The sequence below is a fragment of the Sphingomonas sp. P4_G3 genome (assembly GCF_056401105.1).
Genome location: NZ_JBFUJZ010000001.1, coordinates 786,604 through 844,274, shown reverse-complemented (window position 1 = coordinate 844,274; position 57,671 = coordinate 786,604). Strand labels below are relative to the sequence as shown.

Genomic DNA, 57,671 nt, shown 5'->3' with positions numbered 1-57,671 from the left:
AAGGAGCCGCGATGATCTTCCTTCCCCTGCTGCTCGCCGCCTCGGCGCCCGCCGCCGACAAGGCGCCCGCTCCCGTATCGGCGAGCGAGGCTGCCGCGGTGATGGCGCCGCTCAAGGCGTGGTTCGCGGGGATCGACGCGACCGATGCCAGCGCGATCCGCAACCAGATCCGGATCGATGGCGGCGGCGGCGCGACCATTGCTGTCAGCCGCCCTGACGGCACCAAATTGGTGCGCCACGTCACCTGGGAAGACTATCTGGCCAAGATCAAACCGGGCGAGCACCGCTATCACGAACAGTTCACCCCTAACCCGATGATCCAGATCGACGGCGATATCGCGATGGTGTGGGGCGACTTCACTTTGTCGGTCGACGGCAAGGTCGCGACCTGCGGCGTCGACCATTTCGACCTGGTGCGCGAGAATGGCGCGTGGAAGGTCCAGAACGTGACCTGGTCGCAGCGCACGACGGGGTGCCCGGCGACGTGATGATCGCGGCGTTTTTCCTCGGGCTTGCTCTGGCCATGCTCGATCCGGGACGAGCGGAGGTCCTCGCGGTCGTTGACGCTGCATTCGCGGGAATCGCTGCCAAAGACGAAGCGGCGATCCGCGCGCAACTGCGCCCTACTGGCACCGCGACGGTCATCATGGAAAAGGTCGATGGCAGCCGTACGGTGCGCAGCGTCGATCTCGCGGCCTGGGCCAGCGTTAATCCCGGTCCCGAGCGCTATAAAGAAGAGATGATCGCGCCGACCGTCGCGATTGACGGCGCGATAGCGACCGTGTCGGGGCGCTACATCTTCTCGACCGACGGCACCATACGCCATTGCGGCTACCAGCATTTCGACCTGGTACGTGACGCCGGCATATGGAAGATTCAGAACGTCACTTGGTCGGTCCGGACTTTTGGATGCGGCGCGACGCGCGCACGGAGAAAATGAGTTGCTGACCTCCCTCCTCATCGCCAATCGCGGCGAGATCGCCTGTCGCATCATCCGCACCGCGCGGGTGATGGGGATCCGCACGGTCGCGGTCTATTCGGACGCCGACGCCAGAGCGCTCCACGTCCGCCAAGCGGATGAGGCGGTGCATATCGGGCCCTCGCCCGCGCGCGAAAGCTATCTGGTCGGCGACAAGATTCTTGCCGCAGCGAAGGAGACGGGCGCCGAGGCGATCCACCCCGGCTACGGCTTCCTGTCGGAGAACGCCGATTTCGCGCAGGCGGTGAAGGATGCCGGGCTGATCTGGGTCGGACCCCATCCCGACAGCATCCGTGCCATGGGGCTGAAGGATGCCGCCAAGGAACGGATGATCGCCGCCGGCGTGCCGGTGACGCCGGGTTATCTCGGCGAGGATCAGCGCCCCGATCATCTCAAGGCCGAGGCCGACGCGATCGGCTATCCGGTGCTGATCAAGGCGGTTGCCGGTGGCGGCGGCAAGGGAATGCGGCGGGTCGAAGCGCCGGAGGAGTTCGCCGACGCCTTGCTTTCATGCCAGCGCGAAGCGGCCTCGTCGTTCGGCGACGATCGCGTGCTGATCGAGAAGTACATCCTCTCGCCCCGCCACATTGAAGTGCAGGTGTTCGGCGACAGCCATGGCAATGTCGTCCACCTGTTCGAGCGCGACTGCTCGCTCCAGCGCCGGCACCAGAAAGTGATCGAGGAAGCCCCCGCCCCCGGCATGGACGAAGACACGCGTGCTGCGATCTGTGCTGCAGCGGTCCGTGCAGCAAAAGCGGTCGATTATGTCGGCGCGGGCACGATCGAGTTCATCGCCGATGCCAGCGAAGGCCTGCGCGCCGACCGCATCTGGTTCATGGAAATGAACACCCGGCTCCAGGTCGAGCATCCGGTGACCGAGGAGATTACCGGCCAGGATCTGGTCGAATGGCAGTTGCGCGTCGCCTCGGGCGAAGAGCTGCCGCGAACGCAGGACGAACTCGAGATCAACGGCTGGGCAATGGAAGCACGGCTCTATGCCGAGGACCCGGCCAAAGGCTTCCTGCCGTCGATCGGCCGGCTCGAAGCGTTCGATCTGGGCGACGATGCTCGCGTCGATACCGGGGTCGAGCAAGGCGCCGACATCTCGCCTTTCTACGATCCGATGATCGCCAAGGTGATCGCCTGGGGTGAGGATCGCGAGGAAGCGCGAGAGCTGCTGGCCGACGCCTTGTCCGACGCGATCGTCTGGCCGGTGCGGTCGAATGCGGGCTTCCTGGTCGAAGCACTCGAGCATGAGGCTTTCGCCGAGGGGCATGTCGACACCGGCCTGATCGCGCGCGAGGGCGATGCGCTGATGCCGCCCGCTCGGCCGTCTGACGAAGCCTTGGCCGATGCCGCCGCCGCGCTGATCGGCGAGCTGCCGATGGCAGGGTTCCGCCTCAACGCTCAGGTGCGGCGTACCGACACCTTTCTGCTCGACGGCGCCACGATCGCGATCGAGCATGATGTGGCGGAGCCAGGATCCGAGGCAGTCGACAGTTTACTGATCGCCGAGGGCGGCCAGGTCTGGCAATTGACCATCTGGCGTGCGGCGGGCGGTACCGCGGGCGCCGCCGGCGACGGCGCGATCCTGGCGCCGATGCCGGGTCGGGTGATCGCGGTTGACGTCGCAGCCGGCGATACGGTGGCCAAGGGCCAGAAGCTGCTGACGCTCGAGGCGATGAAGATGGAGCACGGCCTGACCGCGCCATTCGATGGCCTAGTGGCGGAGTTGAACGCGGCGGTGGGATCGCAGGTGCAGGTCGATGCCTTGCTGGTCAGAATCGAGAAAACCTGATGAGCCCGCGCTGCGATGCCCCGGGCCGGACACGCACGATCGGCACCGCCGCGACCTTGCGATAGGTCGGTGTGAGGCCTAAGCGGCGGGCATGGCGAAGACCCATCGTTTCTTCTCGCACCACGCGCACGAATTTCTGCGCGTGGCCGCCTGCACCCCGGTGGCCAGTGTCGGCGACATCGCCGTCAACGTCCGCGAGACGATCGCGCTGGCGAAGCGCGGACACAAGGAAGCGTGCGATCTGCTCGTCTATCCCGAGCTCAATCTCACCTCCTACGCGATCGACGATCTGCATCTGCAGCAGACGATCCAGCGCGCGACCGAAGCGGCCTTAGCCGAAGTCGCGGCGGCGACCGCCAAGCTGCGGCCGGTGCTGCTGGTGGGCGCCGCAATCCCGCGCAATGGCCGACTCTATAATTGTGCGGTGGCGATCCATCGCGGCCGGATTCTGGGCATCGTGCCCAAGACCTTCCTGCCCAATTATCGCGAATATTATGAGAAACGCTGGTTCGCCAGCGGCGACGGCGTGGTGCGGACAGAGATCGACATTGCCGGGCAAGCCGGCGTGCCGTTCGGCACCGATCTGATCTTCGCCGCCAGCGACCTGCCGCATTTCATTTTCCATGCCGAGATCTGCGAGGATTATTGGGCGCCTGTCCCGCCTTCAACCTGGGCCGCGCTGGCCGGTGCGCTGGTCTGCTGCAACCTGTCGGCGTCGAACGTCCTGATCGGCAAAGAACGCCAGCGGATGCTTCTGTCGGGGTCGCAGTCCGACCGGGCAGTGTGCGCTTATGTCTTCTCCGCCGCGGGTCCAGGCGAAAGCACGACCGATCTCGCCTGGGACGGCCAGGGAATGGTGCACGAATTAGGCGAGTTGATCGCCGAGTCCGAGCGCTTTCCGGCTTCATCGGGACTGTTGGTCGCCGACGTCGATTGCGGACGGGTCCGGCACGAGCGAATGCGCAACAGCACGTTCGCCGACGCCGCGCGCTTCGCCGGTATCGACGACGCGGACTATCGCTTCATCGGCTTCGAGGCGAAACCCGATTTCGCCGATGTCGGTTTCAAGCGCGACGTGCGGCGCTTTCCGTTCGTTCCCAACGCGCCGGAGAAACTCGACGCCGATTGCTACGAGGCGTTCAATATCCAGGTCTCCGGGCTGATCCGCCGCGTCGAGGCGGCGCGCGCCAAGCGGCTGGTGATCGGCGTGTCGGGCGGGCTCGATTCGACCCATGCGCTGATCGTCGCGGCCAAGGCGATGGACCGGCTGGGCCGCTCGCGCGACCATATCCTGGGTTATACGATGCCCGGCTTCGCGACCAGCGAGGGGACCAAGTCAAACGCCTGGGCACTGATGCGCGCGCTGGGCGTGGCGGGCGACGAGATCGACATCCGACCCGCCGCGAAACAGATGCTCGAGGATATGCGCCACCCGTTCGCCAGTGGCGAACCGGTCTATGACGTGACCTTCGAGAACGTCCAAGCCGGCTTGCGAACCGATTATCTCTTCCGCCTGGCCAACCAGCATGACGGTCTGGTGGTCGGCACCGGCGACCTGTCCGAACTCGCGCTGGGTTGGTGCACCTATGGCGTCGGCGACCAGATGAGCCACTACGCGGTCAATGCCGGCGTGCCCAAGACGCTGATCCAGTTCCTGATCCGCTGGTGCATCCGCACCGACCAATATGATGCCGAGACCGACCGCGTGCTCGACGCGATCGTGGCGCAGGAAATCTCCCCCGAGCTGGTCCCCGCCGGCGCCGACGGCGCGATCCAGTCGACCGAGAGCAAGATCGGGCCGTACGAGCTCAACGACTTCTTCGTCCATTATATAGCGCGCCACGGCATGGCGCCGTCCAAGGTCGCGTTCCTGGCGCTGAAGGCGTGGGAAGATACGAGCGCGGGTCGCTGGCCACGCGATTTCCCGGCGGCCGCACGGAACGCTTACGACTTACCGACGATCCGCTTGTGGCTGGAGAAGTTTCTGTACCGCTTCTTCACGATCAGCCAGTTCAAGCGCTCGGCGATCCCGAACGGGCCGAAGGTTTCGGCGGGCGGAGCACTGTCCCCGCGCGGAGACTGGCGCGCGCCATCGGACGGCACCGCCCAGCCCTTCCTGGACGAATTGGCCGCGAACCTGCCCTGACGCGCATTTATGCCGTTTCAGCCGAGCTGAAACGGGAACGGTGCCGCCCTCCGCAGCCATTCCGACGATGCTGCGCATCGCCTGAACCTTGGGCTGCTCCGCCCGCTCCCCCACCCGGCCTCCCATAGAATATTCTGATTGGGAGGTCGGGTGGGGGAGCGGGCCGGCACCGCAACCGAAATTAGAGTCCGATCTGGAGCGTCGCGCGCAGCGAGATCGCGGCGCGGCTCTGTTGCTCCTCGGCACCCACTTCGCCGCCGATGCGGAAGCCGGGCGAACCGCCCGACGCGCGGAAGCGGCCGACCCAGCCATCGGTGCGCTTATCGGGGATCAAGGTGAAGGCCTGCCCGCCCGCGAAGTTCGCGGTGGTCGCGCCCAATTCGCCGCCGAGGATCTGGCGGCGGCCACCTTCGATCTCGGTGTGGAACCAGCCATCCTCGGTCGACCCGAAGGTGAGACCGACCGCCATCGTCGCGTTGGCGGCGAATTCGTCGCTGGTGCGCTTGGCGATCGACAAGTCGAATGCCTTGCCGCCGCCGGTCTCGGTATGGGCGTCTTCGTCCAGGCGGTAATAGTCGACCGACAGGATCGGACGGAAGGTCAAATGCCCGACCGCACCTTCATAGGATGCGCCGCCGGTGGCCGAGAGCATCTTGCCGTTCCACTTCGAACTGTTGCTCAGCGCAACCGCCGTGCTGGTGCCGTCATTGCCGCTGAAACTGCGCTCGCTGGCGAAATTGACGCGCGCCGCGGACACGCGAGCGAACGGACGCAGGCCGCTCCAGTCGCCGCGCCAATAAGCGGCGACTTCATACTGGTCCGACGACACCGTATTGTCGGTCCCGTTGTCGTTATCGTTACCGTGCAGATAGGCGAGCGACAGGCCGAAATTGCCGAGCTTGGTCTTGTATTCGGCGCCGCCGGACGTGCCCCAGCCGTTGATGTCGTAGGACGCGGTGTTGAGGAAGCTTTTCGATCCGCCATAGGCGACTTCCTCGAGCCAATACCCCCAATGCCCCTTGTCGACATAGGGCGCGCCGCCATCGGTCAGCATCCGACCGATCGCGCGCGATCCGGCGCTGACCGCCGCGAAGGTGCCGCCGGCATGGTCGGGCAGCATCTGGCGGATCGCGGTCTGGAACGCGGTGCCGTCGGTGATGTTGAGGAACGAATTCGCGACCTTGCTGTCCTGGCTCAGCGCGGCATAGATCGCGCCATAAGCAGCGGATCCCGAGCGGTTGAGGCCCAATTCGGTCGTCGTCTTGGCCGCGATGTCGATCGCGATCTGGTTGGCGGGACCGCCGGTCGCGATGCTGGTCTTGTACATATAAGGCAGCGAGACCGCCGAAGTCGTCAGGTTGCTCGCGCCGGTGACCGTGCCGGCGGTCAGGATGGTGTAATGCCCGGTCCCGGTGACGAGACCGGTCAGCTTGATCGCCAGCTTCGAATTGGCGTCGAAGCTTGCCGTCCCGGCGACGTTATACTGGGTAGCGGTGTTGGTCGTGGTGTTGACCGTGACGCCCAGCGTGCCCCCCCCGGTCACCGCCAGCGAGCCGATCGAGACCGGCGTGGTGCCCGTGTTGGTGAACTTGCCGCCATTGACCGTAACCGCGAGGCCCGAGGCATTGGCGAGCGTCCCCGCAAAGGTCGAGGTGCCGCCGATGGTCAGCGTGTCCGCGCCGCCGCCAAAGTCGACCGCGCCGGTATAGGCCGCCGTGCCGGCCAGGGTCATCGTGTCGTTGCCGGCGCCGAACGTGGCATTGCCGGTCATCGTGGCGTCGCCCGACATGGTGAGCAGGTTGTTGCCCGCGCCGAACGTGACGTTGCCGGCAAGCGAGCCGTCGCCCAGATCGAGCGTGTCGTTGCCGCTGCCGAGGCGGACGTCACCGGCGATCGACGGCGCGGTGCCGCTGGCGACGACGATCTGCTTGACCGTCGCGCCGCTCGTGTTGGCGCTGAGGTCGATCGCGATATTGCGGGTCGATGTCGTGTCGGCACCGCTCGCGGTGATCGCGCCGCCATTTTCGACCGAGGTCACGCTGCCCGATTTGTCGACGATCGCAGTCGCGCCGGCGGCGGTTCCTGCAACCGCCGAGATCGTGCCGGTGTTGCGGATCGAGGTCACATTGGCGCCGGCATCGACTACGATGGCCTGCGACAGCTGGCCAGCAGAGGACGCGCCGCTAGCGGTGATCTTGCCCGAATTGACGATGGTCGGGACCGTCGCGCCGGCACCGATACGCAGCGCCGTCGCATTCGCCGCATTGGCGGTCGCCGCGACCGTGCCAGTGACTTGCATGCCGTTGGTGACGGTGACCGCTCCGCCCAGCCCGCCGATCACGACGCCATTGGCGTTCACGCCGGCATAAAGCCCGTTGCCGCTCGCCGTGCCGTTGATGACGAGACCATAGCCGGCGGTGTTGGCGACGGGACCCAAGGTGACCGAATTGCCGACCGCACCGATCTGCAACGCGGCAGCCGATCCGTAGGAGGTGATCGCCGCCGAGCCTTCGTCGGCGTCGGGGATGCCGTCTTTGTCGGTATCGGGATCGGTGGTGCTGGTCGTCGGCGCGACGGCGAGGACGACGCCACCGCCGACATTGCCGGTGATCGAGACCGCGGGACCACCCTGGAGCAGGTCATCGGCGTCGAGTTTGCTCGGATCGCTCGGCACGGTGGTGTAGCGATAGCCCGTGCTGGAAATCGCACCCTGCAAGGTCAGCGCGCCCGAGACATTGCCGTTGATCAGCACCGCGCTTGACCCGCCGCCTTGCGCGGTGACCGTGCCGGCGATGCGCGCATTGCCGTTGATGTCCCCGGTCTTGACGCCGGCCGAATTGTTGCCCGTGACCGCGATCGTGCCGTCGGTCGACAAATTGCCGTTGAGCGCGCCGCCGAGCACGATGCCGTAGGAATTGTTGCCCTCGACAGTGATCGTCGAGCCCTTGGCGTTGGTGATCGCGCCGGTGAAGGCGCCGGCGGTGCGGATGCCGGCGCGCCCGGTGCCGGCGGCGAACGGGCCGTCGAGGTCGCCGTCATTGTCGGTATCGGTCGGCGTATAGGTCTCGTCGACAATGATCTTGCCGGTATTGTTGATCGAGCCGGTCACGCCGGCCGCGGCGCCGATGCCGGTCGCATTGTCCGAATTGGTGATCTGGATCGTGCCGGCATTGCTGACGCCGTTATTGCTGTCGATGGTGACCGCCGTGCCGCTGGTGACCGTCACCGATCCCGCCGAAGTGATGCTGACATCGGACGGCGCGCCATTGTTCGCGGTCGATGTCTTCACCGGCGTGGTGATCGCGGTGGAGATCGTGCTTTGCGCCGCGGCGGGAGTGGCGGCGAACAGAATGACGGGGGTCAGGCAAGTCGAAGCAAGCAATACGCGCATCTGAAGTCCCTTTTTCGGATGCCCGTTTGGGGAGGGTGGCACCCGTTCAAAGGCGATGACGGCGCAGACGCGGCGCAACCTTGGGGGTTAGGGTAAATTTTTCCTAGAACGCCGCGTCGAAGCCGATCCGCACCGTGCGCGGACGCAACGGCGTGATCTGCTGTTCGCTGAGTATCGCGAACGGCGTGCCCAGCGCGAAGCGGTTGCCCACTTCGTCGGCCAGATTGGTCACGCTGGCGGTCAGCGCGAAGCGATCAAACGACAATCGCGCCGAGATCCGCGTGTCGAGATAGTCGCCCTGTTCCGCCCCCAGGATCGGCCCGACGCCCAGCCGTGAGTGGCCGGTATATCGCGCCGATGCCGCGAGCGAGATCTGCGCCGTATCGGACACCGCGAATTCGTATTTCACCGCCCCGCGTGCGACGACATTGGCGATGTTGGGGACGCGACCATAAGTCACGGCGTCGGCGGCGACCGCATTGACGATGTGCGACGTCGCCGGCTCGCTGTTCGGGCCGGGAATGACGAAGCTGAGGAAGAACGGGCTGGGATTGACCACCTTGCTGTCGTTAAGCGAGACGCCGGCCTCCAGGCTCAACCCGGGCGCCGGGCGCCAATCGGCCGATGCCGATACCGTCCAGATCCGCCCGTCGCCGATATTGGCCGTGCTCGGCAATCCGCGCCCATCGATGAAATCCGCCTGGATGTTGCGCCACAAGGTCCGCGACACGCTCAGCGAGACGCCGATCGGGTCGATCCCAGGCACGCCATGCCGCATGCCGAACTCGAACGTCGCGGCGCGATCATTGCGGAACCGCCGGACGAAGTCGCCCTCGATCGCCAGCCCGCCGGGCCGGAAGCTCTCCTGATAGCGGGCGTAGAGCGTCAGCCGATCGAGCGGCGTCGCCGACAGCGCAAACGACGGCAGGAATGCGCTTTCCTCGCGTTCGGCCGTCACGTCGGCATTGAGCCGCGCGATCAACGGCACGACGTCTGCGCCCTCGCCCGTCAGCCAGACATGGCTGTAACGGCCGCCCCCGGTCAGCGTGAGTTTGGGCAGCAACTCTACCGACACTTCTCCATAGCCGGTCGCTTCGGTGATGCGATTGACTACGCCGGTGGCAGGGAGCGGCATGTCGGGATCGCCCATGGCACGACTGAGCTTGGTTGTGTTGCGCACGACGCTCATCCCGAAGACCCAGCCCAGGCCATCGGTCATCGGCCGCGACAGGCGGTTTTCGAACGAGAACAGGTCGGTATGGTTGTTCTGCTTGAACAGACGCTCGGGACCGTTGGGCTGGGTGGCGTCGTAGCGCTCGTCGAGCCGTTGCCGCGCAACGCCAAGCGACGAGACAAACAGCAGGCCACTGTCGAAGCGGCGGCTCGCGACCAGTTCGCCCAGTGCATAGGTCGCGTCGCTGCCCTGGGGCAGCCGGCTGTTGCGAGTCAGCGGCGGCGCGTCACGATCGGCATATTGGCTGTCGAGATTGCGCGTCTTCTGAAACGTGCCGCCTAGATCGATCATCCAGCCGCCGACCTTGCCGCGCACTGTCGCGCGCCCGCCAAAAATGTTGGAGCGGTTGATGTCCTTCTTTCCGAGCAGCGGGTTGTCGATATAACCGCCCTCGGTAATGCCATAGCCAAGCACGCGAATGCCCAGCGCATCCTCGGCGATCGGCAGGTTGAGCACGCCGGCGAGATCGGCGCCGGGCGCACCGTGCCAGGTCGCCGAGACGCCGCCGGTCAGCGACCCGCCTATCGTCGTCAAATCAGGCGTGTTGCGGATGATGCGGATGATACCACCGAGCGATCCGGCGCCGTAGAGCGTTCCTTGCGGCCCCTCGAGCACTTCAACCGAGCCGACATCGTAGAGCCGGAGGTCGGGATCGGGCGCATTGTAGGTCAGGCGCACGTCGCCGAAATATTGGCCGACGGTTGCCTGGGTCGGTCCGGTGAAGCTCGAATCGGCAATGCCGCGGATGAACAGCTTGTTGCGGCCGGCACCGAGATAGGTCGACGACACGGTAGCGACGCGCGAGATGATGGCATCGGTGCCATTGTCGGAGTCGCGACCCAGATCGAGGCCGCCGATCACGGTGACCGCGCCGGGGAAGCTCTGCAGCCGCGTGTCGCGCTTGCTCGCCGTCACGACGATGTCGTCCGCCGCTTGCGGCTGCGGCGCGGGTGTCGGCGACGTCGGACGCTTGATGGCGATGGCGCGAGCGATTGGCTTTGCCCTGGGCGGCGGCGCCGGGACGATCCGCCAGACTCCGGGCGCCGGCGATACCGCCCGAGCCGACGTCCCCTTCAGCAACAGCTGAAGCGCGCGGCCGGCGCCCATCGTGCCGCGCACCGCGGGCACGGGCCGTCGAAGCAAGCCGGGATCGTTCACCGCCACAACGATGCTGACGCGCGCCTGCGCACCGAGTGCCGCGATCGCTTGGCCGAGCGTCCCAGCGGGAATGTCGATCGCCTGATCCTTCGCCTCGGCCGGCGATACGATCAGACAGAGCCCCGCCAACGCCGCGGGGCCGGCGAAACCCCTCATGGTCCGGCGATCACCCACCCTTTGCCTGAACGGCGCACATTCGCACCGAGAAGGATACCAAGCCGCGCCATGGTCGGCTCGACGCCACCGTCGAGCCGCACGACGCCACGGAACGGCCGCGCGGCGGCGGCGTCGCTGACGCTGACCGGCACGCCGAGATTGCGCTGCAGGTCGGCGGCAACGCGCGACAGCGGCGCGCCGTCATAGAAGAGTTGGCCGCCGCGCCACGCGCCGACATCGGCCGGCCTCACCGCGCTCAGACGGCCGGTGCGCTGCCCCTTGGCGAGCGTGAAGCGCTGGCCGGCGGGCACGTCGATACCGGCCTTGCCCGGATCCACTATCACCATGCCTTCGCTCACGGCGAGATCGAGCGCCCCGCCGCCGGTGGTCACTTCGAATGTCGTCCCGGCGTCGACCAATGTCGCGTCAGCGGTCTCCAGTCGGAACGGGCGCGCGGGATCGTGCTTGACCGTGAACAGCGCCTGCCCGTGTTCCATCCGCGCGAACCGCTGATCCTTGCGGTCGAGTTGGATCCTGGTCTCGCCATTGAGCTCCAGTTTGGTGTCCGCGAGGACCAATGTGCGGCGTTCGCCTGCCGCGGTCTGCACCGAATAGAGATCGCGCGACGGCCAGGCGAGCCAGGATCCGGCAGCGACCGCGAGTGCGACCGAAGCCGCTATTGCGCCGCCCAGCCAGCGGCGACGCGACGGAACGATCGGCTCGTCGAGATTGGGCCCGGCCTCGGCCGGCCAACGCACCCCGGTCAGCAGCGCATCCAGGTCGCAGTCGGCGGCGGCGGTTTCGGAATAAGCGCGCGCATGCGCGACGTCCGCGGCGAGCCATGTCTCGAACGTTTCCCAGTCATCGAACGAGGGATCGCGCTGGCGGATCAGCCAGGCGATGGCTTCCTCCTCCATCTCGCGCGTCCAGTCGGTCATGTCCGCCTCCTATTAGCGAAGACGGACTCGGTCGGGTCAAACCTCATCGATCGACCTCCGATAGTCGAGCAAGGCGCGATAGGCGCGCCTGAGATCGGCCTCCACGGTGCTCAGACTGACCCCCAATTCGCGCGCAATGTCGCGTTGCTGGACGCCGTCGATGCGGTGACGGCGAAAGATCGTCGCGGTGCGCACGCCCAATCCGTCCAGCACCGCCTGTACGCCGGCCAGCGTCTCTCGCGCGACCAGGCTGCGGTCTGGCGGCGGCGCGTCGGAGCGGTCGGGCTGAGTCGGCCCCGCGGCCTCACTCCAATCCTGTTCGCGCCGTTCGGTCTGGCGCCGCGAGCGGAAGCGATCGACCATCAAATTGTTAGCCGCGCGGTAGAGATAGGACAAAGGCTGGGCGACTGGTCCAGCATCCGCGGTCGCAACGCGCACGTAGAGGTCCTGAAGCACGTCCTCCGCTGCGTCCCCCGCGCCGCGCGCAATCAGGAATCGCAACAGCTTCTCCCTGTTCGCGAGGATGACGGCCTGAAGGCCGGAGGGAGGAACGTCGTCCATAGGCGGCGAAAAGGCATGAACCCGAAAGGGAAGCGACGCCCAGTACGGCGTGCGGCGCCGCTTATCCAGCCCCATTGACGGCGGCGGCAACCGATCGATCCGCGATCCGCGGTCGCGACTGCCGGAAGGCAACCATTTGTTACGGCGCCTGGCCGAACAGGCTAGCCGAGGGCAGCACCTCGCTTACGCCCGAATGCCGCGTCACCGCATAGGTGAATCCCGGAAGCAGCGCATAGGCGCCGACCCGGCCATCCCGACCCAAAGCGAGAAAACCGACCTGGAGCCCTTTGATCGCGTCGCCGCGTAACTGCGCGATATGCTTGACCGCTTCCTCGCACGCCGCCTGGGGCGACAGCCCGGCACGCATCGACGCGACGACCCGGGCGGTTCCGGCGATCCGCGTCACTTCCTCGCCCACTCCAGTAGACGCAGCCGCGCCTACTCCCTTTTCGAGAAACAGCCCGCAGCCGGCCTGGGGCGAATCCCCGACCCGCCCGCGCATCTTGAATGCCATCCCCGATGTCGTGCAGGCCGCGGCCATCGCGCCGTCCAGACCGCGCGCCATGATCCCGATCGTGTCGTGGTTGAGCTTCGATCCCGGCGGTCCCGGCAGGCGGTTCTCGATATTGGCGATCGGCCGGTAATTCGCGGTCTTGAGCCATTCGCGCCAGGCCTTCTCGGCGTCGGGCGTAAGCAACTTCGTGCGCTTCATGCCCTGGTCGAGTGCGAAGCGAGTCGCCCCCTCCCCCACCAGCAAGGTATGCGGCGTCTTTTCCATCACCAGCCGTGCGACCGAAATGGCGTGGACGACATCTTCCAGCGCGGCGACCGCACCGACACCGCCGCGATCGTCCATGATGATCGCGTCGAGCGTCACATGGCCGTCGCGATCGGGATAGCCGCCATAACCCACCGAATGATTGGTCGGATCGGCCTCCGGTACCTTGGCTCCCGCCTCGACCGCGTCGAGCACCGAGCCGCCGGCCTTGAGGCGCGCGAGCGCGGCCTCGTTCGCTGCTTTGCCGAAATCCCAGGTGGAAAGGACGGCGACCGGATCGGTCTCGGCCGCTTCAGCCGTGGCCGCCGTGAACACGGCGGCCGCGCCGATTGCCAATGCCCCGCGCCGTGAAATGCCGTCGTTCATGCACTACTCCCTTTTTCCGCTAGCATTGTGCGCAACCGTTGCACGATGGACTGATCGGTCGCACGTCGCGGCCCCGTTGCAAAGCCGAGCCGCAACGTGGCGGCATCGGGTTCGGCACCAGGACGACTCGCCGATCCATGGACTTCGCGCACGCCGGTACCGGCGATGATCCGCGCGACCGTATCGGGCGTGACGCCCGATCCCGCGATGATCGATAGCCGCTCCCCGGCTGCCGCGACCATCGCCGCAAGCGTCGTCATGCCTTCGACCGCGGTCGGCGCGCCGCCCGAACTCAAGATCTTATCATAACCTAGCGCGATCGCCTCGCTCACAGCCGCAACGGGATCGGGGACAAGATCGATCGCGCGGTGCAGGACGATCGTCGCATCCCAAGCGGCGTCACGAAAACGCTCCAGCGCTTCTCGGTCGAGCTCGCCGTCGGGACGCAACGCACCGACGACAACACCGGCCGCGCCGCCGGCGACCGCCCGGCCGATCTCCTCGACCATCAATGCCACATCGTCGTCGCTATAAACGAAGCCGCCCGCGCGCGGACGAATCATCATGTGGATCGGACAGCCAGTCCCCAACGCGTGATCGAGCAGGGCGGCGGACGGCGTCAGGCCGCCCAGTTCGAGTGCCGAGCAAAGCTCGATGCGATCCGCACCACCGGCGACCGCTGCATCGACCCCGGCCGCATCATCGACACAGATTTCCAGGATAGCGCTCACAGACTCATTCCTAAGCGGCTTCACCGCATCTTGCCAGCGTGGCGCACGCGCGCGCGCCTTGTGACGTGGTGCTGGCGAAAGAGACATTCGACCGCCTCTTAGCGAGCGAGCAGTGCGACAGCCAGTGAACCTTTCAGTGCGTTCGCGCGATTCAGCCGGCGATGGATACGACCGTGGCTGCTTCCAAGGACGTGACCGACGCAAAGCCGGTGGCGGGCTTTTTTGGCAGTCGGACCTGGCGGACCATTCGCAACCTCCTGGTCGGCGTGCTCGCGACGCTCTTCATTATCTGGTTGGTCCTGTTCATCACCAAGGGTCGATTTTTGAAACAGCCGTTCGAGAGCGTCACGACCCGCATGGCGGGTCGCGCCGTAAAAATAGAAGGCGACTTCCAGCTCTATTTCGCGCCGATGAAAATCAAATTCTACGCGGAAGGGTTGAGCATCGCCAATCCGAAATGGGCGACCAAGCCCAATCTGTTTCAGGCGCAAAAGATCGATATGCGTGTTTCGCCGTTGAGCCTGATCTTCGGCAAGCGCCGCATCTACCGGCTCGACCTGACCGGCGGTTCGGCCGACCTCGAATGGAATACCGGGCACACCGCCAACACCTGGACGTTTGCCGACACGGGCGGCAAGCCGTTCGAACTGCCGCGGATCGATCTCGCGACGGTGGTGGGCACGAAGGTGCGGTATGTCGATCCGCGGATGCGGCTGCTCGCCGACCTGGGGATCGATCCGATTGCCGCCACCAACAAGCAGATCGGAAAGGCGGTCGAGCTGCACGGGACCGGACAAATTCGCGACACGCCGTTTCGTCTTGTCGCGCAAATGATGTCGCCCGACGCGACGCTCGATCGCGGCGAGAACAAGCTGGTCGCGCGTGCCTGGGCCGCAGGCAATGTAATCGACGTGGCGGGGACGCTGCCGTCGGCGACCGACATCGAGGACGTGCCATTGCGCACCCGCGCGCGGGGCCGCAACTTGGCCGAGCTACTCGGCATTATCGGAGTGGTGCTGCCCAATACTCGCGATTATGCGTTGCGCGCGCAGCTGGTGAAGGACGGTTCTGAATATCGCTTCACGCACATGGCCGGCCGGTTCGGCGACAGCGACCTCGCCGGGCGGCTGACGATCGTCAATGACGAACGGCTGCGGCTCGATTCGGTATTGGCCACGCGCGAGCTCGACATCGTCGATGCCGCTCCCTTCATCGGCTACAATCCCGATATCGTCGCAGCCAAGGGCGCAGTCGCCGCTGCCGCGGCAACCGGAGCCGCGCCGCAACGCGTGCTGCCCGACGCCGCGCTGCCGGTCACGGGGTTGCAGCGTTTCGACGCCGGGCTGCGCTGGACGATCCAGGATATCAAGTCGCGCAACGTGCCGATCTCCCATGTCGACCTGACGCTGGCACTCGATCGCGGACGGCTGGCGCTGTCGCCGTTGAGCTTCGCGATGGCGCGGGGCAGCGTCGCATCGGACCTGATTTTCGATACGCGATCGCGGCCGGCGCTCGACACTTACGACATTCGTCTATCGCCCACACCGATGGGCCGACTGCTCGCCGGTTATGGTGTCGACGAGTCGGGCACGAGCGGTACGATAAAGGGCCGCATTCAATTGAAGGGGCGCGGCGACACGATCCACGATTCGCTCGCCACCGCGAGTGGTCGTGTCGCATTCATCATGCCGAGTGGCAGCTTCTGGACGCGCAACGCCCAGCTGTCGGAACTAGACATCGGCACGTTCATTCAAAAGATGTTCGAGCATAAACTGAAGGAGCCGGTGCAGATCAATTGCGGGCTCATCGCGTTCACCGTGCGCGATGGGGTTGCCGCCGCCGACCCGATCATCATCGACACGAAGAAGAATGTCATCCTCGGCCGTGGCGGGCTGAGCTTCAAGAATGAGAGCCTCGACCTCGCCTTTCGCGCCGACGGCAAGCAATTTTCCTTGTTCTCGGCTCAGTCGCCGGTCGGGCTCAACGGCTATTTCGCCAAGCCGAGCATACAGGTGATCAGCCCGGAGTTGCTCGCTCGCGCCGGCGGAGGCGTAGGATTGGGCGCCGTCGCCAGTCCGCTCGCCGCCATTCTCGCTTTTATCGACGTCGGCGACGCGAAAAGCGCCGCGTGCGGGCCGATCCTGGCCGGCGCTCACGCCCAGGCGATGCGGACCACGAAGGGCAAGCCGCGCGACGACGTCGGCAACGGCACCACCGCCAAATCGGAGAGCGGCAAAGAGTCGGCCGCGGATCGCAAGAAACAAAAGAAGAAATTTCTCGGGATCTTCTGAATGCGAACACACCGGCGCCGATAGAAAGAGACTTGAGGCGGTGCGCGGCCTTTCCGGACGCCGCCGCAGACCGCCGGTCGACGGTCGCGACCGCCGCGACTTTACCCCTTTGCGTCGAATTTGACGGGTCGATCGTTCACGCATGCGTGGAAGCTGTGCCGGAGGAGAGAGGCATGAATGGCGACGTGAACGCGGATGGCGAAGACACGCATGCAGAGCGTGCCGAGGTGCATTTCCTGGCCGCGCTGGCCGACGAATTGATGCGCGGGCTGCTGCTGGCCGGCGTCTTATCGCAAGCGCAGTTGAACGAGATCGAAGCGGCGGTCGCTGCGCGCGTGGGATCTCCGCCACGGGCGTGGTGACGCAAACGACCGTCGACGAACTCCCATCGACCGGCTGGGCCGATGACACAATATTACTGCCAGAAGCAGGAGCGTTTCACCCAGCCTCGTTGTTCGTTGATGCGGTGGAGGTGCGCCGCAGATCGAGGTCCTCCGTTGTAATCAACCGACACCCCTCTTTTCAGAAGGAAGTCTTCGGAAAAGACGATCGCCTCCGCCTCCGGATTCGCTGCGCAATCGGGGCTCTGGCTGGAAGCCGGCAAACCAGCCATTTCGTCAAACCAGCGATAGAATCCCGTATCGATGCCGCTCGCTCTCAATATCGCGCCCTGGCGCGCGACATCTTTCGTCAGCCTTCCGCGCCACTCTCGCGACAGCCGATCGCAGTCGACCTGCGGGTTCGCGGCCAACACCTTTTCCTTATCCCGATCCAATCTGTCAGCGAGGGAGAGGGACGCACCGCCGTGAAAACGCGACCACGGCACCTTTCAAGATGCCCTGCATTTTTTGAGATTCTATCATTTGCAGGGTAATCGCTCGAGCGTCAGTTCCCGATACGGTCAGGCTTCTTCCACCAGGACAGCGTGTGAACATCATGCGACGTCGTCCACACGCCCTTCCGCGTATATCGCAGGGCGCCGCTGCCGGTTTCCTTTCCGACCCGCGCGCGAATGGTCAGCGTTACGGGATCGATCACCACGAACGTCTGGCTGGCGGTCGTGCGCAGCCAGATCTTGCCGCCACCCGCGTCGATATCTCCATATTTCAGGGTCTCGTCGACCTTGACGCGACCGGAGACATCGCCGGTTTCGGGGTCGATCCGGGCCAATGTCCCGTCCCCCTGTTCCTGAACCCAGACCGCGCCCTCGCCCGCGACGAGGAAGCCGGGCTCCCGGCCCAGCACGGTTCGGTGGACGACAGCATTGGTCTGCGGGTCGATCTTCTGGAGGCTCTGCTGGTCGGCGCTCACGGCCCATAAAGATCCGAGACCGAATGCCAGATAATAGGTGCTGGGATCGACCGGGATCGAGGCCGTCACCTTGTTGCTGGCCGGGTCGACGCGGACGATAACGCCCTTGTCGTCGCTCGCTACCCAGATCGATCCCGCTCCGGCCACGACGTTCAGTTCGCCCTTGGGATTGGCGATACCCGTCGCGATCACGGCTGATTTCTCGGCCGTCTTGAGGTCGATCCGGTTGAGAGTGCGGTCCTGACAGTCGGCGACCCACAAGGAGCCGAACGCGACCGCCATCGCGCCGCAGGGGTGCGGCATGGTGACTTCCGCGAGCTTGCGCTTCTTCGACCAACGCTCGACCCGGCCCTTGTTGGTAGCCCAGACCGACGAGCCGTCGACCGCCAGGAAATCGGCGAACCCGGGAACGGTGAGCACCCGCTCTTCCTGGGCGAAAGCGGCGGAGGCGGACGCCAGCGCAAGACCTCCCGCGATCGCCATGACCATTCGGCCCCTGTTCAAACATGCATGCAGGATCACGAAGAAACGCCTCTCGATCGATATCAAACAGGAACGGACGGCAGCCTAAGCGTAATTCCGTTTCGCCTTGATCTTGTCGATCAGCGGCCGGAACGGGAAGATCATCTGCTCCACGATCGACAGGCGCCGACGGTCGTCCTGGCCGACCAGTTCGGATTCGCCGTGGCGATAGGTGCGGAACACGCGATCGATCAGGATCAGCGAGTTCGCATAATTGCAGCGCGTGTCCTCATAGGCCACCGAATGGTGCAGGCTGTGGTTCTGGATGGTCGTGAAGAAGAACCCATACCAGCGCGGCGGATCACAGCGCGTATTGGCATGCGCAAACGTCGACACCACGGAGAGGACGTTGAAGGCGCAGAGTTCGGCAGCCAATGGCAGGTCGAACAGCGCCACCACGCTGAGGCTGATCAGGAAGAGCTCGATGGGATTGCCGACCGCGCCCTTCATGGCATTCAACTGGGTGATGTGATGGTGCGGCGCATGCGTCAGCCAGAAGGGCCCGTAATTGTGCATCAGCCGATGCATCCAATATTGGCCGAACTCGATCAGGAAGATGACCAGCGCGACCTGGACGACAAAGGGCAGATGCATGGCCCATTGCGTCGTGATGCCCAGTGAATGCTTGGCGGCCTTCAGCGGCTCCTCGGCCAGCTTGGTGGTAGCCCAGGATATCGCGGTCGCGCCCAGGACCATGTAGAAAAGGTCGGTGAAGAACTCCTTCTTCGTCAACCGCCAGCTGGCATGCCGTTCATTGATCCACTCGAGCCCCAGCACCAGCAATGTTGTGAGGGACGTGGCGATGGTGAGCGCCCAGGCGTTTGTGATCCAGGCTTTAGGTCCGAGCATCCAGAAAAGCACGATCGCCACGACCATCGCTGGTTGCACGTAGCTGAACAGGATCTTCTTCATAGCTCTTCGCTCCGGTAGGTCGGCGAAAGGAGGTCTTCGGGTCTCGCGGGCATCCGGTCCGATGGCCCGCAAGTGTTCACGATCAGCCATGCCTGCCCTGCATGCCCGCACGGTAAGATGATGGCCTCGACGCCGCAGGTGGCCGAATGACGTAGGCTCGCGCCTGCGGCGACGGCGCCAGCCTGGTCCTTACCGGCGCCGTCGGCTTGCTGTGGAGAGGCACAGTCTGGCCCCTCTCGCTCAATAATGAATACGCAAATCGACGCCGACGCGACGGGGCGTCAGCACGCCGAGGGCGTAATAGCGCTCGACCACATCGGTGCGGACCTGATTGTAGGACGAGACGTCATTGCTGATCGCGGTCACCGCATATTTGTCGAAGATATTGTCCGCGAACAGACCCACCTCGAAGCGCTTGCTGATGTAATTCACCGTCAGGCTATGAGTGACGTAGCTCGGGATTTTCTCGCCGTTGCCGCGAAGCCCGACGCGCGAATAGATATCGCCGCGATAGATGGTGGCCCAGGTCGCCTCGACCTTGCGCCCGTCGCCGAGCGGATAGGTGTAGGTAAGCTGGGCGCTGCCCGAATTCTTGGCCGATCCGGGCAGCCTGTCTCCCGAGAAGGCGTCGTAGCGGACGCCTTGGCTGACCACGAGCCCAGAGACGTCTTCGGTCAGGTGCGCATCGACATAGGAATAAGTGGCGATCAGGTTGAGGTTCGGGGTGATCTTGAGCGCGCCCTGGACATCGAAGCCCTGGGAGATGGCGTTGGCGCCATTCACCGTGATCCCGATCGCGCCGTTCACCGTCTGGCTCGGCACCTGCACACCTTTCCAGTCGATACGATAGCCATCGAGCGTCAGCTGGAGCCGCTTGTCGAACAGGCTGGCGCGCACGCCGAGCTCGATGTTGCGCGTCTTGTCCGGCCCATAGACCAGCTCATTGGGCAAAGCGCATAGATTCTGGCCTGGCGGCAGCGGCAGGATGCAGGGCACCACCCGGTTGACGCCGCCGATGCGATAGCCGGTCGAATAAGTGAAATAGGCCAGCAGATCGTCGCTGAACTTGTACGAGGTGTTCGCCTTCCAGACGATGCCGTCCTTGCCAGTCGATCCGGTTCGGATCCGCTTCGGGAGGATCGTCGTCGAAGGATAAGGATCAACGCCGCTGCCGAGAAGCGGCAAGGCCGACCCGCCGGCGACATCCGAATCATATTTGAAGTAGCGAATCCCGCCTGTCACTTGCCACTTCTTGGTCACGTGCAGCGTGAGCTCGCCATAAACCGCCTTCTCGATGTCCTTGCTGTTCACCTGCGAGATATACTCGAGATTGTCTGGACGATTGACGCCCCAATATCCGGACCATTGCGCGAAACCGGGCGTGTATTCGTGCCGGTGGGACTCAAATTCCAGGCGGTTGTAGAACCCACCGATGACCCAGTTTATCGGGCCGCCATGGGTCGAGACGAGCCGCACTTCCTGATCGAACTGCTTATATTCCCGTTCGTTGTTCGCGTAGGACGAAAACTGCGGGAATGCTTCGTAACCGTAGTTCAGATCGAGCAGGAGATCGGTATTGTCGTCCGTGTTGCGGATGTGCTGCTTCGTATAGGCTGTCGTGCTGACAAGCTGCGCGACATTGAAGAGATTGATGTAGACCTCGGCCGAGAAGAGGTCCGACTTGCGCACGAACGGCTCGAGATAGCGCCAAGGGCCCTCATATTTCCCCGTTCCGAGCACACCGGCGCCGTTGGCCTGGCGCCCGCCGGTCTTGGTGCTCTGATGGGCATAGGTGAAATAGGCCCTGATATTGGGATTATATTCGAGCAGCAGTTGGTTGCGCGTGGTGAACGTGCGCTCATAGTTCACATCTTCGGCGCGCTTGAAATTGGCCGCATAGTCCGCCGTGCCGCCAAGGGAACCGGTCGATCCGCCCGACGCACGAACCGGCTGGGGATCGGAGACGCCCGGTTGCTGCAGCAGATAATTGTAATCGATGAAGCCGGCATTGCTGTAATAACCGGTCGAGGTCCGGAACGCGACATGGTCCTTCAGGATCGGGACGTTGACGGCGATATCGCCGCTGCCGCCGAAATCATCCGAATGCGATTCGGCATAGCCGCGGCCATGCAGGTCGACCGAGAAGCGATCCGTATCGGGCCGATTGGGAATATAGCGCACCGCGCCCGCGAGCGTGCCGAGGCCATAGAGCGTGCCTTGCGGCCCTTGCAGGACTTCCACCCGGCTGATGTCGATCAGCTTGAAGTCCAGATAGAGCGGAACCTCGCCGAGATAGACGCCGACCGCATTGTTGGAATTGGCGCCATCGACGCTGGTGTCGCCGGAGGCAATGCCGCGCAGGATGATCTGGCCCGTCGAGGCTGGGCCGGTATCCGCTATCGTGACGCCAGGCGTGAAGTTGCCGAGCGCGCGGATGTCGTCGAGCCGTTGGTTCTCGATTGTCGCGCCGGATACCGCGCTGATGTTGATCGGGGCATCCTGGAGTGTGGTCCGCCGGCGGCTGCCCGTGACCACGATCTCGTTCGGCGTGTCGGGAGTGGAACCGGAAGAAGCATCCTGCCCCGAGGCGGGCGCTTCCTGCGCCAGCGCAGGCGTGCCCGCAACGCTCACGAGCGCGGTTGCGCAAAGCAAACCCGTGCGAGAAAGTCGTCCCATCTTCTACCCCCCTTTGGGTTTTATGTGATCCCGAGCGCCTCCTCTCACACCCTCTCCGCGCGTCGACTTCTCCGAGTCTTCGCGTATTACGAATCAGCTAAACGATAATAACATTCCTGTGACATGGGGTGTTTGACGTAAGCCGATCCGCAAGGCGTACGCCCTACGTCAAACTGCCCATGTTGCGGCGCAGCAAGGGGCCGTATCCGGGCGTGATGGTTGCTCCCGCTCGGGCTCGGCCCGTATCAAGGCCCGCATCGCGGCCCCTCTGCTTCTTCCTGGGCCTCGCCATGAGTGCGACTCCGGGGACCGCAATCGCCGCACCAAAGGCTCGCCTGGTCCATTGCGGCGATGCGACCTGCCTCCGCATCTCCGGCCGTCGTCCCCATGCCGCGGTGGCGGTCCGGGTCTCGGGCCATCCCCTGGTAGTCGAGGGCAACCGCTCCTGGCGCGCGACAATGCCGCTGGCGACGGCACGCGACTGGGCAAGCGCCCATGACGGCACGCTGATGGTGACCCTGGCCGACGCACGGACCGGCGACGAAAGCACCGAAGTTGTCACGCCGCCACCGGGTGCGCTCGGCAAGCGGATCGAACTCGCCACGTTGATAGTGAGCGCATACTGATCTTCTATTTAGTAATACTCGTCATTATACTTGAAATAACTGTCGGCCGGCACTAATTGACCGACACCTGATCGCCGAAGAGCGCCGGGCAGAACAGACGCAGGAGATGATGATGAAGATCGGCATTGCGGCGCTCGCCGCGCTCATGGTTGCCGCGCCGGCCTTTGCGGCGCCCCGTGACAATCCCTTTTCGGCGGATAGCGCAGTGCTCGATTTGCGTGGGCTCGATCTCGCCAGCGTCGAAGGCCAGCAACGTCTCGCGATCCGGATGGACAAGGTGGCAAATATTGTTTGCGGCGAAGGGATGAGCTCCATCCATCTCGCCCTCGGCGCCCAGGCGCGTGCCTGCCACGCGGACGTGATCGCCGACATTCGCTCGCGTATCACCGCCGCGACGGCGGTCACCAGCATTGCCAAGGCAGATCAGCTAGCGATGCGCTGAGGCAATCCCGGCCAAATCGGGCGCGGCGCCTGGTGGCAGGCGCCAGCCCGATCGCCGGCGAACGGATCAGTCGATGGCGATCCCTTGCGCCTCCAGCCAGGCGCGCGCGGGCGCCAGCGCGGCAGCATGTTGCCGCCACCGCGCCACCGAATCCCGATAGATCGGACGACGGACCTGCGCGGCGCTCGGTGTCGACACCGCACCGGAATGGGCGTGAAAATTCAGGCATTGGTCGGACCAGTCGAGCCCGCAATGGGCCAATAGCCGGCGAGTCTCCCCTTCCTGATCCTCGACCAGCGCTTCGTAGCTGAGCTCGAGGATGCGGCCTGGCAAAACCTCGCGCCAGAACGCCATCAGTCGATCGAACCGCGCATAATAAGCGGCGATGTCGAGAAGATCGTAACTATAGTCATAGTAACGCGATCCGATGGCGAACAAATTACGGAAGTTGGCCAGCACGGTATCCATCGGGTTTCGCCGCAGGCAGACGATCGCCGCGTTCGGCAGTGCGCGGGCAGCGATCCCCGCATAGAAGAAATTGCCCGGGAACTTATCGACGAAGCGCCGCGCCGGCATCCGCCGGTGATGCGCCGCGCGGGCCAGATAGTCGCGGCCCATCGCGCCCGTGTCCCCTACCGCCGCCGCCAGGACCGTCTCTGGATCGAGAACGGTGCGGCTGCGCGTTCGCGACGCCGCCTTGACGGCGAGCGGCATGGCCTGAAGTTCGCCGACGCTCTCGACCCCGGGATGCGATGCAAGGATGCGATCGACCAGCGTCGTGCCGGTGCGGGGCATGCCGATCACGAGGATCGGCGCGTCGGTAGCGCCCTCCCCGTCCGGCGCCCGCATGACACGCGGCCACGCCGTTTCGACCGCATCGAAGATCGCGGCGTCGCTCGCGAAATCATAAGCGAGCGCGGCGCGATGCGCGGTGTTGATCGCCACAAGGTGTTCGAGCGCTTCTTCCGCGCGACCGATATCCTCGAGCTCCTTGACCAGCGCATAGCCCGTCAGCAGACGATCGCGTCCCGGCGGGGAGCGACCATGCGCGGTGCGAAGCCGCTCGACATGGTTGCGGGCGGGAGTCTGTTTCCGCAGCCCGGCCAACAGATGATGGGCCCTCGCGTCGTGCGGCGCGCGGCCGAGGATCAGTTCGAGCACCGCTTCGGCTTCGTCGGTCCGGCCGAGGAAGCTTAGCGTGGCCGCGTGATTGTACCGGAACTGGTCGTTTTCCGGCGCGAGATCGACCGCGGCGACGAAATGCGGAAGCGCCGCATGGTGATCGCCCAGGCGCGCGTAGACGCACGCCATTGTGTCGCGCCCGAGGGCATCCGCGGGAGGCGCCGCCTCGGCCGCGCGAAGCGTGGCCGCGGCATCGCCATCACGGCGGACCAGCGCATAGAGACGCGCGAGCTGGGCGCGATATTCACCGTGCGGCGCGATCGCGACCGCCTGTTCGATCTGCCGAATGCCATCCTGCACCCGACCGGTCTCGGCATCGGCGATGCCGAGCAGGAAATAGGCTTCCGCCTGACCGGATGGATCGGCCAGGCGGACCGCCGCCAGGCGGCGCGCGCCGGCGAAATCACCACGCTCGAGCATGGCACGCCCCGCAGCGCTCAGGGGTTCTCCCATCCTCTGCGGCGCTCCGGTCATGACCTATTGCGACAGCGTGCTGACCGCGATTGCGGTGGCGGAAGCACGATTCTCGACGCCCATTTTCTCGAAGACCTGCTCCAGATGCTTGTTCACGGTACGCGGGCTGATGTGCAGGATTTCGCTGATCTCGCGATTCTGCTTGCCGCGGCTGATCCAGACCAGAACCTCTGCCTCGCGCGAGGTCAGGCCATGACGCTCGGCAAGCAGGCGCTCGGCGTCCCCTTCGCGCCGCTCGGTCAGCCGGAACAGCCATTGGTCGGCGCTGCTCTGGCGCAGGAACGTGCATTCCACCGTCGTCTCATCGATCTTGATCGATGCCTGGGCCCCGGGCGGCACGTCGGCTTGCTGGAGATGCCTGACTGTCGCGGCAAGTTGTTCCGGCAAACGGCCGTCGCGCGGCGCCCAGCCGGCGAACAACCGCTCGATCATCGCGGTGGCCAACGGCGTCAGCCAGATGGTCGCGCCGGCATCGTCGATCGCGAAGGACGGTCGCCCGGCGGTGTCGAGCGCGAGCTGGCTGCCCTGTGCGACGCGGGCATTGGCCAGGTGCACCGATACGCGCGCCAGCAATTCGTCGACCACGATCGGCTTGTGGACATAGTCGACCCCGCCCGCCTCCAGCCCGTGCACGACATGCTCGGTCTCGGTCAGCCCGGTCATGAAGATCACCGGCAAATGATGGAAACGGCTGTCCGCCTTGATCCGGCGCGTGGTCTTGAAGCCATCCAGACCGGGCATTACGGCATCCATCAGCACCAGATCGGGCGTGACATGTTCGAGCAGCTCAAGCGCGGCGAGCCCGTCGACCGCAATCAATACGGTCATGCCGGCCTGTTCGAGCGTCGCGGTCAGAAAGCGCAGCGATTCGGGCGTGTCGTCGACGACAAGGATGGTCGCGCGCGTTCCGCTTCCCGGACTAGTCGCCATTGCCGAGCCTCCGGGCAAGCCCGCGCAGATCGAAATCGTCCAGATGTCGTCGCATCTCGGCAACCGCCTCGGCGCTGTCCGGCACCTCGGCTTCCAGGTCGGTCAGGAGCGTTTCGATCGCGCGAACATGGCCAGTTTTGACGTGGCGCCGCAGGGTCACGAGATAGGGCTCCGCCGCCGGGGGAAGCGAGCCGATCGATCGACTCGCCTCGCGCCCGGCCTGGCGGTCGCCGGCAGCGATCCAATCGATCCCGAGCTGCCGACCGATCATATCCAGCAGCGCATCGAGAGCGACCGGTTTGGACAGGAAGGCGTCGTGATGGCTCTGGCCATCGCCGCCAGCACGATATTCATGGGCGTTGGCCGAAACCATGACGATCCGCAGCGCCTCGCCAAAAGTCGCGCGCAACTGCGCCGCGATGTCCCATCCGCTGCAGCCCGGCATCTGGATGTCGAGCAACACCAGATCCGGCGTGCAACGCTCGGCCAGAGCCAGTCCCTCGGCTCCTCCGGTCGCCGCGAAGACGACGAAGTCCAGCGGGCGCAGCAAATGCTGCACGACGGTGAGTTGGGAGGGATTATCGTCAATGACCAGGATCGTCTTGCGATCTCCATTATAGCCGGTCACGCGATCATACGCCGGCGCGCCCGTCGGCGCGACCATCGGTTCGGGCAATAATAATTGGAGTCGAAAGCTGCTGCCGCGGCCGACTTCGCTCGTCACCGTCACTTCCCCGCCGAGGATCCTCGCGAGCACACGGGTAATGGCGAGGCCGAGGCCGATCCCCGGCTGCATCGCCGCGTCGAGCGACCCGCCGCGCTCGAACGGCTCGAAAATCCTGTCGAGATCCTCGGGCGCGATTCCGATGCCGGTGTCGGTGACATCGACCTGCGCCATTTGACTGCGATACCGAATCGTCAGCGTCGCGCCGCCCTTGTCGGTATATTTGATGGCGTTGGACAGCAGGTTGATGAGGATCTGCCGCAGCCGTTTCTCGTCGGTGCGGACGAACGGCGGCAACCGGCCTTCGACTTCATAGTCGAGCGTAAGTCCCTTGGCCGCCGCCTGCATCCGGAACATGTCGACGACATGATCGAGCAGCGCGGGCAGGCGAACGACATCCTGCCGCAGCTTGAGCAGACCGCTCTCGATCCGCGAAATGTCCAGCAGACCTTCGACGAGGTTGGTGAGATGCTCCGCGGAGCGTCGGATTACGCTGCCTGCTTCAACTGGCGGGATGCCGTCTTCGCGCTCGAGCAACTGGGCATAGCCATAGATGGCATTGAGCGGCGAACGGATTTCGTGACTTACCGCGACGAGGTAGCGGGTCTTGGCGGCATTGGCGGCCTCCGCGGCCTCCTTCGCGCGCGCGAGTTCGTCATGCGTCAGCCGATGGGCGGCGATCTCGTCCTGCAGAATCTGCGTCTGCCGCAGACGCTCCTGCCGCGCGTTGCTGCGCGCCTTGCGCGCCAGGATGAACACTGTCCCGATCAGACCGGCGACGACCACCGCCGCACTCAATATCATCCCTCGGAACGCGTTCGTCATCGTGCCGCCTATACCCAGCGCCGTCGCCGTTGGGCTCTCGACTGGATATCGAGAGCCGGCCGGCCCGCAAGGCCCTCTGGGATAGTGGATAAATGACGCATTGCAGCATAGCAAAATGAGGTGACACGTCCCATGGACTCGATATATATTTTATTACCGGATTGCGCAAACGTAATATCGGTTGCAGAATGCGCTCACCGGTTTCCGAGCGCAGGGCGCGAAACAAGGGGAAGAACATGGCGAACTGGATGTCAAAAACGCTTTTGACGATGGCGACCGCAGCCATGCTTCTGACCACCTCTTGCAGTGGCGGTGCACAAAAAGATGCTGCGCCGCGGCATGACTTTTCGATCGGCTGGTCGATCTATGCCGGCTGGATGCCGTGGCCCTATGCCCAGAAAGCCGGCATCGTGAAGAAGTGGGCCGACAAATACGGCGTCAAAATCGACTTCGTGCAGGTCAACGACTATGTCGAGTCGGTCAACCAGTTCAACGCCGGCAAGCTCGACGGCGTCACCGTCACCAATATGGACGCGCTCACCATTCCCGCCGCCGGCGGCAAGGATACGAGTGCGATCATCCTGGGCGATTATTCGGACGGTAATGACGGAATCGTTCTGAAGAATGCATCGAGCATTGCCGACATCAAGGGCCGCACCGTCTATCTCGTCGAACTGTCGGTTTCGCATTATCTGCTGGCCCGCGCGCTCTCGACGGCCGGGCTTCAGCTTTCCGACGTGAAGACCGTGAACACGTCCGACGCGGACATTGTCGGCGCCTTCGCCAATCCCAACGCCACCGCCGCAGTCACCTGGAACCCGCAGCTCACCGAGCTGACCAAGGTCCCGAACGCGAAACTGGTGTTCGATTCGCATCAGGTGCCGGCCGAGATCCTCGACCTGCTGGCGGTCGACACCGCCACGCTCAAGGCCAATCCCAATCTCGGCAAGGCACTGGCCGGCATCTGGTACGAGACGATCACCCTAATGCAGCGCAAGGATGCCACGGGCGCCGCCGCCCGCGCCGAGATGGCAAAGATGGCCGGATCGACCCCGCAGGCGTTCGATGCCCAGCTCGTCACCACTCATCTCTACAATACGCCGCAAAATGCCGTGGCCGCCCTCAAATCGCCTGCGCTCGCCAGCACGATGATCAAGGTGCGCGACTTCAGCTTTGCCAAGGGCCTGTTCGGCACCGGCGCCAAATCGGCCGACGCTGTCGGCATCAGCCTGCCGGGCGGAAAGACGCTCGGCAATCCGAACAACGTGAAGCTGCGCTTCGATCCGAGCTATATGGAACAGGCCGCGGCGGGCAAGCTCTGAAGAGATCGCAGCCATGCGCTGGGTGAACGTCAAGCCGAACCGACGCAGCGCGGTCTTACTCGGAACCTTGCCGCTGCTGGTGGCCCTGGTCGCCTATCTGATTGCGTCCGCTACCCGTCACGCGGCCAATGCCTCGGACAAGGTGCTGCCCACGCCTGCGGCGATGGCGGAGGCGATGCGCGGTCTGTTGTTCGATGCCGATCCGCTGAGCGGTCGGATCATCTTCTGGGCGGACACCGCCGCGAGCCTCGAGCGGCTCTGTCTCGGGCTCGGCATCTGCGCGCTCTCGGCGCTGCTCGTCGGCATGGTGCTGGGCGTCCTGCCGGCGGCACGCGCGACCTTCGGCGCCTTCGTCACGACCATTGCGGTAATCCCGCCAATCGCACTCCTGCCGGTCCTCTTTATCGCCTTCGGGCTCGGCGAGACGGCGAAGGTCGCGCTGATCGTGATCGGCGTCGCTCCCTTCCTGATCCGCGACCTCGCCGACCATGTCGCGGCCCTCCCGCAGGAGCAGTTGGTCAAGGCGCAGACCCTGGGCGCGAGTAGCTGGCAGCTCGCGCTGCGTGTCGCCCTGCCGCAAGCGCTCCCACGCCTGATCGCCGGACTTCGCCTGTCGCTGGGGCCGGCCTGGGTCTATCTTATCTCGGCCGAGGCGATCGCATCCGACATCGGGCTCGGCTACCGGATCTTCCTGGTCCGTCGCTACCTTTCGATGGACGTCATCATCCCCTATGTCGCCTGGATTTCGCTGCTCGCGATCGCGATGGATATTGCACTCATGCAACTGAGCCGTCGCGCCTTCGCCTGGGCGCATCAGGATCAGCGATGAGCGACCTCCTCGCTTTCGACAATGTCTGGCTCGAATATGGCGACAAGATCGTGCTCGAGCGCGTGACTCTCAGCATCGCCGAGCGCTGCTTCGTCTCGATCGTCGGGCCGTCCGGCGCGGGCAAGAGCAGTTTCCTGCGCCTTGCGCTGGGCCAGGAATCCCCGAGCCGTGGCCACATCCTGCTCGACGGGAAGCTACTCACCCCCGAATGCGGACCCGATCGCGGCGTGGTCTTTCAGCGCTACTCGGTGTTCCCGCACATGAATGCGCTGCGCAACGTGATGTTTGCTCGGGAATGCACCAAGGCGCCGTTCACCGCGCGTCTGTTCGGTGCCGCCCGGCGGCGCGCGGCCGAGGAAGCCGAAGCGATGCTGATCGAAGTGGGTCTCGGCGATTCGCTCCATCTGTATCCGTCCCAGCTTTCCGGCGGCATGCAGCAACGCCTGGCGATCGCCCAGGCACTGATCGCGCGGCCGCGCGTGCTGCTGCTCGACGAGCCGTTCGGCGCGCTCGATCCCGGCATCCGGCAGGACATGCACCGGCTCATCCTGCGGCTGTGGGAGGAGCATGGGCTCACCGTCCTGATGGTGACGCATGACATCATCGAGGCCTTCAAACTGGGCACACGCGTGCTGGCATTCGACAAGCGACGCATCGATCCGCACGCACCGCACCGCTTCGGCGCGACTGCGGTCTACGACCTGCCACTGACGAACAAACTGCCGCTGGACACGCCCGACGTATCGGTGTCAATTATTACGATTGACAGAATCAGTAATAATGAAGAGGGATAATTCCGTGAAGGACCCCACCCCCTCCAGCCTGGCCCGGCTCAGCATGAGCCTACCCGCCGAGCTCTCCCGCCAGCTTGACCTGATGGTGGAAGAGCGCGGCCTGCCATCGCGTTCCCAGCTGATCGCGGAGTTGATCCGCAACGAGCTTGCCCAGCATGGCGCTACCGTGCGGCCGGAGGACATGCTCGCCGGCACGATCACCCTGGTCTATCGCGGCGACATGGGGCGCGTTCGCCATCAACTCGCGCAAACCCAGGCCGAATATCTCAAGGAAGTGATCTCCTCGCAGCACGTCTTCCTCGAGGACGACCAGTCGCTCGAGGTGCTGCTGGTACAGGGCCCGGCCGTCCGGCTGCGCGATCTGTGCGATGCGCTGCGCAAGGTACGCGGCGTGCAGCAGCTCCGGCTCTTCACCACCACGGCACTGCTGCCTCCGCTTCACGAGCAGGAGCGTGGCGCGCTTCAGGCAGGGGACAAGGCGGCATGAGCGCAACACTTGCCGATCCCAACGCCGCGCGCGCCCATGCCCGTGCCATGGACGGCATCGTCGTCGAGGCGATGCCGATCCTGCCGCCCCAGGCCGACGACCTGCCGGCGGGCATCTCGTCCGACGACCTGCTGTGGGAAGAGACGATCGCGGGCGGCGGCTATGCCTCCCGAGCGCTCGCACGGGGCACGCGCCTGCGGCTGATCGATCTCGAAGGCGATGCCTGCGCGTCGTTGCTGCTGTTCAACGCCGCCACGCCGACCGAGCGGCTCAACATCGCCGACACCGTCAAGGTGCAATGGGACGCCTATCCGTCGACGGGTAGCCTGTTGCTGTCCGACATGGGCCGCGTCCTTGCCAGTATCGAACAGGACGATGCCGGCACCCACGATGCCTTTTGCGGCGCTTCCAGCGAAGCGTCGAACCAGCGCCATTATGGCGACGGCCGCAATTCGGGCGCGCATCCCAATGCGCGCGACCGGCTGCTGCTCGGCGCCGCGAAACATGGGCTGGGCCGGCGCGACGTCCATCCCTGCATCAATCTGTTCAAAGGCGTGCGGATCGCCGCGGACGGCGCGATCGTGCCGGAGCTCGGCCCCTTCACACCGGGCCGCGCGCTCGTCCTGCGCGCGGAGATGGACCTGATCCTGGTCATCGCCAATTGCCCGCATGTTCTCGACGGACGGCCGTGGAGCGTCACGCCACTGCGCGCCACTGCCTGGCGCGGTGCGGTAGCCGCTGCCGACGATCCGATCCGCACCGCGACGCCCGAGCGGCGGCGCGCCTTTCTCAACACCGAAGATCTGTATCGCCGCTGATGGAAAATGATCCGCATGTCGCTGGCCTTACCGGCCAGATCGTCCACGACGAGATCGTGGCTGCCCGCGCTCCCTGGATGCATCGCGTGAAGGCCGGGAAAACGCTCCGTATCATCGACCTCGAAGGCAATCAGGCGGTCGATTTCCTGCTCTATGCGACCGACGACGACGCCGAGCGCTACAGCGCGCAGGACACGGTGGCGGCGCAGGCGAACATCTTCCTGCGCACCGGCAGCGTCCTGCTGTCCAACGAAGGCCGGCCGATGATGACGATCACCGGCACATCGGTCGAGTATCATGATACGATCGGCGGCGCCTGCTCGATCGAGTCCAACAGCCTGCGCTACGGCCATCACACCAAGGCGCAGCATAGCTGCGTCGACAATTTCCTCGAAGCCAATCTGCGCGACGGCCGCGGCAAGCGCGACATGGTCTCGAACGTCAATTTCTTCATGAACGTGCCCGTCGAAGCGGACGGTGCGCTCGGCATCGTCGACGGCATTTCGGCACCGGGCCTTTCCGTCGACCTGCGGGCCGAGATGGACGTGACCGTCGTCGTTTCGAACTGTCCGCAGATCAACAATCCCTGCAACGGCTTCAATCCCACGCCCGTCCGCATGATCGTGACGGCATGAACTTCGGCACGGTCCTGATCGCCAATCGCGGGGCGATCGCTTGCCGGATCATCCGCACGCTGCGCACCATGGGCATTCGCTCGGTCGCGGTGTTCTCCGACGCCGACGAGGCGTCGCGGCATGTCGCCGAAGCCGACATCGCCATACGGATCGGCCCTGGCCCGGCCGCGGAAAGTTATCTCGATACCGCGCGCATTCTTGCCGCCGCCCGCGAAACCGGCGCCGACGCGATCCACCCCGGCTACGGCTTCCTGTCGGAGAATGCCGACTTTGCCGAAGCCTGTGCCGCCGCCGGCATCGTCTTCATCGGGCCGAAGCCGGACAATATTCGCGCCTTCGGGCTGAAGCACAGCGCCCGCGCGCTCGCCGAGGCCGAGGGGGTGCCGCTGGCGCCCGGCACCGGGCTGCTGGCGGATGCGGAGGCGGCGATCGAAGCCGCCGCGCGGATCGGCTACCCGGTCATGCTCAAGGCAACCGCCGGCGGTGGCGGCATCGGCATGCGCGTCTGCGCCGATCCTGCCGCCGTGCGCGACGGCTATGCCGCGGTGGCGCGGCTTGGCGCGGGCAATTTCGGCGACGCCGGTCTGTTCCTCGAGCGCTTCGTGCCCCGCGCCCGGCATGTCGAGGTGCAGATTTTCGGTGATGGAACGGGGCGCGTCGTCGCGCTCGGCGAACGCGACTGCTCGCTCCAGCGCCGCAACCAGAAAGTGATCGAGGAGGCCCCTGCCCCCAACCTTCCCGACCATGTCCGCGCCGCGCTGACCGACGCGGCAGTGCGATTGGGCGCGGCCGCCCGCTATCGCTCGGCCGGGACCGTCGAGTTCCTCTACGATGCCGAGCGGCAGGACTGGTTCTTCCTGGAAGTGAATACGCGGCTGCAGGTCGAGCATGGCGTCACCGAGGAAGTGACCGGCATCGACCTCGTCCAGTGGATGGTGCGCGGTGCAGCCGGCGATTACGGCTTTCTCGACGCGCCTGTGCCGCGTCCGCGTGGCTGGTCGATCCAGGCGCGGCTCTATGCCGAGGATCCGGCGCTCGACTTCCGGCCCGCCGCGGGTTCGCTCACCGACGTCGCCTTCCCGGACGACGCGCGGATCGAGACCTGGGTCGAGAGCGGCGCCAAGGTCTCGCCCTTTTACGACCCGATGATCGCCAAGCTGATCGTGCGCGGGGAGGATCGCGACGCCGCGGTCACGGCGATGCAGGCAGCGCTCGACGCGACGCGCCTGGCCGGCATCGAGACGAACTTGCGGTGGCTACGCGATGTCGCGCGCGCCGACGATTTCACCTCGGGCGACGTCTCCACGCGCTCGCTCGAGCGGGTCGTGCATCAGCCGCGCAGTATCTCGGTGCGTGCGGCCGGCACGCTCACGGCCGTGCAGGACTTTCCGGGGCGGATCGGGCTGTGGGATGTCGGCGTGCCGCCGTCCGGACCGATGGACGCCCGCGCCTTCCGGCTGGGCAACGCGCTGCTCGGGAACGATGCGGCGGCGGCCGGGCTCGAGGTGACGGTGACGGGCCCAACGCTCCAGTTCAACACACCGACACGTATCTGCCTGACCGGGGCCGAGTTCGAGGCCACGCTCGATGGCAGGCCGGTGCCACGCAACCAGGCCATCACGGTCGACAAGGACCAGCTGCTGGCGCTTGGCCGCGTCCATGGTGGCGGCATGCGCGGCTACATTCTGTTCGCCGGCGGCCTCGACATTCCCGCCTATCTCGGCAGCGTCAGCACCTTCGACCTGGGGGAATTCGGCGGACATGGCGGCCGCAGGTTGCTCGCGGGCGACACGCTCCACCTGGCACCGCACCCGCCCGCGGTAATCCCCGGACCACGGGTGATCGCGCAGCCGGCCTTCGGTCCGGACTGGACGATCCGCGTGCTCTACGGTCCGCATGGCGCGCCCGATTTCTTCGCCCCCGAGGATATCGAGACGATCCTGACGGCCGACTGGCGTGTCCATTACAACAGCAACCGTACCGGCGTCAGGCTGGTCGGGCCAAAACCCCATTGGGCGCGCCAGGACGGTGGCGAGGCCGGGCTCCATCCGTCCAACATCCACGACAATCCCTATGCGATCGGCTCGCTCGACTTTACCGGCGACATGCCGATCATTCTCGGCCCTGACGGCCCCTCGCTCGGCGGGTTCGTCTGCCCGTTCGTGGTGATCGCGGCCGATCTCTGGAAAGTCGGCCAGCTCGCGCCGGGCGACCGGATCCGGTTCGTGGCTGTCAGCCTCGCCGATGCGGATGCGGCGAGTGCGGCCGAAGAGGAATGGATCGAGGGGCGCCCCGCTCGCCCCGTCACGACGACCGCAGGCAGCGGATCGGAGGCGATCCTGGCCGAGATCCCGCCGCAGGGTCGTCGCCCGCGTATCCTGTATCGCCGCCAGGGCGACCGCAATCTGCTCGTCGAATATGGGCCGATCACGCTGGATCTCGAGCTGCGGTTGCGGGTTCATGCGGCCACGACGGCGCTTGCCGCGCTGGAGCTGCCCGGCATCCTCGACATCGTCCCCGGCATCCGTTCCTTCCAGGTCCATCTCGACGGCATCCGCATCAAGGAGGACAAGCTTCTCGATCGACTGATGGCGATAGAGGAACAGCTCGGCGAGCTCGACGACTTCGCGATCCCCTCGCGCATCGTGCATCTCCCGTTGAGCTGGGATGATCCCGCCATTCATCAGACGATCGAGCGCTACATGGCCGTGGTGCGCGACGACGCGCCGTGGTGTCCGGACAATATCGAGTTCATCCGTCGCGCCAATGGGCTGGCGAGCGCGGATGACGTCTATCGCACCGTTTTCGATGCGCGCTACCTCGTCTACGGACTCGGCGACGTCTATCTGGGCGCGCCGGTGGCGACACCGATCGATCCGCGGCATCGGCTGGTCACGACCAAATACAACCCGGCGCGCACCTGGACGCCACCCAATGTCGTCGGCATCGGCGGCGCCTATATGTGCATCTATGGGATGGAGGGCCCGGGCGGCTATCAGCTGTTCGGCCGCACCATCCAGGTGTGGAACACCTATCGGCAAGGCGGCGCCTTCACCGAAGGCAAGCCCTGGTTGCTACGCTTCTTCGACCAGATCCGGTTCTTCCCCGTGAGCCACGACGAACTCACTGAGTGGCGCCGTGACTTCCCGCTCGGTCGCCGCACGATCGAGATCGAGGAGACCGAATTCCGCCTCGCCGACTATCGCGCCTTTCTCGCCGAGAATGCCGAGTCGATCACCGCATTCGAAACCAGCCGCAACGCCGCCTTCGCTGCCGAGCGTGCCGAATGGGAGCGGCGCGGCGAGTTCGATCGCGTCGCCAGCCTGAGCGAGGAAGTCGACGACAAACCCGCCGACGCCATCACGCTTCCCGAAGGCGCGGAGCTGGTCGAGGCCCCCTTTGGCGGCAGCGTCTGGAAGTTGATGAAAGCACCCGGCGACCTGGTCGCGGCCGGCGAGACGATCGCGGTGATGGAGGCGATGAAGACCGAATTCCCGCTCACCAGTCCCGCCGCCGGGACAGTCGCGGCCCTCTATGTCGTCGAGCGGCAGAGCGTTACGCCCGGCGCGCCGATGCTGGCGCTGATCCGATCGTGACCGCGCTCGACCGCCTGTCCGTCGAAGCCATTGCAGCCGACGTACAGTCGCGTCGCCGCTCGGCCGCCGACGTGATGGACGAGGTCATCCGGCGCCTCGACTTTTATGACGCAGTCCAGCCCGCGGTCTGGATATCCCGCTTCGATGGCGCCGCGCTCCGCGCCGCCGCCGCCGCGGTCGACCAACGGGTCGCCGACGGCGACGCGCTGCCGCTTGCCGGCGTGCCGTTCGCGGTGAAGGACAATATCGACGTCGCTGGTCTCGCTACGACCGCCGGATGCCCGGCTTTCTCCTACGTACCGTCGCGGTCGGCGACCGCGGTAGAGCGGCTGGTCGCCGCCGGGGCGATCCCCGTCGGCAAGACCAACCTCGACCAGTTCGCCACCGGTCTCAACGGTACCCGCAGCCCCTATGGCATTCCGCGCAACGCCTATAACCGGGCCTGGGTGAGCGGGGGATCGAGTTCGGGCTCAGCGGTCGCGGTGGCAGGTGGGCTGGTCGCCTTCGCGCTCGGCACCGACACGGCGGGATCGGGCCGCGTTCCGGCCGCCTTCAATCACCTGATCGGCTTCAAGCCGACGCGCGGACGGTGGAGCAGCCGCGGGCTCGTCCCCGCCTGCCGGACACTCGATTGCATCACGGTCTTTGCCGGGACGGTGGCGGAGGCCGGACTTGTCGATGCCATCGTCGCCGGCTTCGATCGCGAGGACAGTTTCTCGCGGTCGCTCGACGACGCGCCGCGCGCGCATCGCCGGATCGGCGTGCCGCGCGTCGACCAGCGCCCCTGGTTCGGCGATATCGACTCCGGTTTCCTCTATGACGCGGCACTGGCCAGCCTCGATGCCGAGCTGGTCGAGATCGACATGACTCCGCTCAACGAGGCGGCCCGGCTGTTGTATAATGGCCCCTGGATCGCCGAGCGGACCGCGGCGCTTCAGGATTTGCTTCGCGACGACCCGGAGGCGATCCATCCGGTTGTTCGCAGCATCGTCGAGGAAGGCCATACCTACAGCGCGGTCGATGCCTTCGCGGCAAGCTACCGTCTTGCCGACCTCGCCCGGGCAGCGGAGGAGATGTGGGCGACAATCGATCTGCTCGCCTTGCCGACCGCCCCGACCAGCTATCGCGTGGCCGAGATGCTCGCCGCACCGATCGCGCTCAACGCGAGCCTCGGCGCCTATACCAACTTCGTCAATCTGCTCGACATGGCCGCGATCGCGGTCCCGACGGGTCAATATCACAGCGGCGTCGGCTTCGGCGTCACGCTGATGGGACCCGCCGGCAGCGACCGCAGCCTGATCGACCTGGCGAAGACACTTTTCCCCGCGCCGGCGCACCTGCCGCCGCTCGACCTGGAGGGACACATGGAGACCGTAAAACTGGCCGTTGTCGGTGCGCATCTGAAGGACATGCCATTGCACTGGCAACTGACCTCCCGTGACGCACGCTTCGTTGGTGAAGCCAGGACCGCCCCCGTCTACCGGCTTTACGCCATGGCGGACAGCGTGCCGCCCAAGCCGGCGCTGGTCCACAGCGGCGACGGCGCCCCGATCGCGATCGAGATCTACGAGCTCGACATGGCGGCGTTCGGCAGCTTCGTCGCCGAGGTTCCGCCTCCCCTCGCGATCGGCACCGTGACGCTGGAGGACGGTAGCCTGGTCAAGGGTTTCGTCGCGGAGCCGCGCGCGACCGTCAATGCCGAGGACATCACCTCGCTTGGCGGATGGCGGCGCTATCTCCAGCGATAGACCCCGTCCGGACGATGCGGCGCCAGGCGGCGCAGCGTGGGGACACATCCAAAACGACCACAATGATCAACCGGTGGCGCTCCCGGCCGAAGCGCGCGCCCTATGCACGGAGTGAAACGAGCATGACCGAAGCCGCCCTGGGAACGACGATCCAACTGCATGTCCTGGACCTGGTGGGCGAGACCCGCCTGATCGAGGGTGCGATCGGCAATTCGCTGATGGAGATCATCCGCTCGTCCGGGATCGATGACATTCCGGCGTTCTGCGGTGGCTGCTGCTCCTGCGCGAGCTGCCACGTTCATGTCGATCTGGCCTTCGCCGCGATGCTGCCCGCGATGTCGCAGGACGAAGATGATTTGCTGGAAAGCTCGGCGCATCGCTCGGCCGGTTCGCGCTTGTCCTGCCAGATCCCGGCGTCGGCGGCACTGAGCGGCATCAGGCTGACGATCGCACCGCAGGAATGAGCGCATCTCGATGACTGCCGCCCGGGAGCGAGAGAAGGACATGAACGATACGACCACAGAGTCCCCCTCCCGCTTGCGGGAGGGGCTAGGGGAGGGCGTGTGGTCCTCTACTAACCAACAGGTCCTCCCCCAGCCCCTCCCGCAAGCGGGAGGGGAGAAGACGTTCACCCGCGACGAGATCGCCGCGTTGTTCGATCTCCCCTTCACCGACCTCGTGTTCCGCGCCGCCGAGGTGCATCGCGCGCATCACGCGGCGAACGAGGTGCAGCTGTCGACGCTCCTCTCGATCAAGACCGGCGGCTGCCCGGAGGATTGCGGCTATTGCTCGCAGTCATCGAGCCATGAGACCGGGCTCAAGGCGACTAAGCTGATGGACGTCCGCGCCGTGCTCCAGGCCGCCGCGCAGGCCAAGGACAATGGCTCGTCGCGCTTCTGCATGGGCGCGGCGTGGCGCAATCCGAAGGACAAGGACATCCCCGCGCTCGCAGAGATGGTGAAGGGCGTGCGCGAGATGGGGATGGAAACCTGCATGACGCTCGGCATGCTGACGCCGGATCAGGCGAAGGCGCTGGGGGAGGCAGGGCTTGATTATTACAACCACAATATCGACACCTCGCCGGAGAATTACGCCAACGTCATCTCAACGCGCAGCTTCGAGGACCGGATCGAGACGCTCGAGAATGTCCGCGGCGCGGGGATCAACGTGTGCTGCGGCGGGATCGTCGGGATGGGCGAGACGCGCGCCGACCGCGTCGGCTTCATCCATGCGCTCGCCAGCCTGCCGGTCCATCCCGAGAGCGTGCCGATCAATGCACTGGTGCCGGTCAAGGGCACGGTGCTCGGCGACATGCTGGCGGACACGCCCCTCGCCAGGATCGACGACATCGAGTTCGTCCGCACCGTGGCGGTCGCGCGGATCACCATGCCGGGCAGCATGGTGCGGCTGTCGGCGGGACGCGAGAGCATGAGCGAGGCGGCGCAGGCCCTGTGCTTCCTTGCGGGTGCCAATTCGATCTTCACCGGCGAGAAGCTGCTCACCACCGGCAACGCCGGCGACGATCGCGATGCCGCATTGTTCGCCAAACTCGGCATCTCATCGGCACAGCTGCCGAGCCAGCCATCGACGGAGACGAGCGTATACGTCCGATGACGTATGCCGCCGCAGCGGGGTTCCGGATATCCAGAGTCGACACTCGGGATCGCGGGGACAAGATGGACGGAATTCGCGTCGGCAAAAGGGTGATCGGAGCACAGGCGCCGGTAACCGTGGGCTGGGAGAACATCCCCAGGGTGGAAGGCGGCCCGGTGAAGCAGTTCATCTTCACCTGGTTCCAGCCCACGATGCTCTTCGCGCTGATCGCGTTCTGGTATTACGCACCGAATTCCATCGCCAAGGCATCAACCGCCGTCGGCATCGGCATCGGCTTCAAGGCGCTGCTGCTGGGGCTGGAATGGGTGAACCCGCGCTACGAGAGCTGGCGCCTCACCTGGAAGGAACTGGTCACCGACCTGTTCTATGTCTCGCTCGGCTATACGCTGCTCCGCATTGTCGACAGCTACATCGGCGACGGCGCCATGATCGAAGCCGTCCAGCATTCTTTCAACTGGGACAAACTCAAGTGGTTCACGGGACTGCCGCTGCTGGTGCAGGCCTTCCTGATCTCATTCATCTTCGATTTCGGACAATATTGGATGCATCGCGGGATGCATAATTGGTACCCGCTCTGGCTGCCCCATTCGGTGCATCACTACATCACCCAGTTGAACATCAACAAGGGCGCGGTCGGCAACCCCGTCGAGCTGTTCCTGATCGGCCTTGGGATCGGCGGATTCTTCGATTTCCTGCCGCGGGCCGCTCTCCTCGCCGGGGCCATCGGCCTGGCGGTCGGGACCTATCAGCACATCAATGTTCGCTTCAACACGCCGCGTTGGTGGCGCTTCCTGTTCAACACCACCGAACATCACAGCCTGCACCATTCGCAGGACTTCGAAGCCACCCGCAGCAATTATTCCGGTGTCTACATCTTCATCGACCGCATGTTCGGCACGTGCGTGGACGGCGAAGCGGAACTGCTCGGGATGGAAGGCGGCCGCCGCATGTCGATCCGCGAGCAGATGACCCATCCCTTCACCGAGGGCTGGAAGACGCTCAAGGAACGATTCGGCCGGCCGGCGGCCGTGGTGCCCGCCGAGTGATGACATTGCTCCGCCCGCACAACCTCCCGCTACCCGTTCGTCACGCCCGAGCCGCCATGAGCGGCCCGGGTTGAGCCTTGCTCCGAGACGGTATGGAAAAGCTCTCCCCGATGGAGATCATCACGTGAACCTGCGTTTCATCGACTGGATCTGGCACATCAGGGGCAGCCTGGCGCTCGCTCCCGGGCAATCGGGCAGTCAAGCCTTTGACAGGCTCGATTCCCTGTTCCGCCAGACCGGGACCAGCCACGAACGGACCAGCGACACGCTGACGTTCCGCAAGAAGGACCAGGCAGCCCAGGACAAGATGTCGGTTTTCGATGGTGGCATCCTACGGATTGAACGAGGGGCGGCCGGCGCCGTGCTGCGCTATCATCTGACCAGCCGGGCGTTGCTGTTCTGCTTTCTGGCGCCGCTGCTATTTCTGGGCATCGCTCAGTTCACCATCGTCGTGGTCAAGCACCAGAAACCCTCAACCGACGCCGCAAAGTCCGCAAAAAAAGACGCGCAGGTGCTGCCGATGAACCCGATCGACAAAGCCCTGGGCGCACCCGCACCCGAAAAGCCTAAAAAGGATGGCGCGGACAAGGCCGAAGGCAAGAACAAGAAACCCTCGCCGACGCCCGCCTATGTCTTTGCGGCGATCTTCGCCTTTCTCTATCTCGCTGGGCGAATTCTCGAAGACAGGCTGATCAAGGCGCAGTTCAAAAAGAGATTGCTGGGCACATAGCCCCCGACCCACGTCGTCGCCCGGCAGTCACGCCTTCTCCCCTCGGCCCGCGATTCCTGATCCGCTAGACCTTGCGCTTCTTGCCCTCGAATCCGTCCTTCACGTCGTCGACCCACGCTACGATCTCGCGGTCGCTCCATCGCGACGCGAAGGGAGAAACCTTGTAAGGCGACGGGAACTTCCCTTCCTGAATGAGGCGATAAATCATCGACTTCCCAAGCTCGACCCGGCGTTTGACCTCGTCGAGCTTGAGCAAGCGGTCAGGATGATCGGAACCGCTCATTTCCGGCGGCAGTTTGACCGGCGTTCGATATACCCAGCAGCCCTTCGATCTCGGCCGAGGTGTATCCCTCGCCGACCAGTTCGGGGCACTCCCGCTCTACCTCTCGCAATATATTGAAGCGCATAAATCCGAATATTATGCATCACTCAAAGCCGCGCAGCAGCAACTGGACTGGGCTGCGGCCGTCGCTTTTCTGGCCGACGCGATCACCGGGTCGGTCGACGAACTAATGGTCACACGCGACGCTCTTCGGTCACTCGCCCAGGCATGGCGGGCGCGCCGCCGCTTTCGTTAGCATTCGGCAGCCTTGCGCGCACTTGAGCTGCTTGCCAGCTACCCGGTGGTGACTGCCAAAAGGCTCGCGGCACGTCTCGATCCCGGGCGGCACTCACCGCGATCGAACAACTCGAGCAAGTGGGCGCCTTCAGGAGAAGACCGGCTACGCCCGTAACCGTGTGTTCGTCGCAACCGAAGTGCTGGCGATTATCAATCGTCCGTTCGGCGACAAGCCCATCCTGCACGGATAGCTCGTCCCGTCGGCCACTCCCGGATCAAACTTGAGCGGCAACGCGACCTTAGGCCGGAACGCCGCTCCTGTTCGTGCTATATCGAATATGCTCCGCGCCGCCGGACCGGGAACCGGAAGTCACGGTTCACCGGCACAGGCCTGAACCGCCGGGAGTGCAACCCGGTGGGATTTGCCGGGCGCAGGGCGAGTCCTTCTGGTTTGGGCAGACCTGCGCTCAGCATGTCCGCCCAGATGAGCGCCAGCAAGCGGAGCGCGAGGCGCGTGATAGGGCACGCATAATCCGCCTTTGCTGCCACGATCATTTTCTGCAGAGGCACAAGATCGGTTGCCGGCCACCGATCTTCCGGCCCGCTCCGGGGCCCGACCGAGATTAGCGGAGCCCCTCACCCGCCCTTCTAGAAGCGCGCCCGCACCCCGACCCTGTAGATGCGGCCGAGCGTGTCGTAGAGCGCCGGATTCACGTCGAGCCCAGTATTGGTCTGTGGCGACGGCGCCGGGTCGTGGTCGAACACATTGTCGACCTTGAAATACAGGGTCGCCTTCTTGCCGATGTTCACCGAGCCGCCGATGTCGATATAGAAGGCGCCCTTCATCTTGTTGTAGTCGATCGTGGGGTTGTTCGCGGTGGAGACGGGACACCCCGTCGTGCAGACGACGTACTGGTGGCCAAACACGCCGTCGGAGAACCAGCGCTCCTGCACGTCGAGGCTGAACGCATCATTTGAATAGCTCTGGACAGCCAGCCATTTCCAATAGGGCGTATTACCCGAGTTGGCGCCGGCCTGATCGACCACGGCCACGCCGGCAATACCCGCATCGACCAAGAACTTGGTGACGTGCGTGCCCAATGCCCGAACCGTGAAGTTGCCCGGCAGGCCTAGTGGGTGCTTCCATTGGTAGCTCGCCTCGATATCGAAACCACTGGTTTTCCATGAAGCGAGGTTGAACGGCTGAACATTAATGAAATTGCCGCCCTGCACGGGGCTGTTGAGGACGAACCCGCCACAGAAAGCCTGGTTGCCGGAGAAGCAGAAATTGACGATCTGCTGCGGCGTCAGGGTAGAGACCACGCCTTTCAGGTTGATATTGTAATAGTCGAACGACAGGCTGAGCCCAGGTAGCCAGGACGGGCGCGACAGCACGATGCCGAGTTCGGTGTTGCGGGCGATTTCTGGCTTGAGATTGGGGTTGCCGACCGTGTTCTGGAAAGCCTGTACCGCAACGTTGCGAAACGGATCGGTGAAATTCGGCAAGGTCGTGATCGTCGGCGCCGCGAACAGTTCCGACAAATTGGGCGCGCGCACGTCGCGCGAGGTCACCGCGCGCAGCCGGATGCCGTCGAGCGGGGTGGTCCAGGTGCCGCCGATCTTCCACGCCCAGACGGTACCCGACGTGCTGTAATGCGTTCCGCGGCCTGAGGCGTTGAGATTGGCCCGGCCGATCGCCTTGCTGTCGAACAGCGGCAGATCGAGTTCGAGAAATCCTTCGTAGACGTCGTATTTGCCGTGGCCGTTCTTATAGTTGCCGGCCGCCCAGCTGCTGCCTAGCTGCGAATTGAGCAGCGGATCGGCCGGATATGCGGGACTGTTCGGGCTGATGCTGGAAACGCCGGCGCCATAGGGATCGGCGTTCACGCGATAGAATTCGCGACGATATTCTCCACCGAAGGCGACCGACAGCGGACCCGCCCATAATTTGAGCGGCTCACCGGAGAAGTTCACGCTGACCACATCCTGAGTCAGCCTGGTGTGCTGAAACGGTCCGTTGACCGGCGTGACATAAGCGAGTGCCGCCGAGGACGGCGCCGCGCCGCCGAACACGTTGATCGGCTGGCAACCGAGCGCGCGCGCCGCTGGATCCGCGCAGACGATCGCACCGTTGAGCGTGATCGCGTTGGCCGCGGCGGCGTAGCGATTCTGCAGAACGATGTCGTGAACCTTGATGTTCGAAATGGTAATGGAATGCTGGTAATAGCTATCGTAGGACCAGCTGGATCCGAGGACGTCGAATTTCCCCTTGGCCCCGCCGACGAAGCGGTACTGGCGCCGGTCGGTATAGACTTTGGGATCCGGGAAGGATCCGTTGCTGGTCCCGAAGCTGAACTGCGTAATCCCGGCGGTGGCGCAGCGATCCTTCACCAATTGCGGCACGAACGGGTTGGCGCATTGAACGGTCAAGCTCGGGCGGCCATATCCGGGGCTCGGCTGGTTGCTGGTCTTCACCACACCCACGTCGACGGTCGCGTAAATCTCGTTGTCGGGGGCGAAGTCGTAGCCGATCCGGCCGAAGCCGTTGATGCGCTCGAGCGACGATTTGAGCGACGCACCGCTACCCGGCGCTCCCGACAAATCGCCGCCGACGCAGAAACTGTTGCCGGGATAACAGCCGGTGACGGCGCCGGTGCCAGTAGGCTGGCCGCCCGACCCGTAGTTGAAGTTGAACGGCGCACCGTTCCGATCGAACGCGATCCCCTGCAACGGGCCGTTGTTGATCAGGCCATACAGGGCATATTGGTAAGGCTGGGCATAATCGCGATAGAGATATTGCGGCAGGCCGTTGTTGGTCTGCCCGGTATTGACCAAGGTGCTGGCGCGATACCAGTCGCGGCTGCCGGCGAGATCGGTTCCGAAATCGCCCGCCCCGACACCATCTTCGTGATCATATTCGCCGCTGACGATCAGGTGCAGGCGGTCGTTGAGCAACTTCGTACCGTAGGCCGCCTGGACGAGACCCTGTTTGTCGTCGCCATAATTGGTGATGCCGCCCTGCACGTTCGCCTTGAAACCGACGAACCGCGTGTCGGTGATGAAGTTGACGACGCCACCGACCGCGTCCGAACCGTAGGACGCCGACGCGCCGCCGGTCACGACGTCGACCCGCTTGATGAGCAGTTGCGGAAACAGGCTGATATCGGGGACGCCGGTGACGTTGGCGCCGCCGACGCGTTGCCCGTCCAACAGGGTCAGCGTGCGGATCGCGCCGAGCCCGCGGAGCGAGAAAGAGCTCAACCCCTGCTGCCCGCTCGACGTGCTGAACGTGCCGGTCGCCGCGCCCGTCGATCCTTGCAGCGACGGCAATTGGGCGATGGTGTTGAAGATGTTTGGCTGCGCGTTCTTGAGGATCTGGTCCTCGCCGATCACGGTCGTCGGGGTCGGCGCATTGAAGCCGTTGGTGGTGATGCGCGAGCCGGTGACGATGATATCGCCCGGACCGGAAGAGGGGGCGGCCGGAGCGTCGGGAGCCGGTTGCGATTTGGCGGGTTGATCGGGCGCCGCGGCGGCACTGTCCTGCGCATGGGCCGCGCCGGGGACCGCGGCCAGCGCGGCCGCCAGCGCGATCAGGCTGGCGAACGTTCCGCGGCGGGCGGTCGACGCCGAGTCGCTGCAGCTGCTGACTATGACCATATTCTTCTCCCCTTCCTATGTCGCAGCGCGCCGGCCGAGGGACGGGGCAACGATCTCAGTTAGCGCTAACTACAGAAAGGCGGCGCGCCGATCATCTACGACCAAAGTCGCAGAGCGGGCGGAAACGGGGATCAAGGATCAGGGATGCGCGGCGTAGAGCGCGTGGTGGGTCAGGATGAACAAGGTCCGTCCATCCGCTCCACCGAACAGCAATTGCAGCGGGCGCGCGGGCACGTCGATCCTGCCGATCTCCGCGCCATTGGCGGCGTAGACGAACACTTGTCCATTGGCGACAAAGACGCGCCCATCCGCCCCGACCGCGACGCTTTCCCCGCCGCGCGCGGCGAACGGTTTGAGGTCGGTGATGCTTCCGCCCGCGCCGAGCCTGCCCGAATAGGTGCGGTCCTCCGACGCATTGGCGAGGTATAGCGGTGCGCCGACCTTGCCCGTCACGAAGCCATAGGTGTCGAGCGTATCGGAAAAGCGCCACACCGGCCCCTGCTGCCATACGCGATAGGCAGGCAGCACAAGGCTGTGGTCGGGCGAGACATATTCGCGCGGTTTAGCCACTGCCACATCGCGCGCGAACATCTCGGCAAGTGTGACGAAGCGGTCGCTCGCCGGGTCATATTGGTCGCGGAACTCGCCATTGACCCAGAAGCTGCCAGGCAGAACGACCCGGCTATCCTGGCGGCCGGCGACGGGCGTCGGCGCGATGACACGAACCGCCTGAGGGCGCGCGGGATCGATGCTGAAGACGGTCGCTTCGGGTCCGGCGGATGAAAGCACCAGCAGGTTCCCGGAGCGGTCAACCGCGAGGTTGACCGCATCGAGCGGTGCGTCGGTGACGACCGACAACCCCTCTTTGTCGGACCAGCCATGGATGCGCTGGAAGAAGCGGTCGACGAAATAGAGCTTGCCCGATGCGTCTACCGCGCCGCCGCCGAGCGAATAGAAACCGTCCGCGAGCAGGGTCGCGGCCGCGATCGATGGGGTCGAAGGCGCGGCCGTTGCGTCGGTCACGTCCAGCACCGCGAACTCGCGCTCGCGCACATCGAGGCCGCGCGTGACGTCGCGGATCGCGTTTTCGAACGAGAATTTGCTCGCGCGAAGATACGTCCCGCAGCCGTTCGCATCGCAGGTCGCGAAACCGCTCTCCGCGTTGACGTGCAGGTTGCGGAAGCGGATGTCGGTCGACTGATACAATCGTACCGCCTCCGCCGCGGATTGGAGCGAGCGGGTGACGCGATAGCCGTGAAAATTGGCGAACAGGATGTTGCGTGAGTTGCGCACCTCCAGCGCGACGGCGTCGCGGCTCTCATTCGCTTCCTCCTCGGTCTGGGGCGCGAAGAACCGCCAGTTCGCGACGCGATCGAGCACGATCTCCGCGCGGCGATGGTGCTCGGCCGACATCTCATAGACGCGACCGGGGGTCGTCGTATCCGACACGTACAGCCCAGCCTGGGCATAAGTGTCTGGCGTCCACAATCCGTTGAAGGTGCCGCCGCCGCCATCGGTCACCCACAGGCTGGCATATTGCCCGTCCCACTTTTTCTTCGGATCGGCGTCGGCGGTCTGGTTGGCGTTATAGGGATTGAACCGGCTGCCATCGGCGAGGTTGGTGCCGTGGCCTCCCTGGAACTTGACATCGTCGACTAGCGACTCCTTGCCTGCTCGCCATAGCAATGCCGTCGCGCGCGGATTGACGCCGCCGGTGAACAGCCCGAGCCCGGAGATGATCGCATCACCTCCCTTCGCGCTCTCAACCAGTGCCTTGGGACTGCCGACCCCACGATAGCCGGGACTGTCATCGGTCAGCACGATCTGCGTAAGGCTGGGGTGCAGGCCGATCAGCACGCTGTCGGGACGTAGTCGTAACGTCTCGCTGATGCGATAGAAACCGGTCGGAAAATAGACGATGCGCTTCGCGTCGATCGCACGCTGGATCGCGGCGGTGTCGTCGGTCGCGTCGTCGCCTTTCGCACCGAAATCACGAACGTTGCTCCAGGCCGCGACCGGCGGGAGCGCACGGATAGCGGGCTTCGGCCGGCTCGGCAGAGCCGACAATGGCGCGGCGTCGAGCCGCGTCTCGACTCGTCCCGTCTGCCCGAGACCGGCAAGCGTCAGCCCGTGCGAGAATGCCACCACGCGATAGCGCGCGGCAGGACCTGCGACGGTCCGCCCGCTATCGCGAAAACGTGCGAACACCGGCGTGCCGCTCGCGGTCGCATTCTCGAATCCTATCTGGGTGAAGGCGCTGGCTTCGTTGCTGATGACGACGCCCGCGCGGGCGACATTCTCGAAGCGCACATCGCTGCCCCACAATTGGTCGCCATAGCCACGATCGATCTCGATCCCTACCGGCACGTTGCGTATGGCGACGTTGACGAGAGTCAGCGACGCCTCATGTTCGCGGATCGCGGCGTCGCGCTGCCCGTCAAAGGTCGAATCGAGCAACGTATATTGCCAGGCCGGCGACGGCTTCTCGGTCAGAATGCCATAGCGCCCGCCATGAAAGGTTAAGTCCATCCCCAGATTGCCGGCCTGGTAGATGCCGGCGAGCGCCGAACCCAGACGAAAATCGATATGGCTCAGATACGCATGCTGCGCGGCATGGAAGCGAACTGCGGTCGCTGCGGGATTGCCCTCGCCAATCTCGAAATCGACATTCGACAGCGCCGAATAGAAGGTGCCCGGATTGGCGTCGGCGACCTGGGGATCGAACGGCACGCTGGTCGGCGGCGGCACCGGCACCGGGCCCCGCTCGATCGGGCCGTAGAGGCCCGGCCGCGCCGCGCCGGGGCGATTGCCGGCGAACAGCACCATGCTGCCGACCCCGTGCTGGAAACCGGGCGTATCCGGTGCCAGCGCGATGGTTGGACGCGTGCGGCCGACGCCGAATATCCGCACGCCGGGCCAAACGTAAATCGTGCGGGTGATGCGGTAGCGGCCTGCGGGAAGAAAGACGAGGCCGCCCCCGCCTTCGGCCTCCGCGGCGTCGATCGCCGCCTGGATCGCGGCGCTGTCGTCGGCGACGCCGTCCCCATGTCCGGCGACGGCAACCGCTCTCGGATCGATTGGCGCCGATGCGAATGCGGACGGGGCGCGAGCGGCCCATCCCGGCGCGGTGCCGGCGACCAGCAACGCGATGACGCTTAGCATCGATAGACCGCTGGTTCTTGCCATCACATCCGCCCTCGCCTTCAAGCGTGCCGGATTAAACGCCCATCGTCACCTCGTTGATAGCGACGAAGGTCGTAGTGGCGTTCACTCGGCAGCTGCCCGATAGGGGGTGATCCGTCCGCTCGGGATGGCGCAAGGGGTCGAACGAAACGATGCAGCCACGACGACCGACGACAGCGCTGCGCGCCCGCGCAATCATCGTGATGGGAGTGAGTGGCAGCGGCAAGTCGATGCTGGGCCGCTGCCTGGCGGAAAAGCTCGATTCGACGTTCATCGAGGGTGACGATCTCCACACCGCCGATGCCGTCGCCAAGATGCGCGCGAGCCATCCACTGGACGATGCGGACCGCTGGCCCTGGCTCGACAGGGTGGGCGCCGCTGTCGGCGCCGCCGTCGCGCGTGAGGGCATGGCAGTCGCCGCCTGCTCCGCGCTCAAGCGGCGTTACCGTGAGCGGCTGGCGATGGCGGCGGGCATTCCCTTGCTGTTCGTGCTGCTGGACGCACATCGTGACCTGCTGTCGCGGCGGCTGGCTGATCGTCCGCATCATTTCATGCCGACAACCCTGCTCGATAGCCAATTGGCTACGCTCGAACGACCCGATGCCGACGAACCCGCGATCGTGCTCGACGCCGCCCGCCCGCCGCTCGCTTTGTGCGCGGAAGCGCTCGCCCGGGTCCTACAGACCGCCGAAGCAGGGATGCACGGCGCGCCCTGATCTAGGGCATTAGCCGCTTTCGTCCCTGCGATAGGTGCCAGCGCATCGCCAGCGCGGCGCCGTCGGCATCATGCACTCGGATTGCCTCCACGATCGCATCGTGCTCGCCCATCATCGCCTCGATCACTTCGGGCGGACGAGCGCGTGAAATTTCGACGCCCGCCTTCAAAATCCGCAACACTTCGTCGTGCAGATGGTCGAACAGCGACAGAAAGGCGCCGTTCGCGGTCGCTTCTGCTATAGCGCGGTGCAGCGCCCAGTCCTCGTCATGGGCCGGTGCGCTCGACAACAAGGCCGCGCGCAACGCCGTCAGCGCCGCCTCGATCGCCTCCATCTGCTCAGACGAACGGCGTTGCGCCGCCAGTCGCGCGGCCTCCGCCTCCAGCACGAACCGGACCTCATAAGTGCCGAGCGTCGCGGCGAGATCATCCATCGCCATATGCGCGCCGAGCCGCTCGGAGGGCCGGCGTTTGACATAGGAGCCCGCGCCGCGCCTCGACTCGGTAATGCCGTCGCTTGAGAGCCGCACCAGCGCCTCGCGCACGACGTTGCGCGACATGCCGAACATCTCCGCCAGCCGTGCCTCCGACGGCAACCGGTCGCCCGACGCCAATGCCTCGTCGGTGATGATGCGCACGATCGACGTATAGGCCCGATCGGCAAGCCTGCTCTCGTTCATGGATGCCCTTTCCACCGGTCAGACGACGTAGCTGAGCGCCACGACGAACGCGAGACCCAGCACCGAGATCGCCGTTTCCAGCATCGACCAGGTTCGGAACGTGTCTGGCATCGAGGTGCCGACATAGCTCTTGACCAGCCAAAAGCCCGGATCGTTGACGTGGCTGAAGAACACCGATCCGGCGCCGATCGCCAGCACGATCAGTTCGGGCGGAACGCCGGAAGCGGCCGCCACCCCTGGCATCACGCCGACGGCGGTGATCGTCGCCACCGTCGCCGACCCGGCCGCCAGCCGAATGCCGACCGCGATCAGCCAGCCGAGCAATAGCGGCGAGATAGCGTGCGCCAGCACCAGTCGCGCAAGCAAATCGGACAATCCCGCGGATACCAGCACCTGTTTCAACGCGCCGCCCGCGCCGATCGCCAGCAGGATCGCTCCCGCCGCGCCCATCGTCTCGTGCCAGATCGCGTCCTGCACTTGCGTATCGGCCAGCCGCCGCCCGAACAGCAGCGGCAAGGCCAACAGGTTGGTGATCAGCAACGCGAGCACCGGGTTGCTCGCCGCCACCAGCCATCCCGAACCCTTCTGCCCGGGGATCATCTGGCCCAGTTCGCCGGCGGCAATCAGCAGCACGGGCAGCATCACGATGAACAGCGCAGCGTCGCGTCGCGGCGTCGCGACCGCAAGCGGGCGATCGCCGAGTACCGGCGGCGCCAACCGGACGCCACGCGCGGTCACCGATGCCAGGACGGGACCGGCGAGGATCGCGACAGGAATCGCGATCAGGATGCCGTACAGCATCGTTCGTCCCAGATCGGCGTGGAGCGCTTCCACCGCGAGCAGCGGGCCAGGATGCGGCGGCACCAGCGCGTGAACCACGCCGAGCCCGGCAAGAGCTGGCAGGATGAGCCGCAGCCGGGCCGCGTCACGATCGCCCTCCCCCGGCATCGCTTCGGCCGCCGCAACGACGATCGGCAGCAGCAACACGAGCCCGGTCTCGAAGAACAAGGGCAGGCCGATTAGCATCGCGACTCCGAGCGTCGCCCAGGGCGCGGCGCGCGGCCCCGTTATCCTCAGCGCCCCATTGGCCAATGATGCGGCCGCGCCGGAAAGGTGGAGCATCGCGCCGAGCGACAGGCCCAGCGCGACGACCAGGCCGGTACCGCCGACGATATCGCCGACCCCTTTCTGCACCGCCTTGGCGATGTCGGCGAGCGGCATGCCGGCAAGCAATCCCACGGCGAAGGCGCCGCACAGCAAGCCGATGAAAGGATGAAGCCGCCCGCGAACGATCATCGCCACCGCCAGCGCGATACCGGCGACCGCAGCCACCAAAAGCCGGATATCGGCGGCGTTCATCGGCTGCGTACCAAAATGGTCGGATCGCCTGTCATGCCCCTCTCCTTACGATCTGCGCGGCTCTGTGGCCCACGTCCAATGCGGACAACCTGTAGAACAGGTTTTTGGTCATCTCAATCAAATTGAGCTTGAAAACGCGGCGTAAATGCTGAAATAGTAAAAATCTGTCCAACTGATTCCGGAAAATACCGGCGCAAACGGGCTTAGGGAGGATCGAATGGCGGACCCCGAATCAGAAACCACGCAGGCGGACGCGATCGCGCGCCTGACACCTACCCAGATCAAAGTGCTACAAGGCGTTCGTTCGGGTCAACTGAACAAGCAGATCGCCTATGATCTTGGTATCGCGGAGGCGACGGTAAAGGCGCACATGACGGCGCTGATGCGCAAGCTGAACGTGCGCAACCGTACCCAGGTGGCGATAGCCACGCAGTCGCTGGCGCTGCGAGCTTATTGATGCGGCGCCGGATCTGCCCCGGCTCATTTCACATCCCACGCAGCTGACGAAAGACCGGCTATGACCAAGAAAGCCTGGCTGGCCTCCGTGGCCTGCTTGTTCATGGCCTCGCCCGCCGCGGCGCAATCCATATCGGTCTATCGGTCGATGCCCGCCGACCCTCGCGCCGTCGTTGCGCACGGAGTCGGCGACGGGCGAGCCGATGACAGCGCCGCGATCCAGCGCGCGATCGATGCCGCGACCGACGGCCGCAGCGGCGGCATCGTTTTCCTGCCGTCGGGCCGCTACCGGATCAGCCGGACGATCTTGATCCGGTCCGGCGTGCGCGTGTTCGGTGTCGGGCCGACCCGGCCGGTGATCGTGCTTGGCGACGGCACACCAGGTTTCGGTTCAGGCATCGCGGCGATGGTCAGCTTCACCGGCGACGACCAGTATCGCGTGGGCAAGGTCGCCGAGCCGCCGCCGACCAGCGTCCCGTTCGATCCGTCGGTCTTCGATGCGACCTCCAGCACTTTCTATTCAGCGCTGTCCAACGTCGATTTCGAGATCGGCGCGCAAAATGCCGGCGCGGTTGCGGTGCGCGCGCGTGTCGCGCAGCACGGTTACCTCCGCCATATCGACTTCCATATCGGCTCCGGATTTGCCGGCCTCTATCAGGCGGGCAATGAAGCGGAGGATTTGCGTTTCTTTGGCGGACGTTATGGAATCGTCACCGAGAAGACGTCCCCTGCCTGGCAATTCACGCTGATCGATTCGAGCTTTGAGGGGCAGCGCGACGCCGCGATCCGAGAGCACGAGGTCGACCTGACATTGGTCAATGTCGCGATCCGCGACACGCCGATCGGGATCGAGATCGACCGCGGCTATTCGGATTCGCTATGGGGCAAGCGGGTCCGGTTCGAGCGCATCCGCGACGCGGCGATCGTCGTCAGCAACGAACGCAGCGTCTTCACGCAGATTGGATTCGACGACGCGATCGCAGACGAAACGCCCGTCTTCGCGCGATTCCGCGACAGCGGCAGGACGGTGAAGGGGCAAGGCGCGCGCTATCGGGTCCGCGATTTCGGCTATGGTCTTTCCCTGCCTTCCCCCGGTGGCGGTGGTGACGGCGATTATGCGACGGTGGCGGATATCGTCCCGCTCGCCCGCATGCCCGCCCGCCCCAGCCCCGCCATTCCCGCGCTGCCGCCGGTGAGCGACTGGACAAATGTCCGTACCTTCGGCGCGACCGGCGACGGCACCACCGACGACACCGCGGCGTTGCAGCGCGCGATCGACGCACGTCGGGTCCTGTATCTGCCGATCGGCCGGTATCGGATCACCGACACGCTCCGGCTCCGTCCCGACACCGTGCTGATCGCGCTGCATCCGGGATTAACCCAATTGTTCCTACCCGATGCCTCGCCCGCTTTCGGCGGCGTCGGCGGGGCGAAGGCGATGGTCGAAAGCGCGCGCGGCGGGCCGGCGATGGTCTCCAGCCTGGGGCTATGGGCGGGCGTCGCCAACCCTCGCGCAACGGCCCTGCTGTGGAAGGCGGGCGAGGCGTCGCTGGTCAATGATCTTAGCGTCCGCTTCAACCCCGGCGCCCTGCCCGCGTCGGGCAACCCCACCGCCTCGCCAACGCCGCGCTTCGACGGTCGGCGTCCGAGCATCTGGGTGACCGATGGCGGCGGCGGCACCTTTGCCGCGATCTGGTCGCCCGATACGATCGCCCAGGCCGGGTTTTACGTTTCCGACACGACGACGCCGGGGCATGTCTACGAATTGTCGGCCGAACATCATTACCGAGCAGAGATCGTGCTCGACCATGTCGAGAACTGGGAATTCCTGGCGCCGCAAACCGAGCAGGAAATAGCCGACGGGGTCAACGCGATCTCCACCGAGATGCGCAATTCGCGCAACATTCTGTTCGCCAATTATCACGGCTATCGCGTGGCGCGGTCGCTCGGGCCGATGGACGCGGCGGTGAAGCTGTACAATTCGGGCGGCATCCGCTTCCGCAACGTCCACATAAACGCGGAAAGCGGCTTTGCCAGTTGCGATGCGAAAGGATGCGGAACCTTCACCAGGGCAAGCAAATATCCGTTCGAAAACGCAATCCGCGACCTGACTCGCGGTACGGAGGTCCGCGAGCGCGAGTTCGCCCGGCTCGACGTCTCGCCCGCTGCCCCATCCGCATCGGCTGTCCCCCAGACTGCGATCCCGGTCACCGCAGGCGTCATCAAGCGCGCCGGCGGGTTCCATTCGATCGCCGGCGCGGCGGTCGACCGGTCGGGAAACCTGTTCTTCATCGACCGTACTTTCCAGCGCATCTACGGCTGGTCGGGCGAAAACGGTCTGTCGCTCGTCGCCGACGCGCCGCTCGATCCGGTCAACCTGGCGGTCGATCGGTCGGGCAAGCTGTTGGTGTTATCCTCCGCCGGACGCGATGGCACGGTGTACAGCATCGATCCGGCAAAGCCGGCGGCGGTGCGAGTGATCGAACCGAGCCCGGTCCAGCCGCACGGCGACATGGCGACATTGTTGCCGGTCAACGTCTGGGCGAACGGCGAATTCGCCGACCGGATCGACCCCGTCACGTACCGCTTCCCGCCGCTGGCCGACTTTTTCGTCGCCAAGATGGGCCAAACCAAGCCGCTCGAATATGTTACGCCCGATGGGTCGCTGGCCTTGCCGGCGTTCCGCGTATGGAACCAGGGTCCCGACGATCATCGCGGATGGCGCTGGTCCGACTCGCTCGACGCCTATGGCCTGGTCAACGCCCGACCTGGCGAACGCGTGTACCTGACCAACGCATCGGAGAACCGTACCTATAGCGGGCTGGTCGGCGCGGGCGGTGCCGTCACCGATCTCCACATCGTTGCCGACCGTGGCGGAGAAAGTGTCGCGCGCGATGCCGCCGGCAACCTCTACGTCGCCAACGGGCAGGTCTATGTCTATGCGACGGACGGGAGGCAGACGCGGCGGATCGATATCCCCGAACGTCCGCTGCAACTGGTGCTTGGCGGCCGTGATCGACGCACGTTGTTCATCCTGACTCACCATTCGCTGTACACGCTGGACCTGTGAGCGGGTACCATCATCACCACGGGAAGCCCGGTTGAGGAGGTTTCGGAACGAGGAGGCCGCGAATGGACTGGGGACGTCGTGAAGTGCTGGGAGCAGCGACGTCGCTCCTCGCGATGTCGAGCTCGGTAGCGCGCGCAGTACCGGCGCGGCCACTGGGCTATGCGATCGTCGGGCTCGGCCGCTATGGTCTCGGCGTCATTATCCCGCAATTCGCCAACTGCGCGCAAAGCCGCCTTGCCGCGGTGGTCAGCGGCGATCCGGCCAAGGCGCAGCGCGTGGCGGCCGAACACGGACTGCCGGCCCGGTCGATCTATTCTTATGCGAGTTTCGACTCGATCCGCGACAATCCCGACGTCGATATCGTCTATGTCTGCCTGCCCAACTCGATGCATGCGGAATATACGGTGCGTGCCGCCAAGGCGGGCAAGCACGTCATGTGCGAGAAGCCGATGGCGGTGTCGGTGGCGGAATGCGAGACCATGATCGCTGCGTGCAAGGCGGCCGGCCGCAAGCTGATGATCGGCTATCGCTGTCATTTCGAAGCCTACAATCTCGAAGCAATGCGGTTGGCGAGGAGCGGCGCCGTGGGTCATATTCGCTACGTTCGCTCCGAGCACGGGTTCGTGCAGCGCAATCCGTCGGAATGGCGGCTGAAGCGCGCGCTGGCGGGAGGCGGCTCGCTGATGGACATGGGCATCTACAGCCTCCAGGCGGCGCGCTACATGATCGGTGAGGAGCCGGTGGCGGTGACCGCGCGCGAGTCGACCGACCGGCGCGATCCGCGCTTCACGCAAGTAGAGGACATCATCGACTGGACGCTCGAGTTTCCGTCAGGTGCAATCGCCAGCTGCCAATCGATGTATAGCGCCAACCAGAACCACATCCTGCTGATGGGGGATCAGGGGCGCATCGAGCTGGAGCCGGCCACACGGTACGACGGCAACCACATGTGGCTCGGCAAGGATGGACGGGAGCGCGAGGTAACGCCGCCGCCCGGCCCGGCGGCAACCCAGTTTGCCGGTCAACTCGACCATCTGGCGCAATGCATCCGCACGGGGCGCGAGCCGATCGTATCAGGCGAGGAAGGCCTGCGCGACATGCGTATCATCGAGGCGATCTATCGATCGGCGCGCGAGGGTCGGACGATCAGGCTGGCCGGTCAGGCATGAATCGTACCCTGCCCATCATGAATCGTCGCTCCGTCCTGACGGCGGCCGGAGCGTTCGCCACGACCGCGGCGTTCGGCACCCAGCCGAAGTCCTCTGTCCGCCGGCTGTCGTCATCTGCGGCGCAATGTCGAACGCCAGCGGCTGCCCTGACCCGGGTTTCCCCAAGCCCAGCGGTATTCGTCAGGCAATGTTGCGCTGGTCCGGGGACCATGGCTGGGAAGGATTGCGCTTGGGCGCCGCACTCGAGGTGAAGGGAGTATCGCACGCCGTCCGTTGGGCATGTCGGCAGGCACTGAACCTGGACGGGTCACTGACCCTGCGACAAATCTCCGATCGTTCTAATCTCGGAATCGGATGACCTCGGATCAATCTGGTCGCGCGGTTGGGCGGCGCGAACCTTGGCATCGGTCAGCAATGTCGGTCTCCCGAAAAGTACCACGTTTTTCGACCGCGCATACCACGTTTGAGTCCCCGAATTTCGCCGGATGGGCGCGAACGGGTACGGACGGCCGTGGCCGAGCTGATCGACTAAGCGTCGGTTTTCAGGAGAAAAAAGTCGATCCCAGTGGACCAGCGGGGACCCCTGTGGAGGGCCCCGTGGCGGAGAGGGTGGGATTCGAACCCACGGTACCTTGCGGCACAACGGTTTTCGAGACCGTCCCAATCGACCACTCTGGCACCTCTCCGCACTGGGAGTTCCGCACCTTTATGCACTGCCTGGACGGTGCGGGTGCTGGTCGAAGGCGGCGCCTCTAACGCACGCGGTCCGCGCGCGCAAGCGGTCCGCTTGTGCAGCGCCGAAGAAACTCTACATTATGATTATGACTCGTTCCGAACCCCATGACGTGCTTTCGCAATCCGGCGTGCCGATGCCTGCGGTGGCGACCGCGCGGTTCACGATCGGCGATGTCGTGCGCCACCGGATGTTCGACTTTCGCGGGGTGATTTTCGATATCGACCCGGTCTTCGCCAACACCGACGAATGGTATGAATCGATCCCCGAGGAACTGCGCCCGTCCAAGGAGCAGCCGTTCTATCACCTGCTCGCCGAGAACGGGGAATCGAGCTACGTGGCTTATGTCAGCCAGCAGAACCTGCTGCACGACGATAGCGAGGAACCGGTCGATCATCCGGCGATCGACGGGCTGTTCACCGGCTTTGCCGATGGCCGTTACAATCTCCGCCGCGAGCATCGACACTAGAGATTGGCCGACGTGCCACGCTGGAAATGAAAAAGGGGGCCTTTCGGCCCCCTTCCCTTTTGCGATGTCTTCGCGCCGATCAGAAATTGAACGCCACGCGGCCATAAAGGAAACGTCCGTTGAAGCCGAACGGCGACAGTGACGAATAGGGCAGGAAATAGCTGTTGGGCGAGAACGCTCCGCCAAGCGGCAATCGATCGGGGTAAACGTCGAACACGTTGTCGGCGCCCACCGCCAGCGTGATCTCCTTGATCGGATGAACGCGCAGTTCGACGTCGGTGACCCATTTCGGCGTCATCTTGAAGTCGCCCGCGACCGTGCCGAGCGGAGCGGACAGCGCGCCCCCGGCCGCGCTCCATACCGTTCCATAGCGGTTGGTGCGCACCGTCGCCCCGACGAGGCCCAGATCCCAGTCGACCGACAGGTTGAGCTTGGTCCGCGGCTGACCGTCCGTCAGGCGGAACGATTCCTGGCGCCCGAACAGAACCAGACCCGGGAGCGACGGCAAGACTGCCCGCTTGATGATCTTGGTTTCGTTGTAATTGTATCCAGCCGTGAGCACGAATTTGCCCGCACCGAAATCGGGCACGCGATACGTCGCGACGATATCGAGACCCTGGGTCCGCGTGTCGACGCCATTGACGAAGAAGCGCGCCGAGGTGACGTTCGTGATGCCAGCCGCAGTCAACAAGTTGACGACGGCCGCGCCGGTCAGGTTCTCGGTCAGCACCACGCGGTCCTTGATGCGGATATTGTAATAATCCGCGGTCAGACTGAACCCGCTGAACGGCGTGAGCGCCACGCCGCCTGCCAGGTTGAGGGCCTTTTCAGGCTTGAGCTGCTTGCCGCCG

Annotated in this window: 45 protein-coding genes and 1 tRNA gene (1 of these 46 running past the window's edge); 26 read left to right on the top strand and 20 right to left on the bottom strand. The window is 65.0% G+C overall.

Going from position 1 to position 57,671, the window contains the following annotated elements:
• The first annotated feature begins 11 nt into the window (after positions 1–11).
• From AC1DQQ_RS03985 to AC1DQQ_RS03970, 4 genes are all read left to right on the top strand, one after another.
• Complete coding sequence (locus AC1DQQ_RS03985; protein WP_478044281.1) at positions 12–488, top strand: nuclear transport factor 2 family protein; 477 nt, start codon at positions 12–14, stop codon at positions 486–488.
• Positions 473–940: a nuclear transport factor 2 family protein gene (locus tag AC1DQQ_RS03980; protein WP_478044279.1), complete on the top strand. Its 468-nt coding sequence runs from the start codon at positions 473–475 to the stop codon at positions 938–940. The genes AC1DQQ_RS03985 and AC1DQQ_RS03980 overlap by 16 nt, the downstream gene beginning before the upstream one ends.
• A 1-nt stretch (position 941) precedes the next feature.
• Positions 942–2,777 (top strand): acetyl/propionyl/methylcrotonyl-CoA carboxylase subunit alpha, encoded by a 1,836-nt coding sequence (locus AC1DQQ_RS03975; protein WP_478044278.1) that lies wholly within the window; start codon positions 942–944, stop codon positions 2,775–2,777.
• Between the two features lie 91 nt (positions 2,778–2,868).
• Positions 2,869–4,923, top strand: coding sequence for an NAD(+) synthase (locus AC1DQQ_RS03970; protein WP_478040523.1), 2,055 nt, complete (start codon positions 2,869–2,871; stop codon positions 4,921–4,923).
• Positions 4,924–5,104: 181 nt separating this feature from the next.
• Here the strand turns inward: AC1DQQ_RS03970 and AC1DQQ_RS03965 are convergent, their stop codons facing one another.
• From AC1DQQ_RS03965 to AC1DQQ_RS03940, 6 genes are all read right to left on the bottom strand, one after another.
• On the bottom strand, positions 5,105–8,314 hold the full coding sequence (locus AC1DQQ_RS03965) for an autotransporter outer membrane beta-barrel domain-containing protein (protein WP_478040522.1): 3,210 nt from the start codon (positions 8,312–8,314) through the stop codon (positions 5,105–5,107).
• A gap of 103 nt (positions 8,315–8,417) precedes the next feature.
• Positions 8,418–10,862, bottom strand: coding sequence for a TonB-dependent receptor (locus tag AC1DQQ_RS03960; RefSeq protein ID WP_478040521.1), 2,445 nt, complete (start codon positions 10,860–10,862; stop codon positions 8,418–8,420).
• Positions 10,859–11,800, bottom strand: a complete 942-nt coding sequence (locus AC1DQQ_RS03955; RefSeq protein WP_478040520.1) for a FecR family protein — start codon at positions 11,798–11,800, stop codon at positions 10,859–10,861. Before AC1DQQ_RS03955 ends, AC1DQQ_RS03960 begins: the two co-directional genes overlap by 4 nt.
• Before the next feature lie 36 nt (positions 11,801–11,836).
• Positions 11,837–12,361 (bottom strand): RNA polymerase sigma factor, encoded by a 525-nt coding sequence (locus AC1DQQ_RS03950; RefSeq protein ID WP_478040519.1) that lies wholly within the window; start codon positions 12,359–12,361, stop codon positions 11,837–11,839.
• A gap of 139 nt (positions 12,362–12,500) precedes the next feature.
• Entirely contained in the window at positions 12,501–13,505 is a 1,005-nt protein-coding gene (locus AC1DQQ_RS03945; RefSeq protein WP_478040518.1) for a glycosylasparaginase, read from the bottom strand.
• Complete coding sequence (locus tag AC1DQQ_RS03940; protein WP_478040517.1) at positions 13,502–14,236, bottom strand: copper homeostasis protein CutC; 735 nt, start codon at positions 14,234–14,236, stop codon at positions 13,502–13,504. The genes AC1DQQ_RS03945 and AC1DQQ_RS03940 overlap by 4 nt, the downstream gene beginning before the upstream one ends.
• A 161-nt stretch (positions 14,237–14,397) precedes the next feature.
• Here AC1DQQ_RS03940 and AC1DQQ_RS03935 point away from each other — a divergent pair, with 161 nt between their 5' ends.
• Both AC1DQQ_RS03935 and AC1DQQ_RS03930 read left to right on the top strand, forming a co-directional pair.
• Positions 14,398–16,527, top strand: a complete 2,130-nt coding sequence (locus AC1DQQ_RS03935; RefSeq protein ID WP_478044276.1) for an AsmA family protein — start codon at positions 14,398–14,400, stop codon at positions 16,525–16,527.
• Between the two features lie 173 nt (positions 16,528–16,700).
• Positions 16,701–16,889, top strand: a complete 189-nt coding sequence (locus AC1DQQ_RS03930) for a hypothetical protein (RefSeq protein ID WP_478040515.1) — start codon at positions 16,701–16,703, stop codon at positions 16,887–16,889.
• A gap of 53 nt (positions 16,890–16,942) precedes the next feature.
• On the opposite strand, the gene AC1DQQ_RS03925 is transcribed toward AC1DQQ_RS03930, so the two are convergent.
• The 4 genes from AC1DQQ_RS03925 to AC1DQQ_RS03910 all read right to left on the bottom strand — a co-directional run bounded on the left by AC1DQQ_RS03925 (position 16,943) and on the right by AC1DQQ_RS03910 (position 21,948).
• Positions 16,943–17,278 carry a hypothetical protein gene (locus tag AC1DQQ_RS03925; RefSeq protein ID WP_478044275.1) on the bottom strand — a complete coding sequence of 112 codons (336 nt, stop codon included), beginning with the start codon at positions 17,276–17,278 and terminating at the stop codon, positions 16,943–16,945.
• Between the two features lie 134 nt (positions 17,279–17,412).
• Positions 17,413–18,321: a Vgb family protein gene (locus tag AC1DQQ_RS03920; RefSeq protein WP_478040513.1), complete on the bottom strand. Its 909-nt coding sequence runs from the start codon at positions 18,319–18,321 to the stop codon at positions 17,413–17,415.
• Positions 18,322–18,405: 84 nt separating this feature from the next.
• The gene (locus AC1DQQ_RS03915) at positions 18,406–19,272 is read right to left on the bottom strand and encodes a sterol desaturase family protein (RefSeq protein WP_478040512.1); all 867 of its coding nucleotides are present in this window, start codon (positions 19,270–19,272) and stop codon (positions 18,406–18,408) included.
• A 240-nt stretch (positions 19,273–19,512) separates the two neighbouring features.
• Positions 19,513–21,948, bottom strand: a complete 2,436-nt coding sequence (locus AC1DQQ_RS03910) for a TonB-dependent receptor (RefSeq protein ID WP_478040511.1) — start codon at positions 21,946–21,948, stop codon at positions 19,513–19,515.
• A 290-nt stretch (positions 21,949–22,238) separates the two neighbouring features.
• Between AC1DQQ_RS03910 and AC1DQQ_RS03905 the strand changes: the two genes are divergently transcribed.
• Both AC1DQQ_RS03905 and AC1DQQ_RS03900 read left to right on the top strand, forming a co-directional pair.
• Complete coding sequence (locus AC1DQQ_RS03905) at positions 22,239–22,574, top strand: hypothetical protein (protein WP_478040510.1); 336 nt, start codon at positions 22,239–22,241, stop codon at positions 22,572–22,574.
• A 112-nt stretch (positions 22,575–22,686) separates the two neighbouring features.
• Positions 22,687–23,016 carry a UrcA family protein gene (locus AC1DQQ_RS03900; RefSeq protein WP_478040509.1) on the top strand — a complete coding sequence of 110 codons (330 nt, stop codon included), beginning with the start codon at positions 22,687–22,689 and terminating at the stop codon, positions 23,014–23,016.
• Between the two features lie 66 nt (positions 23,017–23,082).
• Here AC1DQQ_RS03900 and AC1DQQ_RS03895 read toward each other — a convergent pair whose 3' ends face one another.
• Genes AC1DQQ_RS03895 through AC1DQQ_RS03885 form a run of 3 tightly spaced genes read right to left on the bottom strand, consistent with a single transcriptional unit; the run spans position 23,083 to position 27,151 of the window.
• Positions 23,083–24,618 carry a tetratricopeptide repeat-containing sulfotransferase family protein gene (locus AC1DQQ_RS03895; RefSeq protein WP_478040508.1) on the bottom strand — a complete coding sequence of 512 codons (1,536 nt, stop codon included), beginning with the start codon at positions 24,616–24,618 and terminating at the stop codon, positions 23,083–23,085.
• A 57-nt stretch (positions 24,619–24,675) separates the two neighbouring features.
• The gene (locus AC1DQQ_RS03890; protein WP_478040507.1) at positions 24,676–25,602 is read right to left on the bottom strand and encodes a response regulator; all 927 of its coding nucleotides are present in this window, start codon (positions 25,600–25,602) and stop codon (positions 24,676–24,678) included.
• On the bottom strand, positions 25,592–27,151 hold the full coding sequence (locus AC1DQQ_RS03885) for an ATP-binding response regulator (RefSeq protein WP_478044274.1): 1,560 nt from the start codon (positions 27,149–27,151) through the stop codon (positions 25,592–25,594). Before AC1DQQ_RS03885 ends, AC1DQQ_RS03890 begins: the two co-directional genes overlap by 11 nt.
• 236 nt (positions 27,152–27,387) lie before the next feature.
• On the opposite strand from AC1DQQ_RS03885, the gene AC1DQQ_RS03880 reads away from it, so the two are divergent.
• The 12 genes from AC1DQQ_RS03880 (at position 27,388) to AC1DQQ_RS03825 (ending at position 40,770) form a co-directional block, all read left to right on the top strand.
• Positions 27,388–28,473 (top strand): putative urea ABC transporter substrate-binding protein, encoded by a 1,086-nt coding sequence (locus AC1DQQ_RS03880; RefSeq protein WP_478028545.1) that lies wholly within the window; start codon positions 27,388–27,390, stop codon positions 28,471–28,473.
• Between the two features lie 13 nt (positions 28,474–28,486).
• The gene (locus AC1DQQ_RS03875; protein WP_478028544.1) at positions 28,487–29,302 is read left to right on the top strand and encodes an ABC transporter permease; all 816 of its coding nucleotides are present in this window, start codon (positions 28,487–28,489) and stop codon (positions 29,300–29,302) included.
• On the top strand, positions 29,299–30,096 hold the full coding sequence (locus AC1DQQ_RS03870) for an ATP-binding cassette domain-containing protein (RefSeq protein ID WP_478028543.1): 798 nt from the start codon (positions 29,299–29,301) through the stop codon (positions 30,094–30,096). Before AC1DQQ_RS03875 ends, AC1DQQ_RS03870 begins: the two co-directional genes overlap by 4 nt.
• A gap of 43 nt (positions 30,097–30,139) precedes the next feature.
• Entirely contained in the window at positions 30,140–30,583 is a 444-nt protein-coding gene (locus AC1DQQ_RS03865; protein WP_478029014.1) for a CopG family ribbon-helix-helix protein, read from the top strand.
• Positions 30,580–31,401, top strand: a complete 822-nt coding sequence (locus AC1DQQ_RS03860) for an urea amidolyase associated protein UAAP1 (protein ID WP_478028542.1) — start codon at positions 30,580–30,582, stop codon at positions 31,399–31,401. The genes AC1DQQ_RS03865 and AC1DQQ_RS03860 overlap by 4 nt, the downstream gene beginning before the upstream one ends.
• Positions 31,401–32,036, top strand: a complete 636-nt coding sequence (locus tag AC1DQQ_RS03855; RefSeq protein WP_478028540.1) for an urea amidolyase associated protein UAAP2 — start codon at positions 31,401–31,403, stop codon at positions 32,034–32,036. Before AC1DQQ_RS03860 ends, AC1DQQ_RS03855 begins: the two co-directional genes overlap by 1 nt.
• Positions 32,033–35,632, top strand: coding sequence for an urea carboxylase (uca, locus tag AC1DQQ_RS03850; RefSeq protein WP_478044272.1), 3,600 nt, complete (start codon positions 32,033–32,035; stop codon positions 35,630–35,632). The genes AC1DQQ_RS03855 and uca overlap by 4 nt, the downstream gene beginning before the upstream one ends.
• Positions 35,629–37,380, top strand: a complete 1,752-nt coding sequence (gene atzF, locus AC1DQQ_RS03845) for an allophanate hydrolase (protein ID WP_478028537.1) — start codon at positions 35,629–35,631, stop codon at positions 37,378–37,380. The genes uca and atzF overlap by 4 nt, the downstream gene beginning before the upstream one ends.
• Before the next feature lie 122 nt (positions 37,381–37,502).
• A complete protein-coding gene (locus AC1DQQ_RS03840) occupies positions 37,503–37,844 on the top strand; it encodes a 2Fe-2S iron-sulfur cluster-binding protein (protein WP_478040506.1) in 342 nt (113 codons plus the stop codon).
• A gap of 178 nt (positions 37,845–38,022) precedes the next feature.
• Positions 38,023–38,994 (top strand): biotin synthase BioB, encoded by a 972-nt coding sequence (gene bioB / locus AC1DQQ_RS03835; protein ID WP_478040613.1) that lies wholly within the window; start codon positions 38,023–38,025, stop codon positions 38,992–38,994.
• A gap of 62 nt (positions 38,995–39,056) precedes the next feature.
• Positions 39,057–40,040, top strand: a complete 984-nt coding sequence (locus tag AC1DQQ_RS03830) for a sterol desaturase family protein (RefSeq protein WP_478040505.1) — start codon at positions 39,057–39,059, stop codon at positions 40,038–40,040.
• A gap of 124 nt (positions 40,041–40,164) precedes the next feature.
• Positions 40,165–40,770, top strand: a complete 606-nt coding sequence (locus tag AC1DQQ_RS03825) for a hypothetical protein (protein ID WP_478044270.1) — start codon at positions 40,165–40,167, stop codon at positions 40,768–40,770.
• A 64-nt stretch (positions 40,771–40,834) separates the two neighbouring features.
• On the opposite strand, the gene AC1DQQ_RS03820 is transcribed toward AC1DQQ_RS03825, so the two are convergent.
• The gene (locus AC1DQQ_RS03820; RefSeq protein ID WP_478044268.1) at positions 40,835–41,053 is read right to left on the bottom strand and encodes a helix-turn-helix transcriptional regulator; all 219 of its coding nucleotides are present in this window, start codon (positions 41,051–41,053) and stop codon (positions 40,835–40,837) included.
• A gap of 13 nt (positions 41,054–41,066) precedes the next feature.
• On the opposite strand from AC1DQQ_RS03820, the gene AC1DQQ_RS03815 reads away from it, so the two are divergent.
• Positions 41,067–41,348, top strand: a complete 282-nt coding sequence (locus tag AC1DQQ_RS03815) for a hypothetical protein (RefSeq protein WP_478044266.1) — start codon at positions 41,067–41,069, stop codon at positions 41,346–41,348.
• A gap of 629 nt (positions 41,349–41,977) precedes the next feature.
• On the opposite strand, the gene AC1DQQ_RS03810 is transcribed toward AC1DQQ_RS03815, so the two are convergent.
• Both AC1DQQ_RS03810 and AC1DQQ_RS03805 read right to left on the bottom strand, forming a co-directional pair.
• The gene (locus tag AC1DQQ_RS03810) at positions 41,978–44,986 is read right to left on the bottom strand and encodes a TonB-dependent receptor plug domain-containing protein (RefSeq protein WP_478044264.1); all 3,009 of its coding nucleotides are present in this window, start codon (positions 44,984–44,986) and stop codon (positions 41,978–41,980) included.
• A 138-nt stretch (positions 44,987–45,124) separates the two neighbouring features.
• Positions 45,125–48,172 carry a glycosyl hydrolase family 28-related protein gene (locus AC1DQQ_RS03805; protein WP_478044263.1) on the bottom strand — a complete coding sequence of 1,016 codons (3,048 nt, stop codon included), beginning with the start codon at positions 48,170–48,172 and terminating at the stop codon, positions 45,125–45,127.
• A 149-nt stretch (positions 48,173–48,321) separates the two neighbouring features.
• Between AC1DQQ_RS03805 and AC1DQQ_RS03800 the strand changes: the two genes are divergently transcribed.
• A complete protein-coding gene (locus AC1DQQ_RS03800; RefSeq protein ID WP_478040499.1) occupies positions 48,322–48,885 on the top strand; it encodes a gluconokinase in 564 nt (187 codons plus the stop codon).
• 1 nt (position 48,886) lies between these two features.
• On the opposite strand, the gene AC1DQQ_RS03795 is transcribed toward AC1DQQ_RS03800, so the two are convergent.
• Together AC1DQQ_RS03795 and AC1DQQ_RS03790 are read right to left on the bottom strand one after the other, a co-directional pair.
• On the bottom strand, positions 48,887–49,564 hold the full coding sequence (locus AC1DQQ_RS03795) for a FadR/GntR family transcriptional regulator (protein WP_478028522.1): 678 nt from the start codon (positions 49,562–49,564) through the stop codon (positions 48,887–48,889).
• Positions 49,565–49,582: 18 nt separating this feature from the next.
• On the bottom strand, positions 49,583–50,923 hold the full coding sequence (locus tag AC1DQQ_RS03790; RefSeq protein WP_478028521.1) for a GntP family permease: 1,341 nt from the start codon (positions 50,921–50,923) through the stop codon (positions 49,583–49,585).
• A gap of 217 nt (positions 50,924–51,140) precedes the next feature.
• On the opposite strand from AC1DQQ_RS03790, the gene AC1DQQ_RS03785 reads away from it, so the two are divergent.
• From AC1DQQ_RS03785 to AC1DQQ_RS03775, 3 genes are all read left to right on the top strand, one after another.
• The gene (locus tag AC1DQQ_RS03785) at positions 51,141–51,380 is read left to right on the top strand and encodes a helix-turn-helix domain-containing protein (protein WP_478028520.1); all 240 of its coding nucleotides are present in this window, start codon (positions 51,141–51,143) and stop codon (positions 51,378–51,380) included.
• Positions 51,381–51,440: 60 nt separating this feature from the next.
• Positions 51,441–54,449 carry a glycosyl hydrolase family 28-related protein gene (locus AC1DQQ_RS03780; RefSeq protein WP_478044262.1) on the top strand — a complete coding sequence of 1,003 codons (3,009 nt, stop codon included), beginning with the start codon at positions 51,441–51,443 and terminating at the stop codon, positions 54,447–54,449.
• A gap of 62 nt (positions 54,450–54,511) precedes the next feature.
• The gene (locus tag AC1DQQ_RS03775) at positions 54,512–55,618 is read left to right on the top strand and encodes a Gfo/Idh/MocA family protein (RefSeq protein ID WP_478044260.1); all 1,107 of its coding nucleotides are present in this window, start codon (positions 54,512–54,514) and stop codon (positions 55,616–55,618) included.
• Positions 55,619–56,216: 598 nt separating this feature from the next.
• Here the strand turns inward: AC1DQQ_RS03775 and AC1DQQ_RS03770 are convergent.
• Positions 56,217–56,304 (bottom strand) — tRNA-Ser (locus AC1DQQ_RS03770).
• A gap of 135 nt (positions 56,305–56,439) precedes the next feature.
• Here AC1DQQ_RS03770 and hspQ point away from each other — a divergent pair.
• Positions 56,440–56,820: a heat shock protein HspQ gene (gene hspQ / locus AC1DQQ_RS03765; protein WP_478028515.1), complete on the top strand. Its 381-nt coding sequence runs from the start codon at positions 56,440–56,442 to the stop codon at positions 56,818–56,820.
• Between the two features lie 79 nt (positions 56,821–56,899).
• Here the strand turns inward: hspQ and AC1DQQ_RS03760 are convergent, their stop codons facing one another.
• Positions 56,900–57,671, bottom strand: partial view of a TonB-dependent receptor plug domain-containing protein gene (locus tag AC1DQQ_RS03760; RefSeq protein ID WP_478028514.1) — the 3' end only. Its footprint extends 1,823 nt past the window's final position; 772 of the gene's 2,595 nt are visible here — the last part of the coding sequence; the start codon falls outside the window, past its right edge; its stop codon occupies positions 56,900–56,902.

Bases quoted from the DNA above. Each gene is read 5' to 3' on its own strand.
- AC1DQQ_RS03985 (WP_478044281.1), top strand. From the start codon at position 12: ATGATCTTCCTTCCCCTGCTGCTCGCCGCCTCGGCGCCCGCCGCCGAC.
- AC1DQQ_RS03970 (WP_478040523.1), top strand. From the start codon at position 2,869: ATGGCGAAGACCCATCGTTTCTTCTCGCACCACGCGCACGAATTTCTG.
- AC1DQQ_RS03965 (WP_478040522.1), bottom strand. From the start codon at position 8,314: ATGCGCGTATTGCTTGCTTCGACTTGCCTGACCCCCGTCATTCTGTTC.
- AC1DQQ_RS03960 (WP_478040521.1), bottom strand. From the start codon at position 10,862: ATGAGGGGTTTCGCCGGCCCCGCGGCGTTGGCGGGGCTCTGTCTGATC.
- AC1DQQ_RS03955 (WP_478040520.1), bottom strand. From the start codon at position 11,800: ATGACCGACTGGACGCGCGAGATGGAGGAGGAAGCCATCGCCTGGCTG.
- AC1DQQ_RS03950 (WP_478040519.1), bottom strand. From the start codon at position 12,361: ATGGACGACGTTCCTCCCTCCGGCCTTCAGGCCGTCATCCTCGCGAAC.
- AC1DQQ_RS03945 (WP_478040518.1), bottom strand. From the start codon at position 13,505: ATGAACGACGGCATTTCACGGCGCGGGGCATTGGCAATCGGCGCGGCC.
- AC1DQQ_RS03935 (WP_478044276.1), top strand. From the start codon at position 14,398: ATGGATACGACCGTGGCTGCTTCCAAGGACGTGACCGACGCAAAGCCG.
- AC1DQQ_RS03930 (WP_478040515.1), top strand. From the start codon at position 16,701: ATGAATGGCGACGTGAACGCGGATGGCGAAGACACGCATGCAGAGCGT.
- AC1DQQ_RS03920 (WP_478040513.1), bottom strand. From the start codon at position 18,321: ATGGCGATCGCGGGAGGTCTTGCGCTGGCGTCCGCCTCCGCCGCTTTC.
- AC1DQQ_RS03915 (WP_478040512.1), bottom strand. From the start codon at position 19,272: ATGAAGAAGATCCTGTTCAGCTACGTGCAACCAGCGATGGTCGTGGCG.
- AC1DQQ_RS03910 (WP_478040511.1), bottom strand. From the start codon at position 21,948: ATGGGACGACTTTCTCGCACGGGTTTGCTTTGCGCAACCGCGCTCGTG.
- AC1DQQ_RS03905 (WP_478040510.1), top strand. From the start codon at position 22,239: ATGAGTGCGACTCCGGGGACCGCAATCGCCGCACCAAAGGCTCGCCTG.
- AC1DQQ_RS03900 (WP_478040509.1), top strand. From the start codon at position 22,687: ATGAAGATCGGCATTGCGGCGCTCGCCGCGCTCATGGTTGCCGCGCCG.
- AC1DQQ_RS03895 (WP_478040508.1), bottom strand. From the start codon at position 24,618: ATGCTCGAGCGTGGTGATTTCGCCGGCGCGCGCCGCCTGGCGGCGGTC.
- AC1DQQ_RS03890 (WP_478040507.1), bottom strand. From the start codon at position 25,602: ATGGCGACTAGTCCGGGAAGCGGAACGCGCGCGACCATCCTTGTCGTC.
- AC1DQQ_RS03885 (WP_478044274.1), bottom strand. From the start codon at position 27,151: ATGACGAACGCGTTCCGAGGGATGATATTGAGTGCGGCGGTGGTCGTC.
- AC1DQQ_RS03880 (WP_478028545.1), top strand. From the start codon at position 27,388: ATGGCGAACTGGATGTCAAAAACGCTTTTGACGATGGCGACCGCAGCC.
- AC1DQQ_RS03875 (WP_478028544.1), top strand. From the start codon at position 28,487: ATGCGCTGGGTGAACGTCAAGCCGAACCGACGCAGCGCGGTCTTACTC.
- AC1DQQ_RS03870 (WP_478028543.1), top strand. From the start codon at position 29,299: ATGAGCGACCTCCTCGCTTTCGACAATGTCTGGCTCGAATATGGCGAC.
- AC1DQQ_RS03865 (WP_478029014.1), top strand. From the start codon at position 30,140: ATGAGCCTACCCGCCGAGCTCTCCCGCCAGCTTGACCTGATGGTGGAA.
- AC1DQQ_RS03860 (WP_478028542.1), top strand. From the start codon at position 30,580: ATGAGCGCAACACTTGCCGATCCCAACGCCGCGCGCGCCCATGCCCGT.
- AC1DQQ_RS03855 (WP_478028540.1), top strand. From the start codon at position 31,401: ATGGAAAATGATCCGCATGTCGCTGGCCTTACCGGCCAGATCGTCCAC.
- uca (WP_478044272.1), top strand. From the start codon at position 32,033: ATGAACTTCGGCACGGTCCTGATCGCCAATCGCGGGGCGATCGCTTGC.
- AC1DQQ_RS03840 (WP_478040506.1), top strand. From the start codon at position 37,503: ATGACCGAAGCCGCCCTGGGAACGACGATCCAACTGCATGTCCTGGAC.
- AC1DQQ_RS03830 (WP_478040505.1), top strand. From the start codon at position 39,057: ATGGACGGAATTCGCGTCGGCAAAAGGGTGATCGGAGCACAGGCGCCG.
- AC1DQQ_RS03820 (WP_478044268.1), bottom strand. From the start codon at position 41,053: ATGAGCGGTTCCGATCATCCTGACCGCTTGCTCAAGCTCGACGAGGTC.
- AC1DQQ_RS03810 (WP_478044264.1), bottom strand. From the start codon at position 44,986: ATGGTCATAGTCAGCAGCTGCAGCGACTCGGCGTCGACCGCCCGCCGC.
- AC1DQQ_RS03805 (WP_478044263.1), bottom strand. From the start codon at position 48,172: ATGGCAAGAACCAGCGGTCTATCGATGCTAAGCGTCATCGCGTTGCTG.
- AC1DQQ_RS03800 (WP_478040499.1), top strand. From the start codon at position 48,322: ATGCAGCCACGACGACCGACGACAGCGCTGCGCGCCCGCGCAATCATC.
- AC1DQQ_RS03795 (WP_478028522.1), bottom strand. From the start codon at position 49,564: ATGAACGAGAGCAGGCTTGCCGATCGGGCCTATACGTCGATCGTGCGC.
- AC1DQQ_RS03790 (WP_478028521.1), bottom strand. From the start codon at position 50,923: ATGAACGCCGCCGATATCCGGCTTTTGGTGGCTGCGGTCGCCGGTATC.
- AC1DQQ_RS03785 (WP_478028520.1), top strand. From the start codon at position 51,141: ATGGCGGACCCCGAATCAGAAACCACGCAGGCGGACGCGATCGCGCGC.
- AC1DQQ_RS03780 (WP_478044262.1), top strand. From the start codon at position 51,441: ATGACCAAGAAAGCCTGGCTGGCCTCCGTGGCCTGCTTGTTCATGGCC.
- AC1DQQ_RS03775 (WP_478044260.1), top strand. From the start codon at position 54,512: ATGGACTGGGGACGTCGTGAAGTGCTGGGAGCAGCGACGTCGCTCCTC.
- hspQ (WP_478028515.1), top strand. From the start codon at position 56,440: ATGACTCGTTCCGAACCCCATGACGTGCTTTCGCAATCCGGCGTGCCG.